Origin of the sequence: Actinokineospora bangkokensis, assembly GCF_001940455.1 — a bacterium.
In the GTDB taxonomy this organism is placed as follows: Bacteria; Actinomycetota; Actinomycetes; order Mycobacteriales; family Pseudonocardiaceae; genus Actinokineospora; species Actinokineospora bangkokensis.
In genome coordinates this window covers 878,658-931,456 of record NZ_MKQR01000026.1, presented here as the reverse complement: position 1 = coordinate 931,456, position 52,799 = coordinate 878,658, and the positions used below count along the sequence as shown (strand labels likewise).

Sequence of the window (52,799 nt, the reverse complement as noted above, 5' to 3'; positions counted from 1 at the left end):
CGGGGAGGAACCAGTCGGTGGGGGTGGGGGACATGGTGTAGTCGAGGGTGGCGCCTGCGGTGAGGGTGGTGTGGGCGATGTGGGGGTGTCGGTGGGGTTCGCCGTTGACGTGGAGGGTGGCGACGTAGGGGGTGTGGGGGGTGTTGCCGGGGGCGTTGATGGTGAGGGTTCGGGTGCCGAGGCGGACGGTGGTGCGGGGGAAGAGGGGTGAGCCGAGGGCGTAGGTGCCGCTGGCGGGGGTGAGGGGGTAGAAGCCGAGGGCGCTGAAGATCCACCAGGCGGACATCTCGCCGTTGTCCTCGTCGCCGAGGTAGCCCTGGCCGATGGTGGAGCCCTGGTAGAGGCGGGTGCAGATGTCGCGGACGAGGTGTTGGGTGCGCCAGGGGCGGGTGGTGTGGGTGTAGAGGTAGGGGATGTGGTGGGCGGGTTGGTTGCTGTGGCCGTATTGGCCGAGGTTGACGTCCCGGGCTTCGCGCATCTCGTGGATGGTGTGGCGGTAGGAGCCGGGGCGGGCTAGCTAGCTAGACCAAACGACCGGCTCTTCCACCCCCCGAAGCCGAAGGCGAGGCGACCCAGCCACGAGGCAACCCGCCTACACAGCAGCCAACGCAGCGCCCACCCGATCCAACGTCCGCTGCACCCGCAACCCCCGCCCAGCGTCGAGCGCATGCCGCACCCGCCCCGCGCGCACCATCCCCGTGAAATCGTCCAGCAGCAACGCGTAGCACTGGTCAGCCCGCGTAGCCCGACCGCTCAGCACCAGCCGCCCCCCGTCGCCGTAGACGTCGACCTCGGTCACCGTCGGCCGCAGCGGCATCCGCATCGACAGCGTCAGCGCGCTGGTCGCCCCCGAGTCGTGCGCCAGCACCACGTTCCACAGGTCCGGCTCGGCGTGGTGCGCCACCGGCACGTCGACCACGGCCCCCAGCGCGGCGTCGAGCAGGTCCACCACGTGCGGCCCCACGTCCGCCAGGGCTCCCCCGCCGTGCCGCCACCGCGACGTCGAGTACGGCCCGCCGAGCAGCGCACCCGACAGCCAGCGGGCGTTCGCCCCGGCCCACGGCCCCCGCTCGGCCACCTCCCTAGCTAGCTAGCCCGATCGGCGTGCACCCCTCCAGGTGCACGCCGATTTCTTTCCCACCCCCCAAACGCACCCTTCCCCCACAACCGCACACTCGCCCCAACAACGCCAGTCCCCCCGGAAACCCCCACAACGCCCCCCACGCGCTAATCCCCCGGCACCGCACTCAAGCTGGCGGCTCGGGGGTCCGGGGGTCGCCCCCCGGGGGAAGATGACGAGACTCACCGCTGAGCGCATTCCGCGAAGACGAAGGGGGAGAGTCGAGGGCGGCCCGCTCAACCAGCCTGGGGGTCACTGGGAGCGGGCCGCCACGTACAGCTTAGGCACAAGACCCGGTTCCCGTCTAAGCGGGGGGCCGATTGCGCCGTGATTACTTCTTCACGGGGGTGGGCCACCATCGGGTGAGAAAGCAGGCAAACAGGTGAAGTGGCTGGTGAGCACCTGTGGGCCGACGGCGGGCGTGCCGATGTCTGTGGGATGACGGAACCGCGGTGGTGTGTCGGGTGTCATGATCCTTTCGGCCGGGACCGGGCGGTGACGGTGCTGGTGGACCGGGACCGGGTGGTGCTGGTGCCGCCGCCGGGGGCCTCGGCGGTGCTGTCGGTGGGGCAGACCCGGTCGCTGGACCGGGCGCTGGCGGAGGTGGCCGAGGTGGCGGGGCGGGCTAGCTAGCTAGGTGGGCGGGTGTACGCGGGGGCGATCCTGCGGACGGATGGGCGGGTGCGGGTGCGGGAGGCGTTGCGCGGGGTGTGAAGGGGGCTGCTGCGCGGCTTGGGGAGCGGGGAGCTGCTGCGCAGCTCTGTGAAGAGCGCGGATTGGTTTGCGGGCTCGATGCGGTGGTTGTGCTTGGTCGGGGCCCCTGCGGCGATCATGCGCTGTCGGGCGGGGAAAAGGCGGGCTGAAAAGACGCCCGCCCGTCCCGTTGGGTAGCACATGATCGCCTCCCCCGACCAAGCACAACCACCCCATCGAGCAGTCCTCGTGGGGCGCGTTGCGGTTTGTGGGTGGGCGCGCTGCTTTGAAGGCAGCGGGGTGGGGCGTGGAAGGTGGGGTTAGGCCTTGATCTTGTTGTAGCGGTCCAGGGCCACTTGGCGTTCGTGGGCGTGGTCGACGATGGGGGTGGGGTAGCCGTTGGGGGGGTTGTCCTGGGGCTGGTGGACCTTCTTGCCCTCGATGCCGCGGAGTTCGGGGACGTACTTGCGGACGTAGTCGCCGGTGGGGTCGAACTTCTCGGCCTGGGTGGTGGGGTTGAAGACGCGGAAGTAGGGCGAGGCGTCGGTGCCGGAGCCCGCTGTCCACTGCCAGCCGTGCTGGTTGGAGGCGAGGTCGCCGTCGACGAGGTGCTGCATGAAGTGGCGGGCGCCGCGCTAGCTAGCTAGCCGCCTCCAGCTCGTCGGCGGTGGGGACGTCGTCGAGGGCGGTGGCCGCCCTGGTGAGGATGGCCGCGAGCCGCTCGACGTCGCCGGTGCGGTAGCCGCGCACGCCCGCAGGCGCGGGGGGCAGCGGCAGGAACGGCACGTCGGAGTCGACCGGCAGCTGCTCGGGGGCCGCGTGCCTGCGCTGGGGCTGCTGGACCGCGGGCAGCGCCTGCTGCGGTGCCTGCCGGGGCGGGGCCGGGGTGTGCTGCACCGGCTGCTGCTGGACCGGCGGTTGCTGGACGACCTGGGCGTGCTGGTCGCCGAACCACTCCCGGCCCGCGGGCACCTCCGGCTCGGCCTGGTGCGAGTGGCGCACGGCCTGGTGCGGCGGCGCGGCCGGGCGCTGGACCTGCGGCGGTCGCTGGGCGCTGCCGTTGGTGCCCGGGGGCAGGAAGACCCCGCGCCGGTCGGCCACCGGCACCGCGGGGCGCGCGGGCGGGCGCTGCTGGACCGGGGGCGGCGCGGCCGCGCGGGCGGGGCGCTGGTTCTCCGGCAGGTCGTCGAGCAGCACGAACGGCTCGAACTCGCCCGCCGACGCGGCGGCGGGCTGGGCCTGCGGCTGCTGCCGGGCGGGCGCGGGCGGCGGGGTCTGCGGCGCGGCAGGGGGCTGCTGCGGGCGCTGCTGGGTGGGCTGGTGAGCGGGCTGGTGGGCGGGTGCCGCGGCCTGCTCGGCCTCGGCGGCGATCACCCGGCGGCGCGGGGGCTAGCTAGCTAGCCCGCAGGTCCCCCCGCCGCCCCCGGCCCCCCGGGCTCCCCGGACGACCTCGCGCTCTCCCTGCTCCTGCGCGGCCTCACCGTCGACCTGACCCGCTTCGCCCAGCTCTTCGGCGAGGCCAACGGCCTGCACCCCACCGACCTCAACGCCCTCGCCGTCATCCTCGACGGCGGCCCCGACATGACCCCCTCCCGCCTCGCCGACGCCCTCCACCTCAGCCCGTCGGCCACCACCTCGGTCCTCGACCGCCTCGAACGCTCCGGCCACGTCCGCCGCGACCGCAGCCCGGACGACCGCCGGAAGGTCCAGCTCCACCTGGAGGAGAGCGCCCGGGCGTTGGGACAGGCGCACTTCGGGATGCTCCAGTCGGCGCTGGGGGAGGCGTGGAGCGCGTTCAGCGATGAGGAGCGGGAGGTCGTGGGTCGGTTCTTGGCTTCGACGACCCAGGCTGTGGTGCGGGCTCGGGAGGAGCACTTGAGGTGAGCGCGGGTGTGTCGCCTCGCCTGCGGCATCGGGCGTTGAGTGCCGGTCGTTTTGTGGCGGGCTCGATGCGGTGGACCTGTTTGGGTGGGGCCCCTACGGCGATCATGAGCTGAGAGAGCGGGAAAAGCTGGGGTCAAAAGAGCCCCGCTCAACCCGGACAGGGTAGCTCATGATCGCCTTCCCCACCCAAACAAGTCCACCGCATCGAGCACCCCCTAGCCGGGCCGCCGGTATGTGGGGTGGTTGCCTTGTGCGCAAAGCAAAAGCAGCGCGCCTACCCACACGACCGCCGGCCCGGTTACGGTCCTGCTCTAGCTAGCTAGCGAGCCGCACCTTCGCGGTTTCCCGACCCGAATTGCGCACCCGGACTTCCACTTCCACTGGTCTGCCCGGGTCGAACTCCACCGTCCGGCCCGCCACGTCCTGCCCGTCCACCGCCACCACGACCTGCACGGGATCATCCGATCCTTGGGCGGCGGCGGGCGCGGCGGCCGTGCAGAGAGCCGTTACGAGGGCGAGCGCTGTGCCGATAACACGTCGCATGGAGGAACTCCGGTTCGAGGCGGGCCAGGAAAGGTCGTCGTGCGCACTCTGAGAATCGCCGCAGTGGGCGTCTTCGTAATCCCCATGGCGCTGATCGCGTCCCCGGCCCAGGCCCAGACCGCCTTCGGCGCCACCATCTCGCCCGGCAGCGGCCCGCGCGGCTCCACCTTCACCATCAGCTGGTACACCGACTGGGTGGAGGGGACCCCCTGCGACACGGTCTGGTTCGCCACGGAAACCTTCCAGCTCCCAAGCGCGTCCTGGCGGGAGGGCTCGGTCACCGCCGTGGTGCCGGACGTGGAGGACGGCACGTACCCGATCGGGGTGTACTGCTCCTACGGCGAGGGTGAGGGCTACAGCACCACCCTGCGCTTCACCGTCAAGACCTCAAGCCAGCCCACCAGCTCCCAACCCCCGACCTCCACCACCCCGCCACGCCCTCCGGTCACCACACCACCCCCGGTCGTCGCCACCACCGCGCCCCCGGTCGTCCAACAACCCCCGCGCACCACGCCCACCACCCCACCGCGTCGGACGACCCCGCGCACCACCTCGATCACCCCGGACCCCACGACCACCACCACCCCTGCCACGCCACCGCCCCTAGCTAGCTAGTGTCGAGGTCCTTGAGGTTCTCGTCGCGGCGGGCGGTGGCCCCGGCCAGCGCCTCCTCGGCCTTGGCCAGCTCCACCGAGGCGTGCTGCGCGTCCATCTCGACGGCCTCGCGGCGCTCCATCAGCTCCAGCAGGTCGTCCTCCAGCACCGACTGGCGGCGCTGGAGGGTGCCCAGCTCGTGCTCCACGTCGGTCAGCGCCTTGGCGCCGAGCTTGCCGCTCTGCATCATCGCCCGGTCGCGATCGGTGCGGGCGCGCACCGCGTCGATCTCCTTCTCCTGCCTGGCCACCTCGCGGTCGAGGTCGTCGAGCTGGGTCTGCACCGCGACCCTGGCGTCGGCCTTGGCCCGCACCGCCTGCTCGGCGGCGGCGATCTCGGCCAGCTCGGGCATGGTCGTGCGGCGGTGCAGCACGCGCGCGAGCTCGGTGTCGACCTCGGCGAGGTCGAGCAGGCGGCGCTGGGCGGCGGGTTCGGCTTTCACCCGGTGGACCTCCCGGTTCGGGACACCGCCCCGGCGACCTGGGCGGTCCAGGGATCGGTGCGGCGCGTGGAGACGACGACCCCGACCGTACCGCCGAGGGCCGAGCGCAGGACGGAGGCCGCCTGCTCGCACCAGGGCCACTCGCTCGCCCAGTGCGCCACGTCCACCAGCGCGGGCGCCCCCGGCCGGGCCAGGTGCTCCGCCGCCGGGTGGTGGCGCAGGTCGGCGGTGACGAACACGTCCACCCCGGCCGCGGTCGCGGCCCCGAGGTAGGAGTCCCCGGCACCCCCGGACACCGCCACCCGCCGCACCGACCGCCCCGGGTCCCCCGCCGCCCGCACCCCCCCTAGCTAGCTAGAGCAGGGCCGTAGCCGGGCCGCCGGTTCCATAGGTGGGCACCCTCTTTCGCTTTGCGCACAGGGCAACCACCGACAAACCGGCGGCCCGGCTACGACAATGCTCGATGCGGTGGACTTGTTTGGGTGGGGAAGGCGATCATGAGCTACCCTGTCCGGGTTGAGCGGGGCTCTTTTGGCCCCAGCTTTTCCCGCTCTCTCAGCTCATGATCGCCGTAGGGGCTCCACCCAAACAGGTCCACCGCATCGAGCCCGCCACCACACGACCGGCACTCAAACCCCGAAGCCGCAGGCGAGGCGAGCCCACCAGCGAGCCACCACCGAGCGACCCCGAAAGGCTTGCGCCGCACCAATCCCACCCGCACGGCAGTCACCACAGGTGATGGACGCGCAGCGTCCGGGTGAAACCGTTCCGGCGCCGTTCCGGAGGCCATCCCCGCGTCGCTACGGTTCCGGCTGGTTCGGAGTGGGAGACAGGGGAGGTTCATCGTGAGGTGGAGCCGGAGGGTCGCCGCCGTGGTGGCCAGCGCGGTGCTGGCGTTCGTCGCGGTTCCCGCGGTGGCGCAGGCGGCGCCGATCTCGCCGCGGGAGTGCTCGGCGGAGCTGTACCAGGGGGACCGGCGGTTGGGGCCGGAGGTGTTGCCCAGGACGGGATCGGTGGGGTTCCAGCTGTTCGGGTACAGCCGGACCGGGTGGCACAGCCAGGCGGACTTCCTGGGGAAGTTCTACGACAGCACCGCCAACAGCTGGCGGTACCCGCCGCAGGACGGGTACGTGCTGAAGTTCGACGGAACGCCCCTGAAGTGGGAGCAGACGTTGGTGCGGGGGCAGCGGATCGACCGGTACGGCAGTGAGTACGGGGCGTTCCTGGCGCCGGAGGGGTTGCCCTACTAGCTAGCTAGTCAAAGCCAGAGTGTGAGGGTGGCGAGGTCGATCATGGCCTGGAAGGACAGGGCGGTCTTGTCGTAGCGGGTGGCGATGGCCCGGAACTGCTTGAGTCGGTTGAAGCAGCGCTCGACGACGTTGCGTCGCCGGTAGGCGACCGGGTCGAAGACTGGTGGGCGGCCGCCTGCTCGGCCTCGTCGTTGTCGTCCGGCCTGTTGGTCGCGGCGTTCGGGGATGGTGGTGGGGATGCGCCGGGCCCGCAGCCAGGCGCGGATGGCGCGGGAGGAGTAGCCCTTGTCCGCGAGCACCCTGCGCGGGCGGGCGCCCGAGCGTCCCCGGCCGGGGCGTCGGAACCGAATCCCGTCCATGACCTGGGTGAACATGGTGCAGTCGTTGACGTTGCCGCTGGTCAACACCACCGACAACGGACGCCCGTGCCCGTCACACGCCAGATGGATCTTGGTCGAGGGCCCGCCCCGAGAGCGGCCGATGGCATGATCACCTGGTTCGCCCTGCCCGCCGCGGGATCGCCCCGCCCCCCGCGCCGGGGTCGACGGCGTGACGGGCCCCGGCCGCGTGCTGGTGCGCCCGCACGATCGAGGAGTCGACCGAGACCTCCCGGTCCAGCTCGTCGACCGCCTCGGCGACGACCCGCACCCTGGCGACCAGCGCGGCCAAGGTCCCGTTGCGCGACCACCGCCAGAACCGGTTGTAGACGGTCTTCCACGGCCCATACCGCTCCGGCAGATCACGCCACGAGATCCCCGTCTTGGCCTTGAACAACATCCCGTTCACCACCCTGCGGTCATCCACCCTCGGACGACCCCTCACACCCGAAGGCGGCAACAACGGCTCCACGACCTGCCATTGCTCATCGGTCAACTCATGCCTGCGCACCACGGGACAAGATCAAAGCAGATCAACCACACCCACTTTGAGGACAGGCCCCTAGCTAGCTAGACCGCCGCGGCGCTGGCCGCCCACCTCAGCGGGCAGCTCGGCGGCGCCGCGGCCCCCGCCGAGCAGGCCGCCGCCCCCGCCGGCCTGTCCGACTCGCTGGTCGCGCTGTACGCCAACGCCACCCGCACCGGCCGGGTCACCGAGGCCATGTCCATGCTCGCCACCGCGTCGCAGTTCCGCGACGCGTTCACCGAGCCCGAGGCGGCCACCGGCCGCACCACCCCGGTGCGCCTCGGTGCCGCCGCCGCGCCCGCCGAGGGTGCCCCGCCCGCGCCCACCGTGGTGTGCTTCGCCCCCTACATCGCCCCGGCGGGCATCCAGCAGTACGCCCGCTTCGCCGCCCACCTGCGCGGCGAGCACGACGTGTGGGCGCTGCCCGCGCCCGGCTTCGGCGCGGGGGAGCGGCTGCCCGCCGACATCGCCGCGCTCGGCGCCGCGCACGCCGAGTCGGTGCGCGCGGTCCGCAGCGCGGGCCCGCTGGTGCTCGTCGGCTACTCCTCCGGCGGCTGGGTGGCGCACGCCGTCGCCGCCAGGATGGAGGCCGAGGGCTGCCCGCCCGACGCGGTGGTCATGGTCGACAGCTTCTCCCGGGTGGTGCCGTTCGACCCGGAGTTCCTGCGGTCCATGGGCCACCAGCAGGCCGAGCGGTTCGAGTTCATGACCGCCGCGGGCGACCAGCTCACCGCCATGGGCGGCTACCTGCGCCTGTTCGACTCCTGGGAGACCCCGGAGGTCAGCGTCCCGACCATGCTCGTCCGCGCCCTGGAGCCGATGCCGGGCACCACGCCCGGGGTCGACAGCAGGCCCGCCCCGCCCGAGCACATCAGCACCGTGTTCGAGGTCCCCGGCAACCACTACTCGATGATGGAGGACCACGCCGAGACCACCGCCGGTGCGCTGCGCGCCTGGCTCGCCACCGTCGCCCTGCCGGTCTCCGCCCGGTCCTGAAACCCCCGACGTCGGTCCCGGGGCTCGTCCCCGCCCCGGGACCGACCCTCCCCCCGGGCGCCGCGGCCACCCGCCGGCCCCCCCCCCCCCCCCCCCCCGCCCCCCCCCCCCCCCCCTAGCTAGCTAGTGAGACGTGATGCATAGCCGAATGAGGCGAAGTAGAGTGATCCCATGCTGCCGAGAAAAGCCTCTAGTGAGTTTCCACGCGGCCCGTACCCCAAACCGACACAGGTGGTCAGGTAGAGAATACCGAGGCGTTCGGGTGAACTATGGTTAAGGAACTCGGCAAAATGCCCCCGTAACTTCGGGAGAAGGGGGGCCACAGGGTTTGAAGCTCTTTACGGGCTAGGACCAGGTGGCCGCAGAGACCAGCGAGAAGCGACTGTTTACTAAAAACACAGGTCCGTGCGAAGTCGCAAGACGATGTATACGGACTGACGCCTGCCCGGTGCTGGAACGTTAAGAGGACGGGTTAGTCCGCAAGGGCGAAGCTCAGAATTTAAGCGCCAGTAAACGGCGGTGGTAACTATAACCATCCTAAGGTAGCGAAATTCCTTGTCGGGTAAGTTCCGACCTGCACGAATGGCGTAACGACTTCTCGACTGTCTCAACCATAGGCCCGGTGAAATTGCACTACGAGTAAAGATGCTCGTTACGCGCGGCAGGACGGAAAGACCCCGGGACCTTTACTATAGCTTGGTATTGGTGCTTGGTTCGGTTTGTGTAGGATAGGTGGGAGACTGTGAAGCCCTCACGCCAGTGTGGGTGGAGTCATCGTTGAAATACCACTCTGATCGTACTGAGTGTCTAACCTCGGACCGTGATCCGGTTCAGGGACAGTGCCTGGTGGGTAGTTTAACTGGGGCGGTTGCCTCCCAAAGGGTAACGGAGGCGCCCAAAGGTTCCCTCAGCCTGGTTGGCAATCAGGTGTCGAGTGCAAGTGCACAAGGGAGCTTGACTGTGAGACCGACGGGTCGAGCAGGGACGAAAGTCGGGACTAGTGATCCGGCACTGGCTGGTGGAAGCGGTGTCGCTCAACGGATAAAAGGTACCCCGGGGATAACAGGCTGATCTTGCCCAAGAGTCCATATCGACGGCATGGTTTGGCACCTCGATGTCGGCTCGTCGCATCCTGGGGCTGGAGTAGGTCCCAAGGGTTGGGCTGTTCGCCCATTAAAGCGGTACGCGAGCTGGGTTTCTAGCTAGCTAGCCCTCGCTTGCCCTCCACCCCCCACGAGCTGCCCTTCACCCCACGAAAGCCGAAGGCGAGCCCCCGCAGTCAGCAGAAGCCGTCGTCAGCCACTGCCCCCCACCCTCAACCCATGCGGCCCAGTCACACCAACCTCCCGGCACCCCCATGCCCCGTGGCGAAGCCCATCCCTAAAGCCGTCGTTTGGCCAGCCCCACGCCCACCCCGCAACCCATGGTGCCCAGCTCTCGCAAACCCCCGGCACCCCCTGACAAAGCTCAGCTGAGCAAAAGGTCATGGGCTTTGCTCAGACCCCGGCCTGACCCAGTCCCGGCCGCTCGTAACTCGGGATGTGGCGTGTCAAGGGTGGGCGAAGCCCATCGCGAAGCGACGCCCGCAGGGCGCCCTTGACGCGCCACCTCCCGAGTTACACACTCGCGGCCCCCGAGGACAGGCCCCCACTAAGCCCAGCACCCCGTCCACACCGAGACCACATAGCGAGACGCATATTCCGCACCACGGGATAACTTAGCTACGTTAACAATATGACGACGACCCGCACGCGCAACCGCTGGGCCATCCTCGCGGTCGCGGTCGCCGCGCAGGCCGCGACCAGCAGCCTCGTCTACGGCCTCCCGTTCCTCCTCCCCGCCATCCGCTCCGCCGAGGACCTCTCCCTCGCGCAGGCGGGCAGCGTGACGGTCGCGCCGGTCCTCGGGGTCCTCGTGGCGCTCATCGCGTGGGGCGCGGCCGCGGACCGGTTCGGGGAGCGGGTCGTGATGGCGATCGGCATGACGGGCACGGGCGCGGCGGCGGTCGGGGCGTCCTTCGCGCCCGGGGTGGGTGCGCTCGTGGTGCTGCTGGTGGTCGCCGGGGTCTTCTCCGCGTCGATCAGCGCGGCGAGCGGGCGGGCGGTGCTGGGGTGGTTCGGGCCCGCCGAGCGCGGGTTGGCGATGGGGATCCGGCAGACGTGCCAGCCCATCGGGGTCGGGGTGGCGGCGCTCGCGCTGCCGCCGGTCGCCCAGCACGCCGACTACCGGGTGGCGCTGCTGGTGCCCGCCGCGCTGTGCCTGGGGTGCGCGGTGCTGGTGGGGGCCGTGCTCGTCGACCCGCCGCGCAAGCCCGCGAAGTCGGTGGAGGCGACCCGGTCGCCGTACCGGACCGCGCGGCTGTGGCCTAGCTAGCTAGGGGGTGTGGTGGGGGCCAGGGTGGCCACGAGGGTGGCGGCGAGCAGGCAGAGGGCGACCACCGACCACAGGGCGGGGGCGTGTCCGGCGTGGTAGGAGATCGCGGCGACGACGGGGACTCCGGCGAGCAGGGCGAGGGTGACCCCGGTCAGGACCAGGGCCACCGCCTTCGCGCGGTGCGGTGGTGCTGTGGTGGCGGCGGCGAGGGTGACGGCGGAGGCGGTGGCCAGGGCGGCGCCGAGGGCGGTGATGACCCGTCCGGCGAGCAGGGCGGGGTAGGTGGTGGCCAGGGCGGCGGTCGTGTTGCCGGTGGCGGTGACCAGCAGGCACCCGGTGAGCAGGGTGCGCCGGTCGAGTCGGGTGGTGGCCACGGCGAGGACGGGGGCGGCGAGCCCGCACACGAGGCCGAAGACGGTGGCGAGTTGGCCGATGGCGGCGGCGGTGGTGTGCAGGCTGGTGGCCAGGGTGGGCAGCAGTCCGGCGACGGCGTGGCCGGAGGTGCCGGTGGCGGCGGTGGCCACGACCAGCGCCCACAGCCCGGGACGGGGCCGACCGCGGCCCTGGTGGGGGCCGCGGTCGGGGTGGTGGTCGCTGGCGGTCACGGCAGGCGGGAGGTCGCGACGGTCAGGGCGGTGTCGGTGACCGCGCAGGCGTCGAGCCCGGGCAGGGTGCTGATCACCGTGACCCCGACGACGCCGCCCGCGGCGGGGACGAGGCCGACGCAGCCGGGCAGGGTCGCGCTGGCCACGGGGTCGATCAGCCCGGCCCGCCCGTTCCAGGTGCGGCCCTGGGCGCCGGCGCGCTTGGTCGGGTCGGTGTTGAGGTGCGGGCCCCACCCGACGACGAGGGTGAACAGCCTCGCCCCGGGCGGGGGCGGCCCGCCGACGGGGCCCTTGGCGTCGATCTTGACGTCGCCGTGGCTGAGGATGCACATGGTCTGCACCTCGGCGTCCCCGGTGTCGCCGGGGCGCTGCGGCGCGGCGGGGGTGGTGGTGGGTCGGGCGGCGGGCGGCAGGTCGTCCCACCCCACGACCGTGCACGGGTCGAACCCACCCGGCCCACCCCCGGCGGTGGAGGTGGCGGTGCCGCCGGCCACCGACCGGGTCGCCGCGCCGGTGGTGGTGGGGCGGGTCCCGGTGGGGGCGACGGCCTGGGTGGTGGGGGCGTTGAGGGCGCTGGAGAGGGCCTAGCTAGCTAGCCGCCCCCGCCCACTCCGGGTACGCCCCGAAGTCCGCGATCACCGCCATGATCGCCTCGGCGGGGGCGTCGACCACGATGGACTGTGTGGACTCATCGGCCATGGCTGAGGAGGTTACCCGCTCCACCCGCTCGGCACCGGGGGCCTGCCGCGCGGGTGCCGCCGTGCTCACCAGCGCAACACGTACGCGCGCTCGGTGCGCTGGAAGTGCCCCACGTTGACGCACTCCGTGCGGCCGAAGCGCAGCCGGGGTGCCAGCGGCTGGTGCACGTGCCCGAACAGCGACCACCGCGGCCGCTGCTCGCGGATGAGCCCGACCAGCGCCGCCGAGCCCAGCTCCGCCCGCCGGGCCACCACGTCGTAGACCAGTTCGGGCAGGTCCGGCGGCACGTGCGTGCACAGCACCTCGACCCCGGTCAGCCCGGCCACCCCGGCGGCGAAGTCCTCCGGCGTGCGCAGGTAGGGGCGGAACGCCGACCCCCGCCGCGGGGTGATGCCCTCGGGCAGCACGGTGCCGCCGACGAAGCCGAACCGCAGCCCGCCGATCTCGGTGGTGGCGCCGTCGAGCACGGTCAGCCCCTCGCGGGCGAACCCGGCCCACAGGTCGGGCGTGTCGACGTTGCCGGGGGTGGCGTAGGTGGGGGTGGGCAGCACCGCGAACAGGCGGGCGTACTGCTCCAGGACGGCTTCCTCGACCAGCGCGCGCGGGTCGTCCAGCTGCGACCACAGCTCGCGGATGTAGCCGGAGGCGCGCACGTGCGAGCGCTCCCGGCGCAGCCGCGCGTAGACGCCCACCTTCTCCGGGCCGAAGACGCGGCCCATGATCCCGCCGCCGTGGTCGTGGTAGTCGACGAAGTCGATCAGGTCGCCCAGCACGACGAGCGCGTCGGCGCCGTCGCCCGCGCGGGCCAGGGCCTCGGCGTTGCCGTGGACGTCGGACACGACGTGCACCCGGTGCCCGCTGCCTGCCACCGACCCTCGCCCTCTCCCGCCCGCCGCGCACCGGCGGGTCGCCCCCAACCAGCCTAGAGCGTTTCACGAAGTGGGGCGGCGTCAGCTCGTGTGTCGTCGTGCCGCGTGGCCTGGGGCGGGGCAGGCGGCCGTGGTGGCAGGTGGGGGACGGTGCCGGGTGGGGACGCGGGGGTGGGTGGCGGGTTGGTGAAACACAGCCGCGCCACAGGCGGGGGCGGGGGGCCCCCCTACTCCGGGGGGGGGGGGGGGGCGGGGGGGCGGCTAGCTAGCTAGCAGCCCTCTGTACCGACCATTGTAGCATGTGTGAAGCCCTGGACATAAGGGGCATGATGACTTGACGTCATCCCCACCTTCCTCCGAGTTGACCCCGGCAGTCTCCCATGAGTCCCCACCATCACGTGCTGGCAACATGGAACGAGGGTTGCGCTCGTTGCGGGACTTAACCCAACATCTCACGACACGAGCTGACGACAGCCATGCACCACCTGTACACCAACCACAAGGGAAGCCCCATCTCTGGGGATGTCTGATGCATGTCAAGCCCAGGTAAGGTTCTTCGCGTTGCATCGAATTAATCCACATGCTCCGCCGCTTGTGCGGGCCCCCGTCAATTCCTTTGAGTTTTAGCCTTGCGGCCGTACTCCCCAGGCGGGGTGCTTAATGCGTTGGCTACGGCACGGAAACCGTGGAATGGTCCCCACACCTAGCACCCACCGTTTACGGCGTGGACTACCAGGGTATCTAATCCTGTTCGCTCCCCACGCTTTCGCTCCTCAGCGTCAGTATCGGCCCAGAGACCCGCCTTCGCCACCGGTGTTCCTCCTGATATCTGCGCATTTCACCGCTACACCAGGAATTCCAGTCTCCCCTACCGAACTCAAGTCTGCCCGTATCGACCGCAGGCCCAGGGTTAAGCCCCAGGTTTTCACGGCCGACGCGACAAACCGCCTACGAGCTCTTTACGCCCAATAATTCCGGACAACGCTCGCACCCTACGTATTACCGCGGCTGCTGGCACGTAGTTAGCCGGTGCTTCTTCTGCAGGTACCGTCACTTGCGCTTCGTCCCTGCTGAAAGAGGTTTACAACCCGAAGGCCGTCATCCCCCACGCGGCGTCGCTGCATCAGGCTTGCGCCCATTGTGCAATATTCCCCACTGCTGCCTCCCGTAGGAGTCTGGGCCGTGTCTCAGTCCCAGTGTGGCCGGTCACCCTCTCAGGCCGGCTACCCGTCGTCGCCTTGGTAGGCCACTACCCCACCAACAAGCTGATAGGCCGCGGGTTCATCCCGTACCGCCGGAACTTTCCACCCCACACCATGCGATGCGGAGTCATATCCGGTATTAGACCCAGTTTCCCGGGCTTATCCCAGAGTACGAGGCAGATTACCCACGTGTTACTCACCCGTTCGCCGCTCGTGTACCCCGAAGGGCCTTACCGCTCGACTTGCATGTGTTAAGCACGCCGCCAGCGTTCGTCCTGAGCCAGGATCAAACTCTCCAAAGATGTTTGCTAGCTAGCTAGCGTGTGGTCGATGTCCCAGAGCACCAGAATGCGCGGAGAACCCGGAGAACGTGCAGCGATCTTGGACATGTGCAGCAGTGTGTCACCAGTTGGCATCTCGGGCAGCGGAGCGTAGCCTAGCGCAGGTCACGGGGGTGGAGCATGGCAAACGAAGAGCTGGCCGAAGCGATCGGGAGGCGGATCAGGCACATCCGCGCCGCGAACAGGCAGACGCAACTGGTTGTGGCCGACCTGGCCGGAGTGACCAGCGACTACCTCTACCAGATCGAGCGCGGGAAGAAGCTGCCCGCCGTTCCGGTCATGCTCGCCATAGCGAAAGCACTTCGCGTATCACCCTCTGAAATACTGAGCACCGACTCCAGCGCCCAACCCCGCTCGTCGGCATTCTCGGACGGACACAGCCTCCGCGTGGCGATGACGAGCCCCATCTTCGCCCAACCGGCTCTCTCGACCGCAAAGCTCAAAGAGCACATCGCCCTGGCGTGGAATTCCTGGCAACACTCCAGGTCTCGATACAGCACTCTCGACGGCCTGTTGCCGCAACTGGTAACCGCAACCCGAAACTCCCTGAGTTCGGACTCCGGGCCCGAAATCAACGCTTGCGCTGCGGAGCTCTACGGGCTGGTGCGGACCGTGGCAAAAAGACTTGGTCACGGAGATTTGGCCCTGCTCGCAGCAGATCGAGCGTGTCAGTGCGCCGACGAGACCCCGGACGTCCGCAACAAGGCGACCGCAGCCTGGAACATGGCTCACGTCCTGCTCGCGGGCGACCAAGCCGAAGTTGCGGCCCAAGTAGCGGATGGCGCCTTGTCGAACCTGCGCCTCCGCGCTATGGACGACGTGGAAGGCTTGGCACTTCACGGGGCGCTGCTCTGCGTGTCGGCCATGGCCAAAGCACGCCTTGGCAGGGAATGGCCCGCGCGAGATCAGTTGCGTGAAGCCCACAAGATTTCCCAGGTGACGGGCGAACGCAACACGGGCCATACGGCTTTTGGTCCAACCAATGTCGCGATGCATGCAGTGAGCGTGGAACTCGAAGCCGGCGACGTGGCCGAGAGTCTGCGCCTCGCCGAGAAGGTGCAGCCCGGCCAGCGCTTCTCGATCGAACGGCGCGTCGCGTTCATGGTGGACCAGGCCAAGGGGTTCAGCCGGCAGCGCGACTACGGATCGGCGCTGGTCATGCTGACAAGCCTTGCCACAGAAGCACCAGAAGACCTGGCACACAGGCCCGCATCCCGTCTCATCCTGGAGACGGTAGTGCAGCGCGGACGAGGCGCGGTCGCGCGACAGGCAGCACAACTCGCAGACCGCTTCAGCATCCCTGTCTGATACGAACTGCTGGCTAGCTAGCTAGGGTCAGGCTGTGTCGCGGTGGGGGTGGGGCTGGGGGGTTGGGGTGGCTATGGCGGCGAACTCGGAGAGGCCGTGGAGGAGGGCGGTGCGGGCGGGGGCGGGCATCGCGTCGAGGATGTGGGCGAGGCCCTCGCGGCGGGCTTCCTTGAGGCGGTGCAGGAGGCTGCGGCCGTCGCTGGTGAGGAGGAGTTCGACCTCTCGGCGGTCGGTGGTGGCGGGGCGGCGGTCGAGGAGGCCGGAGGCCTGGAGGCGGTCGCAGATGCGGCTGGCGGAGGAGGGGATGGTGCCCAGCTCCTCGGTGAGGCGGGTGAGGTTGACCGGTTCGTGGTCGCCGATGAACTGCAGGGCGCGGAGCTGGGCGGCGGGGACCTTGGGGTAGACCGAGGCGGTGGCCTTGGCCAGGACGAGGGTCAGGGCGGAGGCGTCGGCCTCCAGCCGGGTGTGGTCGGCGGGGTCGTCCCGATCCGGCCCCGGGGGCACGGGGCCCAGCGGCGCAGCCATACTTCAACTCTCGCACACCGGCGGCCACGCCTGCCTGTTCCCCCGGAGGAGCCCGTGACCACCGCCGCCGAAGCCCTGCGCGCGCTGGAGACCACCCTGAGAGCACTGCCCCTGCACGCCTTCGCCGGGCGATTGGGGCCGCTGCTCGCCGAGCACACCGGGTTGGGCGACCCGCGGGTGCGGTTGGTGGACTACGCCGCCGCCCGGTTGGTGTCGATCACCGACCCGGAGGACGTGGTGCCGACCAGCACCTCCACGCCCGGGGCGGCGTTCCGCGAGCAGCGGGCCGTGGTCGACGGGGACGGGGGTGTGCACCTGCCGCTGCTGTGCCGGGGGGACTGCCTGGGGGTGCTGTCGGGGACGCCGGGCGAGCCGGTGGGCATCGAGCGGTTGGCGGAGCTGGCCGAGGTGGCCGACGCGGTGGCCGACGCGCTGCGGGTGGCCGAGGTGGGCACCGACGAGCTGGCCAGGGCGCGGCGCGACCGGCGGATGACCGTGGCCGCCGAGATGCAGTGGGAGCTGCTGCCCGGGCGCGGGTTGGCCTGCCCGGAGTTCACCCTCGCGGGGCAGCTCGAACCCGCCTACGGGGTGCGCGGGGACAACTTCGACTGGAGCGTGGACCCCGGCTCGCTCACCCTGACCCTCACCAACGGCATGGGCGAAGGGCTGGAGGCGGCCCTGCTGACCACCATCGCCATCACCGCGATGCGCAACGCCCGCCGCTCCGGGCACGGCATCGCGGAGGCGGCCGCGCTGGCCGACCAGGCGGTGTGGGGGCAGTTCGGCGGGGAGCGGTTCGTCGCGGGCCTGCTGCTGACCGTCGACCTGCGCACCGGGGCGCTGGCGGTGGTCGACTGCGGGTCCCCGCAGCTGTGGCCTAGCTAGCTAGGGGGGGCGGGGTGGCGGGGCGGGGTGGGGGGTGGTCGGCGGGGGCGCCGAGGCGGCGGGCGCGGGCGGCGAGCCAGTCGGCGCCGCAGGCCTGGGCGAGGGTGAGGGCTTCGCGGGTGTGGTCGCCGGTGGTGGGCCCCTCCCCCGCTGCCCTGGCGCGGTCGAGCAGGGCGAGGGCCAGGCCGAGGGGGTCGTGGGCGGGGCGCAGGGTGGTGATGGCCTCGTCGAGCAGGTCGGTGGCCTCGGTGGGGGGTGCGAGGGCGGCGCGGACGCGCAGGGCGCGGCCGAGGGCGGTGGGGGCGGCCCAGTGGCGGGCGCGGTCGAGGTCGTCGTCGGCGAGGGCGCGGGCGGAGCCGGGGTCGCCGAGGGCGTGGTGCTGGCGGGCGGCCCAGGGGCGCCAGGGGAACAGGACGGGGTTGTCCCAGCCCGCGGCGGTGAGCAGGGCGCCGCAGGTGGTGAGGTGTTCCAGGGCGGTGCGGGGGTCGGTGCGGGCGGCGGTGGTGGCGCGCAGCATGAGGGTGGTGGCGCGCAGGTGCAGGCCCGCGGTGTGGTCGGTGTGGTGGGTGCAGAGGGTGAGGACGTGGGTGGCGAGGCGGTGGTCGTGGGTGGTGATGGCGACCGGGGCGAGTGCGGCGAGGGGGAACGCGGAGAGGGTGCGCAGGCCGTCGGGGGCGAGGTCGAGGGCGTGCCAGGCGGCGGCGCGGGCGGGGGTGTGCATGCCTGCTTGGGCGAGGGCGGCGGCGTGGTGGCAGAGCAGGGCGGCGCGGTCGGTGGGGGTGGTGTGATCGTGGTCGGTGGTGCGCAGGGCGCTGTCGAGCCAGGTGGTCGCGGGGGTGGGGGCCCCTGCGGCGAGCAGGGTGGTGAGGGCGAGGGTGGTGGTGCCGGTGGGGTCGCGGCGTTGGGTGGGTTCGTGGTGCAGGACGCGTTCGGCGTGGGTGGCGAGGGTGGGGGCGGGGTGCAGGGCGGCGAGGGTGGAGCGGTGGAGCAGGGCGGTGAGCAGTTCGCGGTCGGCGGTGGTGGTGGCGGGGGGTTCGGGGCCGAGGGTGTCGAGGCGGGTGCGGGCGGCGGTGGTGGTGGTCGGGTCCTCGGAGGTGGTGATCCAGTGGCGGGCCTCGACGCGGCGGGCGGGGTCGGTGCGGGTGGTGCCGGTGGTGGTCGCGGTGGTGTGGGTGGCGGTGAGGGTGGTGGCGGCGCGGGAGCCGGGGGTGGTGGGCAGGCCGGTGAGCGGGAGCAGGGCGAGTGCTTCGGCGCGGTCGCGCCAGGTGCGCAGGCCGGGGAGGGCTTGGGCGAGGTGGCGGTGGGCGGCGGTGGTGTCGTGGCGGGTTTCGGCGGCGGCGCGGGCGGGCCCGGGGGGGGGGGGGGGGGGGGGGGGGGGGCTAGCTAGCTAGAGCGTCCGGCACACGGACGCGCGGGAGTGGCGGGCGTGGGTGGAGGCGGAGTTGTCGGTGGGGTGAGGCAGGATCGGGGCATGGAGCGGGTGCAGGGCATCGGTGGGTACTTCTTCCGCGCGGCGGACCCGGAGGGGTTGGCGGCGTGGTACCGGGACTTCCTCGGCGTCGGCGGGGATGCCGGGGCGCCGTGGGAGCAGGTGGCCGGGCCCACGGTCTTCGCGCCGTTCGAGGCGGGGACGGACTACTTCGGGTCGCCCTCGCAGCAGGCGATGCTGAACTTCCGGGTGCGCGACCTGGGCGCGATGCTCGACCAGTTGCGGGGGCGGGGGGCCGCCGTGGCGGAGGAGACGCAGGATGTGGACGGCATCGGGCGGTTCGGGTGGGTGACCGATCCGGAGGGCAACCGCGTCGAGCTGTGGCAGCCCGCCTGAGCGGGGTCAGCCCCGGACCCAGCGCCGGTGGTCGGCCGGGTCGACGTTGCTGCCGCAGATGATGGTCGCGACGTGCCTGCCCGCGAACCGGGCCGGGTCCTCCAGCACCGCGGCGACCCCCAGGGCGGCCGACGGTTCGACGACGAGGCCCGCGTGCTCCAGCAGCAGCCTCATGCCGCGCCGGATCGAGCGTTCCTGGACCAGGACGGCGTCGTCGGCCACGACCAGCAGGTCGCTGAGGACCTCGGGGATGGGGTGGCGGCCCGCGACGCCGTCGGCGATGGTGTCGATCGAGTCGGTGTTGACCACCTGCCGCGCGTGGTAGGAGCGGGTCAGCGCCGGGGCGCCCGCCGGTTGCACGCACACCACCTCGACGCCCGGGGTCAGGGCCTTGACGACGTGGCCGATGCCGGTCGCGAGCGCGCCGCCGCCCAGGGCGACGAGGACGACGTCGATGCCGGGTGCGGCGGCCAGTTCGAGGCCGATGGTCGCCGCGCCCTCGCACGTCTCGACGTCGAGGCTGTCCTCCAGCAGCCGGGCGCCCCGGGTGCGGGCGATGGCCGCCGCGCGGGCGCGGGCGTCCTCGATGTCGCCGTCGACCAGGTCCAGGTCGGCGCCCAGCGCGCGAATGCGGTCGAGCTTGAGCGCGGGGGCGTGCCGGGAGGCGACGACGTGCACCGCGATGCCCCGGCGGCGGCCCGACCAGGCGAGGGCCTGGCCGAGGTTGCCCGCGCTGGCGCAGACGACCTGGGTGCGGCCCTGCCGCTGGAGCAGGCTCGTGACCAGTTCGGTGCCCCGGCCCTTGAAGCTGCGCACGGGGTTGGCCGTTTCGAGCTTGACGCTCAGCCCGCATCCGAGCACGTCGGCCAGCGCGTCGCACGGGTAGAGGGGCGTCCGCTGGAACAGGGGGGCGATGAGGGCTTGGGCAGCCCTGATGCGGTCGAGGTCGAGGCGCGTTCCTGGCACGGGATGACGCTACTGGTCCGACTGGCGGGCGGGGGCCGCAGGCCTAGCTAGCTAGGGCCCGGAGTTGGGGTCCCCCGCCCCCCCCGGACCCCGCCCCCCGCCGCACCGACCGCCCCGGGTCCCCCGCCGCCCGCACCCCCCACGCCGTCGCGGGCAGCGCCGCCGCCACCCGCTCGACGAACGCCGAGAACGGCTCGCCCTCCGCCAGCTCCCCCACCCGCCCGATCCCCGTCCGCCCGTCCGCCTTCGGGTCCAGCGGCCCGGTGACGGTGAGCCCCAACGCCGCAGCCAACGCGTCGGACACCCCGGGGTCGGCGGAGTCGGCGTTGGTGTGCGCGCAGAACAGGGCGACCCCGCTGCGGATCATCCGGTGCACCAGCCTGCCCTTCTGCGTGTCCGCCCCGACCCCGTGCACCCCCTTGAGCAGCAGCGGGTGGTGGGCGACGACCAACTGCGCCCCGAGCTCCACCGCTTCCTCCACAGTGGACTCCACCGGGTCCACGCACACCAGCACCGTGTCGACGACCTCCGCGGGGTCACCGCAGACGAGCCCCACCGCGTCCCAGCTCTCGGCCAACTCCGGCGGGTAGGCCCGCTCCAAAGCCGCCACAGCGTCACCGACAGTGCTCACGACAACCCCTCCTGGTAGTCCCGAACCGCCTCCACCAACACCCCGAACTCCCCAGGCGGCCGCACCGCGACCCGGAGGTGATCGGGCCCGAGCCCGGGAAACGTATCGCCCCGCCGCACGGCGATCCCCACACCCCGCAGGTGCGCGCGCAGCCCGGCGCCGTCGTCCACCCGGAGCAGCAGGAACGGTGCCCGGGGGTCGCCTTCGACGCGCACACCGGGGATCTCCGCCAGCGCCTTCTGCAACTCGACCCGGTGTTCGTCGAGCCGGACGGCCCCCGCTCGCGCCTCCGCGACGGCCCGGGGTTCCTCGCAGGCCCGGACGGCTTCGAGGACGAGCGTGCCGACAGGCCACTGTGGACGGTTCCAGGTGAGGCGGGCGAGGGTGCCCGGGTCGGACAGCGCGTACCCGGCGCGCAGGCCGGGGATCGCCCAGGTCTTGGTGAGGCTCCGGAACACCATCAGCCCGGGGACCCCCACCCCGCTCACCGCGGCGACGGACTCGGGCTCCCCCGGCACGGCGTCCATGAACGCCTCGTCCACCACCACCGTCCGCCCCGGCCGCACGAGCGCCAACACCACCTCCCGCGGGTGCAACGTCGACGTCGGGTTCGTCGGGTTCCCGACGACCACCAGGTCCGCGTCCTCCGGCACCCGCCCGGGGTGCAGCGCGTACCCGTCCGCCGCATCCAGCAGCACGTGCTCCACCGGCACCCCCGCCTGCCGCAACGCCACCTCGGGCTCGGTGAACGACGGGTGCACCAACGCCGCCTTGCGCGGCCGCAGGTTCGGCAACAGCGCGAACCCCTCCGCCGACCCGTTCAACACCACCACCTCATCCACCCCCCGCCCGAACCGCCCAGCCACGACCTCCCGAGCCCCCAGGTCATCCCCCGCGGACGGGTACGCCCCGACCCGCCCCCTAGCTAGCTAGCTTTGGGCGGTTAGTATCACCGGGCTCACCAGGGACGCGTCCACACGGGTACGGGAATATCAACCCGTTGTCCATCGACTACGCCTGTCGGCCTCGCCTTAGGTCCCGACTTACCCTGGGCGGATTAGCCTGGCCCAGGAACCCTTGGTCATCCGGCGGACGAGTTTCTCACTCGTCTTTCGCTACTCATGCCTGCATTCTCACTCGTCCAGCCTCCACGATTGGGTTCCCCCACCGCTTCCCCGGCTGAACGACGCTCCCCTACCCATCCACACCACTGCACCCGGTCCGAAAACCGGGCGGATGTATTGTGTGAATGACACAGCTTCGGCGGCGCGCTTGAGCCCCGCTACATTGTCGGCGCAGGACCACTTGACCAGTGAGCTATTACGCACTCTTTCAAGGGTGGCTGCTTCTAAGCCAACCTCCTGGTTGTCTGGGCGACCCCACATCCTTTCCCACTTAGCGCACACTTAGGGGCCTTAGCTGGTGTTCTGGGCTGTTTCCCTCTCGACTACGAACCTTATCGCCCGCAGTCTCACTGCCGCACTTCACACACCGGTATTCGGAGTTTGGTTGATTTCGGTAAGCTTGTGGGCCCCCTAGACCATCCAGTGCTCTACCCCCGGTGAGAAACATGCGACGCTGCACCTAAATGCATTTCGGGGAGAACCAGCTATCACGGAGTTTGATTGGCCTTTCACCCCTACCCACAGCTCATCCCCCAGGTTTTCAACCCTGGTGGGTTCGGGCCTCCACGACGTCTTACCGACGCTTCACCCTGGCCATGGGTAGATCACTCCGCTTCGGGTCTAGACCACGCGACTGGAGACGCCCTATTCGGACTCGCTTTCGCTACGGCTACCCCACACGGGTTAACCTCGCCACGCAGCACTAACTCGCAGGCTCATTCTTCAAAAGGCACGCCATCACCCCGCAAGGCTCTGACGGCTTGTAGGCACACGGTTTCAGGTACTCTTTCACTCCCCTCCCGGGGTACTTTTCATCTTTCCCTCACGGTACTAGTCCGCTATCGGTCATCAGGAAGTATTCAGGCTTAGCGGGTGGTCCCGCCGGATTCACAGCGAATTTCACGAGTACGCTGCTACTTGGGAACACTCTCAGGAGACACCGGGTTTTCGCGTACGGGACTCTCACCCTCTACGGTCACGCTTCCCAGACGTATTCCACTAACCACAGTGTTTTCTGACTCCTCGACCGTCCGGCAGAACGATCAGAAAGGTCCCACGACCCCGACCACGCAACCCCTGCCGGGTATCACACGTGACCGGTTTAGCCTCATCCGCTTTCGCTCGCCACTACTCACGGAATCACGGTTGTTTTCTCTTCCTACGGGTACTGAGATGTTTCACTTCCCCGCGTTCCCTCCACACACCCTATATATTCAGGTGCGGGTGACACCACATGACTGATGCCGGGTTTCCCCATTCGGACACCCTCGGATCACAGCTCGGTTGGCAGCTCCCCGAGGCTTATCGCAGCCTCCTACGTCCTTCATCGGCTCCTGATGCCTAGACATCCACCGTATGCCCTTACACACTTACTACAAAGATGCTCGCATCCACTGTGCAGTTCTCAAACACCAACCAGACAACCCCTAGCTAGCTAGCGGCCGCCCCGAGCACGAAATGTGCGCGCGCACCTGCCGGGGCGGGTCCGCGACCGGCCACGCCGCCCGCGGCTCAGGGCCCCAGGCGCTCGGCCGCGGCCACCGCCGCGCCCACGATCCCGGCGTCGTTGCGCAGCTCAGCGGCCACGACCTTGGTCCGCACGTCCAGCAGCGGCAGCCACTTGTCGGCCTTCTTGCTGACCCCGCCGCCCGCGATCACCAGGTCCGGCCAGATGAGGTTCTCCAGGCCCTGGATGTAGCGGCTCACCCGCTTGGCCCACTGCTCCCAGCTCAGGTCCTCCTCCTCCTTGGCCGAGGCCGCCGCCCGGGTCTCGGCGTCGTGGCCGTCGATCTCCAGGTGCCCGAACTCGGTGTTGGGGACGAGCTTGCCGTCGAGGAACAGCGCGCTGCCGATGCCGGTGCCGAAGGTCAGCAGCACCACCACCCCCGCCTGGTCGTCGGGGCGGCCGTAGCGGATCTCGGCCATGCCCGCAGCGTCGGCGTCGTTGAGCACGGTGACCTGGTCCAGCGGCCGGTCCAGCCGGGCGGCGAAGAGCGCGGCGGCGTCGGTGCCGATCCAGGTCTTGGCGATGTTCGCCGCGGAGTGCGCCACCCCCCGCTTGATCACCGAGGGCAGCGTGACGCCGACCGGCCCCCGCCACCCGAACTCCTCGACGATGTGGCCGACGACCTCGGCCACCGCCTCCGGCGTCGAGGGCTGCGGGGTGGGGATCCTGATCCGCTCCCCGTCGAGCTTGCCCCCATCGAGGTCCACCAGGCACCCCTTGATGCCGGAACCGCCGATGTCCACGCCGAAGCCCTGGGTCGCACCCATCCCTCGGGTCCCTTCCTTCTCGATTCAGCAGCGTCGACCGGTGACATTAGCCGTCGGTCGCCCGCTGTGGTCGGATAGCCGGGTGGGCACCACCGAACGCGACCTGCTCGCCACCGCCGAAGCCGTGGCCGCCGAGGCCGCCACCCTCGCCGAGACCACCCGCGCCACCGCCATCCGCGACGTCGGCACCAAGTCCACCAGGACCGACGTGGTCACCGCCGCCGACCGCGCCGCCGAGGACCTGATCCGCACCCGGTTGGCGGACCTGCGCCCCGGCGACGCCTTCCTGGGCGAGGAGAGCGGCGCCACCGCGGGCGACGGCGTCACCTGGGTGGTCGACCCCATCGACGGCACGGTCAACTACCTCTACGGCTACCCCTGGTACGCCGTCTCCGTCGCCGCCCAGGTCGGCGGCACCTCCGTCGCGGGCGTGGTCGTCGAACCCGCCACCGGCCGCCGCTGGACGGCCGTCAAGGGCGAGGGCGCCTGGCTCGACGGCCACCCCCTCCGCGTCAACGAACCGGACTCCCTCGCCCAGTCCCTGCTCGCCACCGGCTTCCCCTACTCCGCCCCCCGCCGCGCCGCCCACGGCGCCGTCGTCGCCCGCCTCCTCGACCAGGTCCGCGACATCCGCCGAGGTGGCTCCGCCGCCCTCGACCTCTGCGCCGTCGCAGCGGGCTGGCTCGATGCCTACTGCGAACGCGGCACCAACCCGTGGGACTGGGCCGCTGGCGCCCTCATCGCCGCCGAAGCGGGCGCCCAGGTCACCCTCCCCGGCGAAGACCCCGAACTCGGCCCGGACACCGTCCTCGCCGCCGCCCCCACCATCGCCACTGACCTCCGCCAAGCCCTCATCACCGCCGGAATCGCCACCTACCCCTGACCCCCCACAGCCACCCCGTAACCCCCACCACCTCCTAGCTAGCTAGCCCCCGAGGACAGGCCCCTCACTGAGCCAAGAACCCGTCCACACCGAGCCCAATCCCTCGTTCCACACCGAGCCCCCATCCCCCGTCCCCACCCGAACCAGAACCCTCACCCCCGCAAGTAAGCCAACTGCGCAGCCACGGACAACTCCGCAGCAGGCCACAACGCCCGATCCACGTCCCGGTACACCAGCTCCACCACCTGCCGAGCCCCCGCACCCTCCCCCAGCTCCACCAGCGCGGCCCGCACCTGCGCCAACCGCTGCTCCCGGTGCGCCAGGTACATCCCGGCCACCGCCCCGAGATCAGCCAGGTCCGGCCCGTGCCCCGGCAGCACCGCCGCGGCTCCCCGCCCGGCCAGCAGCCGCAGCGAGTCGAGGTAGTCCCCGAGCGTCCCGTCCGGCGGGATGATCACCGTGGTCCCGCGCCCCAGCACGGTGTCCCCGGTCAGCACGGCCTCGACCCCGTCGTGCGCCACGGCGAAGCACACCGAGTCGGCGGTGTGCCCGGGGGTGTGCAGCACCTCCAGGTCCAGCCCGGCGAGGCTCAGCCCCTCCCCGTGCCGCAACGGCGCGCCCCCCGCGCACAGCGCCGCGTCGAACGCCCGCACGGGCGCCCCCGTGCGCTCCGACAACCACTCCGCCCCGCCGACGTGGTCGTGGTGGTGATGGGTGATGAGCACGGCCTCCACCGCACCCGCCGCCGCCACGACCCGCTCCAGGTGCGCCACGTCAGCCTCACCGGGGTCGACCACCACCGCCCCCGCGGCCCCCGGTGCCCGCAGCAACCAGGTGTTGGTGCCGTCGAGCGTCATCACCCCGGGGTTGTCCTCCAGCAGCACCGACGCGAACGGCGTCACCTCCCGGACGACCCCGTACGCGGGGTGCGCGGTCACGGCCGCACCTCGTCGCCCGGCGCGGGGTCGACGCTGAACGGCGCGTCCGCGTAGGCGGGGTCGCTCGGCAGGATCACCCGCAGCACGTTCCCGTCCCGCACCACCTTGGGGATGACCTTCTCCACGGACCGCTCCACCCCCATCAGCTCGGCCACGCTCCCCCGCTCCCCCAATTCCGCCAGCGCCGTCCACGTCGGCGGCATCAGCCCCCGCGCCCCGCGCTGCCAGTCCGCGATCGCCTCCGCGGGCCGCTGCCACCCGGCGTCGTCCGCCTCGGTCGTCGCCCCGTCGGCCAACTGCCCCTCCGGCATGGCCGCCAGGAAGAACCGCGTGTCGTACCGCCGCGGCTCAGCCTCCGGCGTCACCCAGTTCGCCCACGGCCGCAGCAGGTCCGCCCGCAGCACCAACCCATTGCGCTGCAAGAACTCCGCGAACGAGTACTCCCGGTCCACCAACGCCTGCCGAGCCCCCCGGTAAGGCCCCGTGTCCGACACGACCGACCCCCCATCAGGCCCGGCCAACAACACCCCCGACTCCTCGAACGTCTCCCGCACAGCAGCGCACACCAACGCCCGCGCCAACGACTCAGAACATCCAAACCGCTCCCCCCACCACCCCGCCGAAGGCCCGTGCCACGCCACCGACGCGTCCAAGTCCCGCTTGTCCACCCCACCCCCGGGGAACACGGTCATCCCCCCGGCGAACGCCATCCCCACCACCCGCCGCAGCAGGAAGACCTCAACACCCCCACCCACGTCCCGCACCAACATCACCGTAGCCGCGTCCCGAGCCACCACCGGCGGCCCCGAACCCGCCTCCGGCACGAACTCCCCCGGCAACACCATCTCCTCAGGCAACTCCCGCACCCCCCGACCCTAACCCCCACCCCTAGCTAGCTAGGGGGTGGGTGCTGGGGTGCTCTGCGGAGCGGGGGTGCCCTGGGTGTTGACGGCCGGGAGCGGGGCCGGGGTGGGGCTTGGTTGGGGCGAGGGCGAGCCCTGCGGGGGCGTGGGCTGGGTGCTCTGCGGAGTGGGGGTGCTCTGGGAGGTCGGGGTGGTTTGCGGGGACGGAGTCGGCGCGGGGGTGCTTTGCGGGCTCGGGCCCTGCGGGGACTGGGACGGCGTGGGGGTTGGCGAGCCCTGCGGAGCCGGGGGGTTCTGCTGGTCTTGTGCGGTGGTGCCCTTCGGGCCTCCGTCGGCCTGCGGCTGCGGGCTCGGTGAAGGCGTTGGCGTGGTCTGGTCGTTCTGCGGGGCCGGTGTGCCCTGGGTGTTCGGGAGGGGCGTCGGGGCCGGGCTGTCCTGCGACCCCTGGGTGTTCTGCGGGGTCGGGGATGGAGTGGGGCCCTGGTTCGCCGGCGGCACGGGAGTCGGGGTCGGGGTGTTCTGCTGACCCTGCGGCGGCGTGTTCTGGGGGCTCGGGGTGGGTGTGGGCGCGGGGACACCCGGCTGCCCCTGCGCGGGTGGCGTGTTCTGCGGGCTCGGGGCAGGAGTGGTCGTGGGGCCCTGGTTCGCCTGCGGCGTGGGTGTCCCCTGTGGAGTCGGGGTTCCCTGGGCGCTGGGAGAGGGGGTGGGCGTGCCCTGCGGGGTCGGGGACGGCGTTGGGGTGGGAGTTGCCTGCTGCCCCTGGTCGCCCTGCGGCGGTGGGGACTGCGTGCCGCCCTGGGGACTCGGGGACGGGGTGGGCGCGCCCTGCGGCATCGGGGTCGGGGCGCTCTGCTGGCCTTGGTCGGACTGCGGCGGTGTGGGCTGGGCGCCCTGGGGAGCGGGCGTGCCCTGGTTCGCCTGCGGTGCTGGCGAGTCCTGCGGGCTCGGGGACGGCGCCGGGGTGGAGGAGGGCTGAGGGCCCTGGTTCACGTGCGGCGCGGGCAAGTCCTGCGGGCTCGGGGGCGGCGTTGGCGCAGGAGCGTTCTGCGGGGTGGGGGAAGGAGCGCCTTGCGAGCCCTGGTTGCCCTGCGGCGCGGGGGTGCTCGGTGGGCTCTGGTTGCCCTGTGGCACGGGGGATGGCGAGCCTTGCGGGGTAGTGCTGCCCTGCGGAGCCGGCGAGGGCGTGGGTGCGCCCTGGGGAGTCGGGGCAGGCGAACCCTGCGGGGCCGGAACGCCCTGCTGCCCCTCGTTGCCCTGCGGGGACGGCGCAGGAGTGCCCTGGGGAGTCGGGGTTGGCGAACCCTGCGGCGTCGGAGCGCCTTGCGGGACCTGGTTGCCCTCCGGGGTCGGGGCGGGCGAACCCTGCGGAGTGGGAGTGCCCTGCGAACCCTCATTGCCCTGCGGGGACGGGGCAGGGGCGGTCTGCGGGGTCGGGGCGGGCGAGCCCTGGGGAGGTTGGGCGCCCTGCTGACCCTCGTTGCCCTGGGGGGACGGCGCAGGCGTGGCCTGCGGAGTCGGGGCGGGGGGAGCCTGCGGGTTGGAGCCCTGCGGGGACGGTGCGGGGGCACCCTGGGGAGTGGGGGTTGGCGAGCCTTGCGGGGTGGGGGCGCCCTGCGGGGCCTGGTTGCCCTCTGGAGTCGGAGTCGGCGCACCCTGCGGCAGCGGGGACGGCGAGCTTTGCGGAGCCTGGTTGCCTTGCGGCGCCTGGGGCGGCGAACCCTGCGGCGTCGGGGCGCCCTGCGGAGCCTGGTTGCCCTCTGGAGTCGGAGTCGGCGCACCCTGCGGCGTCTGGGACGGCGAGCCTTGCGGGGCCTGGTTGCCCTGCGGCGCCTGGGGCGGCGAACCCTGCGGCGTCGGGGCGGCCTGCGGAGCCTGGTTGCCCACTGGAGCCGGAGTCGGCGCGCCCTGCGGCAGCGGGGGCGGCGAACCCTGCGGGGTGGGGGCGGCCTGCGGGCCCTGGCTGCCCTGCGGGGGCGGCGCGGGGGTGCCCTGGGGGCTGGGGCTAGCTAGCTAGGCCACACCACCCGAGAAGGGGCCCATGACCACCACCCACCGCACACCCCGGACCCGCAGACGACCGGCGACCACCGCCCTGCTGGCGAGCCTGGCCGTCGGGGCGGCGCTCGCCGCGTGCACCACCACCGTCACCGGCAACCCCCGCCCCGTCGCCGCGCCGCCCGCAGCGAGCGGGCAACCCCCGACCGGCACCCCGGGAACGTCCGGCGGGGCGCAGCCGGTGCCGGGCATCACCGCCAACGACGCCCAGGCGCAGACGATGCGCCGCAACGCCGAACTGCGCCGGATCGACCCGTGCGCCCTGCACGACACCGCCGCCGCGGCGAAGGTCACCGGCCTGCGCGCCTCGTCGCTCATGCCCACCCCGCACCTGGGTGACTGCTCGCTGAGCATGACCCCGCCCGGCGACCCCACCGCCGGGGTGGCGCTCAACATCTCGGTCGGGTCGATCCTCACCCCGGCGGTCACCACGAAGCCGTCCCGCGAGCACGCCGGGCTGGTGTTCCACGAACTCGGTGACCCCAGCGGCGCCCCGGGCCGCTCCTGCCTGCTGGTGCACCCGCTCGACGAGCGCACCGGCATCGACCTGTCGGTGCACAACCACGACACACCCGGCAAGGGCGGGGGCGGGCGACCCGCCTGCGAGATCGCCGCCGCCTACCTCGACGCGGTGGGCGCGCTCTGGCGCACCCCGGCCCTGCGCGCCGACGCCATCACCACCCCCGCCCTGCCCGCGGCCGCCGTCGACCCGTGCGCCGCGCTGTCGAGGGCCGCGGCCGCGCTGGGGCGCGCGGTGTTCCCGATGATGACCGACCCGTTCTCCTGCTCGCTCAACCCCACCCAACGCGCACCGGGGGACAAGACCGCGATCGGCGGCCTGGTCGCGCTGACCGTCGGCCTCGACTCGCTGCTGGACCCCAAGTCCGCCCTGCCCGGCGACACCGTCTCCCCGACCACCGTGGCCGGCCGCGAGGGCCGACGCCGCCAGTACACCGACCTGACCGGCGCGACCCGCTGCGAGATCACCGTGCAGCTCGACACCGACACCGTCGCCCTGGTCGAGGACGTCGAGCTCGCCGCGCTGGGCCCCAAGGTGCAGACCCTCACCGCCACCAGCGGCGACTGCGACCTGTCCACCACCGCGCTCACCAGCGCCCTCGACCAACTCTGACCACACAGCCGAGATGCCCCGGGAGGACAGCATGACCAAGCAGGACAGCATGAGCAGGGACGGCATGAGCATCGACCGGCGCTACGTGCGCGCGGCCACCGCCGCCACCGCGATGCTGGCGTTCATCACCACCACCGCCTGCACCACCACCGACCCCGACACCCCTACACCGTCCACACAGGCCACCGGGAGCGGTGGGGAGCCAGGTGGTGACGGGGACGCCGAGCAGCGCCGAGCCGGTCGAGCGACCGGCTCGGTCGCCCTCGGTGACCTCGACCCGCCCAAGAACGCCGAGCAGGTCGGTGCCCCGTTCGACCCCTGCGGGCTCGCCTGGGGCGACTTCCCGGCCCCGGTGCGCCCCACCGACGGCGCCGAGCACGCCCCGCAACTGCGCCCCGCGGGCGGCACGAACGGGGTCGGGCTGCGCTGCGTCTACTCCAACAGCGGCAAGGTCACCATCAACCCCGACGGCCCGCCCACCGGCCCCGAGGGCGGGGTCTTCTCCACCACCGTGGTCTGGGACCGCAACCTGCAGACCGACCCGGCCAAGGTCCCCGGCTCCACCACCAAGACCTGGGGCGGGCACCCCGGGTGGATCGTCACCACCGCCAACGACAAGACCGGCCCCCAGTGCTCGGCGGTGATCACCCTCGCCGACGGCGCCGCCGGGATCACCACAGCCAACAACCGCTTCCCCCAGACCCCGCCGTGCGAGGTCGTCGAGGCCTTGGCCGCCGTCATCGTCACCAAGACCCGATGAGCGCCCACCCCCACAACCCTCAGGAAGGCCCCCGCATGCCCACCCCCGCCACCTAGCTAGCTAGCCCGGCCACCGCGAGCAGCAGCGCGCCGCCCGCCGCGACCACCAGGCCCGCGGCGACCACCGCGGCCCTGGCCCACCACTGCCCGCCTGAGGTCGCCACGGCGGCCACGGCGGGCACCAGGCCCGCCGCGGCGAGCAGCACGCCGGTCACCCGCCGCATCCGCGGCCCGAACGCCAGCGCCGCGGCCACGCCCGCCACCGACAGCACCGCGATCGGCAGGACCGGGGCCAGCGCGTCCCCCACAGTCTGCGCCGTGCTGCGACCGGCGCCGGTACCGGGCACCGGTGCGGTGGTCGTCGCCCAGGTCAGCGCGGACGCGCCCCACAGGAAGGCGGCCCCGACCAGCAGCAGCCCCACGACGATCCACAGAGGACGTCGAGAGGGGGGCTCCTGGTCGCTCGGCCGCTCGCTCACCCGCGGGTCGCCCCCCGCATGGTGCCCGCGGCGGCGATGGCGGCCAGCACGGCGCCCGCCTTGTTGCGGCACTCGGCGTCCTCGGCGGCGGGGTCGGAGTCGGCGACCACGCCCGCGCCCGCCTGCACGTAGGCCACCCCGTCGCGGACCAGCGCGGTGCGGATGGCGATGGCGGTGTCGCCGTCGCCCGCGAAGTCCAGGTAGCCCACCACGCCGCCGTAGAGCCCGCGCCGGGTCGGCTCCAGCTCCTCGATCAGCTCCATCGCCCGGGGCTTGGGCGCCCCGGACAGGGTGCCCGCCGGGAAGCAGGCGGCCACCGCGTCGAAGGCGGTCTTGCCCTCGGCCAGCTCACCGCTGACGGTGGAGACGATGTGCATGACGTGGCTGTAGCGCTCCACCCGGAAGAAGTCGACCACCTGCACGGTGCCCGCCGCGCACACCCGGCCCAGGTCGTTGCGGCCCAGGTCGACGAGCATCACGTGCTCGGCGCGCTCCTTGGTGTCGGCCAGCAGGTCCTTCTCCAGGACCAGGTCCTCCTCGGGGTCCGCGCCGCGCCAGCGGGTGCCCGCGATGGGGTGGGTGGTGACCTTGCCGTCGCGCACGGTCACCAGCGCCTCCGGGCTGGAGCCGACGATGGCGAACCCGTCCAGCCGCAGCAGGTACATGTACGGACTGGGGTTGGTGGTGCGCAGCACCCGGTAGACGTCCAGCGGGTCGGCCTCGGTGCGCATCTCGAACCGCTGCGACACCACCACCTGGAACGCCTCGCCCGCCCGGATCGCCTCCTTCGCCGCGAGCACCGCGCCCTGGTAGTCCTCCGGGGTGCGGCGGCGGGTGTAGTCGGCGGGCGGGCGGTCGAACACCGCCGCGGTGGAGGGCGCGGGGCGGCTCAGCGCCTCGGTCATCGCGTCCAGCCTGGCCAGCGCGTCGTCGTAGGCGGCGTCGACGCGCTCGGGCGAGTCGTCCCAGTTCACCGCGTTGGCGATGAGGGTGATGGTGCCCTCGTGGTGGTCGAGCGCGGCGAGGTCGGTGGCCAGCAGCATGACCAGCTCCGGCAGCCGCAGGTCGTCCTCGGCCAGCTCCGGCAGCCGCTCCAGCCTGCGCACCGCGTCGTAGCCGATGTAGCCGACCATCCCGCCGGTCAGCGGCGGCAGGTCGGGCAGCGGGTCGGTGTGCAGCGCGCGGACGGTCTCGCGCAGCGCGTCCAGCGGGTCACCACCGGTGGGCAGGCCGACCGGCGGGGTGCCCACCCAGTGCGCCTCGCCGCCGGTGGCGGTGAGCGCGGCGGGGCTGTTCACCCCGATGAACGACCAGCGCGACCAGGACCGGCCGTTCTCCGCCGACTCCAGCAGGAAGGTGCCGGACCGGTCGCCCGCGAGCTTGCGGTACACCGACAGCGGGGTCTCGGCGTCGGCCAGCACCCGGCGCACGACCGGGATGACGCGGCGGTCGGGGGCCAGCGCGTGGAACCGCTCGCGGGTGGGGCTGACGCTCCCCATGCCCACCGACGCCGCGGCGGGTGTGGACGGGACGCCGATCGCACTCACCATGCCGACATTCTGCCGTGTGCCCCGGCGGCCACCCGGCACCGGGGTGATGGCCTTGGTGACCAGCGCGGATCCGGGTGCGCGGGGGGCATGCGGCATGATGTCGGCGGTGAGCGCGCTAGCTAGCTAGCGAGTCCAGCGGGGTCCACCCGGCGCGCACCGGGTGGTCGGCTCAGATCAGGCCGAGGCCCTTGACCGCGTCGCGCTCCTCGACCAGCTCGGCCACCGAGGCGTCGATGCGGGCGCGGGAGAACTCGTTGACCTCCAGGCCCTGCACGATGGTGTACTCGCCGTTCGCGCAGGTGACCGGGAACGACGAGATGATGCCCTCGGGCACGCCGTAGGAGCCGTCCGACGGCACGGCCATCGAGGTCCAGTCGCCCGCCGGGGTGCCCAGCACCCAGTCGTGGATGTGGTCGATGGCGGCGTTGGCGGCCGAGGCGGCCGAGGACGCGCCGCGGGCCTCGATGATCGCCGCGCCGCGCTTGGCCACGGTGGGGATGAAGGTGTCGGCCAGCCACGCCTCGTCGTTGACGGCCTCGGCGGCGTTCTTGCCGCTGACCTCGGCGTGGAAGATGTCCGGGTACTGGGTGGCCGAGTGGTTGCCCCAGATGGTCAGCTTCTTGATGTCGGCGACGCCGACGCCCAGCTTGGCCGCCAGCTGCGACAGCGCGCGGTTGTGGTCCAGGCGGGTCATCGCGGTGAAGCGGCCCGCGGGGACGTCCGGGGCGTGCTGCTGGGCGATGAGGGCGTTGGTGTTGGCCGGGTTGCCGACCACCAGCACCTTGACGTCCGAGGCGGCGCCTGCGTTGATCGCCTCGCCCTGCGGCTTGAAGATGCCGCCGTTGGCCTCCAGCAGGTCGCCGCGCTCCATGCCCTTGGTGCGCGGGCGGGCGCCGACGAGCAGCGCGACGTTGGCCCCGTCGAAGGCCTTCTTGGCGTCGTCGGTGACCTCGATGCCCGACAGCAGCGGGAACGCGCAGTCGTCGAGCTCCATCGCGGTGCCCTCGGCGGCCTTGACCGCCTGCGGGATCTCCAGCAGGCGCAGGTTGACCTTGGTGTCGGGGCCCAGCAGCGCGCCGGAGGCGATGCGGAACAGCAGGGCGTAGCCGATCTGGCCGGCCGCGCCGGTCACGGTGACGTTGACGGGTGCCACTTGGCGGATCCTCCCGATGGCGTGACGGATGTTCGTCGGGTCGACCACGCGGCAAGTTCTGCCCTGTCAGCAACGTCGCCCGGCTGGGGGCGAGGCTACCAAGGCGGCCCGGCGCGGCGGCCCGGCGGTGAGCAGGGTCTCCGCGAGCCGCCGACCACGATCGGGTGGATCTGCCCCGACAGGCCCCTGGCCTGCGCCGACCCCGGCCGCGACCGCCTGATCATGGTGGTCCGCGAGGGGTGGTCGACAGGGGCGGGGGCCGATGGGGTTGCGGGAACCGGACTCGACGGTCCGGCTTGAGCTGCTGGGCGAGGAGCTGCGGGCGCACCGGGAGGCCGCGGGGCTCAGCCTGGCCGCGGTCACCGGCCTGGTGGGCATCAGCACGTCCAAGCTGAGCCGCATGGAGAACGGGCGCAGGCCGCAGCGGCTGGCCGACATCGGCGCGCTGCTCACCGCCTACCGGGTGCCCGGGGCCCGGCAGGAGGAGCTGGTGGCGCTGGCCGAGGCCGCCGGGGCGCCGCTGGTGCGGCCCGAGCCGGTCGCCGGGCGCACCAGCACGCTGCGGGTGCTGGAGGCCAAGGCGGCGATGCTGGTGGACGTGGCGCCCGCGCTGGTGCCCGCCCTGCTCCAGACGGTGCCCTACGCCCAGGCCGTGCTGCGCGAGGTGCACATGCTCGACGACGCCAGGGTGGAGGAGTACACGGCGGGGCGCATCCACCGGCAGGCCGTGCTGCGCCGGGCCGACCCGCCCCGGTTCTTCGCCATCGTCCGGGAGTCGGCGCTGCGCACGGTGGTCGGCGGGGCGGAGGTGCTGCGCGGGCAGCTGCGGTACCTGCTGGAGGCGGGGGCGAAGGAGAACGTGTCGGTGCGGGTGCTGCCCGACGGCGACCACGGGCACCCGGCGCTGGCGGGGCCGTTCCAGCGGTTGCAGTTCGACCGCGGGCGGGCGGTGGTGGTACTGGAGGCGCGCGACGGGGTGGTGTTCCTGGAGGACCCGGAGCAGGTGCGCGGGTACGACCGGGCGGTGGTGGAGCTGTTGAGCGCGGCGCTGGACGAGCGGGGGTCGGCGGCGCTGGTGGAGAAGGTGATCGCCGGGTTGAGCGGGCTAGCTAGCTAGCCCTAGGGCCTGTCCTCAAAGCCTCGCCCAGCGATAGCCGCGCCAGATCGAACGCAGGCGGCACCGGCCGAGGAACCAAGTACATCCAGTACGAGGTCCCTCGTCCGGGCACCGCCTGCGTCCGATCTGATCACGACTCTCACAGAGCAGGCTTTGAGGACAGGCCCTAGCCGCCGCGCGCGTACCGGGTCGCGCCGACCGACGCGCCCACCACCAGGCACACCGCCACCCACTGCGCCGCGGCCAGCGCCTCCCCGAGCACGACCAAGCCCGCCACGGCGGCCACCGCGGGTTCCAGGCTCATCAGCACCCCGAACACCCTGGGCGGGATCTTCCGCAGCGCCTCCAACTCCAGCGAGTACGGGACCACCGAGGACATCAGCGCCACGCCGAGCCCGACCACCAGCACCCACGGCGTCACCAGGGCCTCCCCCGCCGACGCCACCCCGATCGGCAGCACCGCCACCGCCCCGACCGCCATGGCCAGCGCCAGCCCGGACCCGTCCGCGCTGGCCCGCCCGAGCGCGGCCCCCAGCACGATGTACCCGGCCCAGCACACGCCCGCCGCCACGGCCAGCAGCAGCCCGACCAGGTCGAGGTCACCGCCCCCACCGCGGGCGAGCAGGAAGACCCCGGTGGCGGCCAACAGCGCCCACACCGCGTCGAGCCAGCGCCGCGAGCCCGCGAGCGCCAGCGCCATCGGCCCCAGGAACTCCGCGGTGACGGCCACGCCCAGCGGGATCCGCTCCAGGGCCAGGTAGAACAGCAGGTTCATGGCGGCCAGCACGGTCCCGTACGCCGCCACCACCCCCCACGCCCGCTTCCCCACGCGCACGCTGGGCCGCCAGAGCAGGAGCAGGACGGCCGCCGCGAGCACCAGGCGGAGGGTCACCACGCCCAGGGCGCCCGCGGTGGAGAACAGGTTCTTGGCCAGCGCCGCGCCCACCTGGACGCTGACGATGCCCAGGAGCACCTGGACGGTCGGGGGGACGGCGCCGACCTTGCGCGGGGTCGCCGCGGCCCAAGCCCCCAGGCGCGCGCCGAAGCCCCGAGGAGCCCTGTCGACCTGGGCGACCACCACGGCACAGCCCTCCCTTCACCGCGAGACATCCTATGTTCGAGGTCGCGCCCGCCTCGACCGGGTTTCCGGTGGCCTGCGGCACGTCCCGCCGGGCGGCAGGGCCGTTCACCGCGGTCTCACCTGGTCGGTGGCACGCTCGGCGGTGAACGTGCAGGGGCAGGCGGGGAGGGCGGGCGACGCGTGAGGGTCGGACGGTGGGCCTGGTTGGTCCCGATCGCCCTGGTGGCCTCGTGCACCGCGGGGCCGTCGACCCGCCCGGGGATCGTGGTGAACGACGGCGAGGACGCAGGCTCCCCCGGGGTCGTCCGGCAGTCGGGCCCGGCACCGCTGCCCGAGCTGGAGGAGCCGCAGAGCACCAGGATCCGGTGGTCGGCCTGCGCCGCGGAGGTCGCCGCGACCCTCCCGCAGGCGGTGGCGGGCAGCGCCCAGTGCGCGCGGATCAACGGCGTGCTGGACTCGCCCTACCTGCCCGGCCAGGGGATCGCCCGGTTGCAGCTGCTGCGGGTGGGCGCGGGCAAGTACCCGCTGGTGGTGTTCAACGACGTCGACGGCAAGCCGGGGACGGCCTACGCCGCCGAGCTGGCGACCAAGCTCCCGCCCGCCTTCCTGGAGCAGTTCTTCCTCGTCGGGGTGGACCGGCGCGGCACCGGCCGCAGCGACCCGGTGCGCTGCGTGCCCGAGGAGGTCCGGGCCGGGATCCTCCAGGTGGACCCCCGCGTCCCCGACGTCGAGGAACCCCTGGACCAGGCGCGCTCGGCGGGCCAGCAGTGCTCCATCGCGCTGGAGGCGCGGCTGCCCGCGATCGACACCTGGCGCAGCGCGGGCGACGCCGAGTCGATCCGCTCGGCGCTGGGGGTCGGCAAGCTCAACGCCATCGGCCACGGCGAGGGCTCCCGGGTGCTGTCGGTGTTCGCCGAGCGCTACCCCGACCGCGTCGGCCGGGTCGTCCTCGACGGCCTGCCCGACTCCAACACCGACGCCAAGGTCGTGCTGGAGGCCACCGCCAGGGCCGCCGACGACACCTTCGCCGCCTTCGCCCAGGACTGCGCCGCCCGCGCCTGCGAGCTGGGCGACGCCAAGACCGCCCTGAACCAGGTCCTCGACCAGGCCACCAGCGCCCCCGCCGCCACCGCGGACGGCACCCCCCTCGGCCCGGGCGTCGTCCTGCGCGCCGTCCTCACCGGCCTGGCCGACAAGTCCACCTGGCCCGCCCTGTCCAAGGCCCTCGCCGACCTGCGCTCCGGCACCCCCGACGGCATCACCGCCCTCGCCGCCCCCCTGCTGACCGGCACCCGCGACCAGCCGTCGACCTTCGACGCCACCCTCGCCACCCGCTGCAACGACTAGCTAGCTAGTAGGGCGAGCGCCCCTGCTGGAAGATTGCACGGGTGATGTCCAACCCGTGGTGTTCGATCGAGCGCATCACCCGCAGCCCGGTGTCCGGGTCGTTCTTCGACAGGACTATGACCTCCACCAGCGGGTCGTCCGGTTGCGCGAGGTCGTTGAGGGAGAGCAGGCGCCTGACGAAGGAGAAGGCGACACCTGGTTGCAGGTGTTCGTCCAAGCGCTGCTCCTGGTAGCTGCGGTACGCCTCCTCCCCGCGGTTGCGGAAGACGGCGTCCGACTCGGACAAGTCGAACAGTGCGCTGGACGCCACCCCGATCACCAGCCGGTCTTCCAGGCTGTAGCCCATTGCATTCCTCGCCTTCTGCCACGAGGTCGCGTCCAGTCGATGCGCCTGGTCTGCCGCGTCAGCCCGCGGTGAGGCGGTTGCGGAGTTCGCGCTTGAGGATCTTGCCCGCGGCGGAGTAGGGGATGGCGTCGACGAAGTGGACTTCGCGGAGGCGCTTGTAGGGGACCAGGTTGGCGTTGATGTCGTCCTGGAGTTGTTGGGGGGTCAGGGAAGCCTGCGCGGGGACGACGAAGGCGACGGGGAGTTCGCCCGCGGTGGGGTGCGGGCGGCCGACGACGGCGGCGCCGTGGACGGCGGGGTGGGCGACGAGCAGTTCCTCCAGCTCGCGCGGGTAGACGTTGTAGCCCTTGTAGAGCAGCATGTCCTTCTTGCGGTCGACGATGAACAGGTAGCCGTCCTCGTCGAGCACGCCGATGTCGCCGGTGTGCAGCCAGCCGTCTACCAGGACCTCCGCGGTGGCCTCGGGGTGGTTGTGGTAGCCGCGCATCACCTGGGGGCCGCGCAGGCAGACCTCGCCCGGCTCGCCGGGGGGCAGCGGGTCCCCGCCGTCGACCGGCACCACGCGGACCTCGGTGTCGAAGGTCGGCAGGCCCACCGACCCCAGCTTGCGCACACCCGACCGCCAGGTCGGCCCGCCGGTGGCGCCCATGGTCACCTCGGTCAGGCCGTAGCCCTCCACGACCACCGCGTTCGGCACCCGCGCGCGCAGGCGCTCGGCGGTGTCGTGCGGCATCGGGGAGGCGCCGGAGCTGATGGTGAGCACCGACGACAGGTCGCGGGTGTCGAAGTCCGGGTGCGCGGCCAGCGCGGCGAACAGCGCGGGCGCGCCGCCCATGGTCGTGGCCCGGTGCTCCTCCACCGCCGCGAGGTAGGCGGCCGGGTCGAGCCGGTCGTGCAGCACCACGGTGGCGCCGGTGAGCACCGGGGCGTTCATGCCCGCGATCGTGCCCATGACGTGGAACCACGGCGTCAGGTTCACCACCACGCCGGTGCCCAGCCGGGCGGGCCACTCCTCGGCGCTGCCCACCTGCTCCAGCCGCAACCCGCCCTCGTCGTCGAGCGCGGGCACCGACCCCGTCCCCCAGCAGCAGTACTGGAGCAGGTTCGTCACCACGTTCGAGTGCGGCAGCAGCACGCCCTTCGACACCCCGGTGGTGCCGCCGGTGTAGGCCAGGTGCGCCAGGTGCTCGTCCACGTCGACCTCGACCCGCGGCGGCACGTCCGGCATCCCCTCGGCCAGCGGCGCCACGTCGCCCTCGCCGAGCACCAGCACCGCGCCCGAGTCGGCGATCTGCGCCCGCGCGGCGGCCTCCGGCAGCAGCGGGTTCACCGGCACGAACGCGGCACCGGCCAGCAGCACCCCGTAGTAGGCCACCGGGAAGGCGATCCGGTTCGGCATCCGCAGCGCCACCCGGTCGCCGGGCTCCACGCCGCGGGCGCGCAACCCGTTCGCGGTGCGCGCGGCCGCCCGGCCCAGCTCCGCGAAGGTGATCGACTCGGCGCCGCGGCGGAACGCCACCCGCTCGCCCCAGCGCCGGGCCGCGCCCAGCACCACCGCCCCCACCGGCACCCGCGGGTACTCCAGGTGCTCCGGCAACCCCGGCGGCACGATCCGGTTCGGCATGGAGCCTCCTGAGTGGACGGTCCCGGGGCCCGCGTCGGCCACCCGTTCGACTTAACACGACCGGGCAGGGGCGCACAAGGGCGCGAACGGCCCACCCGCGCGGTGATCCACTCCCGTAGGCTGGGCGGCATGGTATCGACGTGGGGCGACCTGGCCCAGTACATCCGCGAGGAGTACGAGGTCATCGACGAGCGCGAGGACGAGATCCGCATCGAGTTCGGCTTCGACAAGTACGACGAGGAGGACGAGCGCACCCAGGTCGTCGTGCTGGTGCGCGAGGTGCTCGACAACGTCCACGAGTGGGTGCAGATCGCCAGCCCCGTCGGCCTGGCCGCCGAGGTCGACCTCGCCGCCCTGCTGCGCGAGGTGGGGCAGGCCTCCATCGCCTGCGGCGCGGCCATCATGGGCGAGCACGTCGTCCTGCGCCACTCCCTGCCCCTGCGCGACCTCGACGTGCACGAGTTCGACGACCCGCTGGCCCTGCTCGCGGGCACCGCCGACCAGATCGAGGAGATGTTCTTCGGCGGCGACAACTACTGAGGCATTTCCTCCCGCCACCCGCCCCCTCGCCCCGCCCGGCATCGTGCCCGGCTTGAGGGGGCGGGTTCGGCTGGCGGGGGTTGGGTTGGGTGGCTAGCTAGCTAGCGCGCCCCGCCGCGGCGGTGGCCCGCACCACGTCCTCCACGCAACCCCCTGGCAAGCACCGGATCATCGGTCTGGCACCAGCTAAGCCGGGTGGGAGGAAGCGGTCAAAGTGTTGTTCCCCGCAGTGCGCACCAGTGTTTCCGCCGTGTGTCAACGACAAACGCGGGATGCGCCACACACCGCGGCGCTGCATCCCGTTCCGCGCACATCCACCCTGGTCGCACCGCGGAACCCCGTGGGTGGTCCTGCTGGTACCAGGTTCGGCTCGCCCTGCCTCCCCCCGCCGCGCGATGATGTACTCGTATGCGCAACACTTCACATGGGGAACGGGAGATCTGGTGCTCACTGTCAACGCCTACGCCGCCACTTCCGCGACCGAGCCGCTCGTCCCGACGACGGTGGACCGGCGCGACGTCGGACCGCACGACGTGCTGATCGAGATCAAGTACGCGGGCATCTGCCACTCCGACATCCACACCGTGCGCAACGAGTGGGGGGAGGCGCCCTTCCCGCTGACCCCGGGCCACGAGATCGCGGGCGTGGTGTCCGAGGTCGGCCCCGAGGTCACCCGGCACAAGGTCGGGGACCGGGTGGGCGTCGGCTGCATGGTCGGCTCGTGCCGCGAGTGCGAGAACTGCAAGGCGGGCGACGAGCAGTACTGCCGCAAGGGCTTCACCGGCACCTACGGCGCCACCGACGTGGACGGGACCACGACCCAGGGCGGGTACTCCACCCACGTCGTCGTCGCCGAGGACTTCGTCGTGCGCATCCCCGAGGGCGTGGACCTGCCCGAGGCCGCACCGCTGCTGTGCGCGGGCATCACCACCTACTCGCCGCTGCGCCACTGGGGCGCGGGCACCGACCGCAAGCGCGTCGCGGTCGTCGGCCTCGGTGGGCTGGGCCACATGGCCGTCAAGCTGGCCGCGGCCATGGGCGCGGAGGTGACCGTGCTCTCGCAGTCGCTGAAGAAGCAGGACGACGGCCTGCGCCTGGGGGCCAAGCACTACTACGCCACCGGGGACGCGGGCACGTTCGAGTCGCTGGCGGGCAGCTTCGACCTCATCATCAACACCGTCAGCGCCAAGCTCGACGTCGACGCCTACCTCGGGCTGCTCGCCGTCGACGGCGCGCTGGTCAACGTCGGCGCCCCCGCCGAACCGCTGTCGGTGAACGCCTTCTCGCTGCTCACCGACCGCCGCTCGTTCGGCGGCTCGATGATCGGCGGGATCCGCGAGACCCAGGAGATGCTGGACTTCTGCGCCGAGCACCACCTGGGCGCCGAGGTCGAGGTCATCCCGGCCGACAAGATCAACGAGGCCTACGAGCGCGTGCTCGCCTCGGACGTGCGGTACCGCTTCGTGATCGACACCTCCACCCTCTGACGGGTGGGGTGGGCGCAGCGGCGCGAGGGCGGGGCAGCGGGACGACCGCTGCCCCGCCCTCGTCGCCGTCAGGACGCGGACTGCGCCGCGAACAGGTCGTCGAACACCCGGAACCGGTCGAAGCCCAGCGCGTGCTCCCGGGCCGCCTCGGCCATCGCGCGCCGCTCCTGCTCGGACATGTGCAGCACGGCCCGGTCCAGCGCCGCGCGCAACCCCGGCACGTCGTTGGCGCCGACGATGACCGCGGTGTCCCCCACCGCCTCACCGGTGCCCCCGGTCAGGGTCGTGATCACCGGCCCGCCGCCCGCCAGCATCTTCTCCGTCAGCGCGATGCCGAACGTCTCGACGAACTCCTGCTCCGGCCGGGTCGGCAGCGCGTAGGCCGCGCACCCGGCCATGAGCAGCGGCTTCTCCTCGTCGTCGACGTCGGTGAGGAACTGCACGCGCTCGTCGCCCGCGGCCAGCGCGCGCATCGCCTCCAGGTTCGGGCCGGTGCCCGCGACGACCAGCTTGACCTTCCGCGCGGCCTGGGAGCCGGTGTAGGCGTTGATCAGGTCGTCGACGCCCTTGGCCCGCGCCACCCGGGACAGGAACAGCACGTAGCCGTCGCGGCTCAGGCCCCGGCGGGCCAGCGCGGCGTCCACCGCCGCCGGGTCGAGGTCGACGTAGGCGGAGGTGTCCACCGGCGGGTAGCTGATCTCCACCCGCCGCTGGCACTCCTGGGCGAAGCGGGTGCCGCAGTGGGCGTCCACGTCGCGGGCGGCGGCGGTGATCTCCTGCTTGGTGAACTCCGAGACCGCCAGCAGCCGGTCGTTGGCGAGGAAGGTGGTGAACAGCGCGATGGCCGCGCCGAAGGTGCCCTCGCGCAGGCACGAGCGGATGACGTTGGTGATGTCGGAGCCCACCGCCTTGGCCATCGTGCGCACGTCGGGGGCCAGGCCCGCCGCCCTGGCCGCGGTGACCGCGTCGCGGACGACGGCGTCGTGCGGGGCCAGGTACATCGACAGGCACGTGGTGGGCACGCCGTCGGCGAGCAGTTCGACCAGCCTGCCAGTCAGCCCGGCCATGAAGCGGCCGTCGGGGACGCGGTAGTCGCCCACCGGTTCCGGGCGCTCGACGGTGATCCCGTCGCTGTAGGGCAGGATCCGGTCGAGGGGCTTGAGGGGCAGGCCCGCCGCCTGCAGGGCCGGTATCGGCCAGGTCAGCAGGCGGACGTCGGCTAGCTAGCTAGGCCAGTCTAACTCCGGCTTCCAGAAGATCGACTCCAGCACCCCCACGGCGGCGGAGGGGGTCATCACCGGGTAGGTCACCCGCTCCACCTTCAGTTCCGGTCGGGTGAACAGCGCCCCGTCACCCCACACCTGCACCACCACCGGAGGTGCCCCGGAGGGTGATGTCGGCAGACTCGTGGTCACCACACTGTCTCCTCGCTCGTGTCACCGTCGTCGAGTCCCACTAACTGGTCGTAGTGACCGACCCACTCCCACAGGTCCCTCTGCCCTGCGACGACCGGGCGGAGCAGACTGGCCACCTCCGGTCTGGAGGCGACAGAACGGGGCAGGGAGAGCATGTACGGGCGCATGCGCCGCACCAGCGCCCCCAGCGGGCCGTCGCCCGCACGGACCCGGCGCAGGCACTCCCGGACCTCGTCGTTGTTGTCGTAGTCGGTGACCACCACCGTGACCTGGTCCTCGTCGATCATGCGGAACGCCAATCGGGAGTCGCGCAGAGGGCGGTCCGCGTCACCCAACCCGGTGACCGGGCCCTCGGCGACAGCCAGGTAGTCCAGCGCACCGCGATTGCGCTGAATCTCCACAGCCCGGGGATCGGCATCGACGTTGAGGGCGGAGTAGAGGCTCGCGTAGTAGCGGGCCAACACCTGCGGGTCGCCGGGATCGGCCTTGCCGGGCCCGAAGAACGCCAGGGTCTTGGCGACACCGGCCCGGTAGAACGCGGGGATCGTGGTGCCCTCGGCATCGAACACCACAACCCTGCCCAACCCGGAACGCCTGCCTTCACGGTTGGCCCGTCCTGCCGCCTGCTGCAACGACTCCGCAGGCGCCAAGGCCCGGAACACGACAGGGAAGTCCACATCGACCCCGGCCTCGACGAGTTGGGTCGACACCAACAGCACCGGGTCCCCCGACTTCACCAGGTCACATGCCTGGGCCAACACCCTGTCCCGGTGGACGGGAACCATCCTTGTCGACAGGTGCAGCACCGTCGCCGACGCCGCCGCCACCGCAGCCACCGCGCGGACCATCGCCCGCGCCTGGGGCACCGTGTTGACCACCACCAGCGCCTGCCCCACCTCGGCGGCCTCGGCGGCGATCTGGTCCGTGGTCGGCCTCGGATCGAGCCTCCACTCATACGCCGCGCGCCGCAGACCCGTCGACAGCGCGACCGCGTCACCCCCCAGTTCGACCACGTCCAGGGACTTCCACACCGCAAGCCGCTCGAACGGTGGTTGGGTTGCCGAGGCCAACAGCACCGTCGCCCCGAAGTGGCGGCACAGCAGCCGGAGACCATCGAGGATCGGCCCCAGCAGCGACAACGGCAACGCCTGCACCTCATCAAGCACGATCACCGCATTGGCCAACCTGTGCAGCTTCCGCGAGCGAGCAGGCTTGCGACCGAACAACGAGTCGAACAACTGCACGGTAGTGGTGACCACGAACGGCGCGTCCCAGTTCTCCGCCGCCAACCGCAGATCTCGGCCGTCGAACTCAGCGTTCGAGTGGTGCTCCAACACCACCTCCGGGCCCAACAAGTCACGGTATACCTGGGCGTTCTGTGAGGTGATCGTCGTGAACGGGACCGCGACCACCACCCGCGACATCCTGTGGCGCGCAGCATGGTGCAAGGCGAACCCCGCCGAGGAAACAGTCTTCCCCGACCCCGTCGGCGCCGGCAGCCGGTAAATGCCACGCCCACCGCCAGCAGCCCCCACAACCCGCGCGTACAGAGACGACCTGATCTCGTTGACCAGCGACGGGACCACACCGGAGAACCGCTCGGAACGCGCGCCCTCGAACCGGTCACGCAACACACCCATGTCCACCTGCGCCGCCACCCGGACGGTGTCCAAACCCTCGAAATGCGCCGCGGTGTCGAGATGGTCGGCATCCACCAACGCCGAGAACACCATCCGCACCCCCATCTCCCACACCAAAGGGTCCTTCCCCCACCCCGACGGCACAGGCGACACCCCCGAATCAAGACAAGCGGCCTCCGGAACCACCTCGAAGAACCGGGCCATCACCTCACCCACATCCTCGGAATCCGAATCCCGCAACAACCGAAGCAGCCAACTCCGCGAATGCAACCCGCCATGGTGACCCAGAACCGCCATCGCCGCCACCCCCGCCCGCGGCGCGATGAACGACGCCCCGACCTCCTTGTGCGGTACACCCACCCTGCCACCCGACGTCCCCGCGGCGAGCAACCCCTCCTGCCACGCACAACGCGCCTTACCCGCGTCATGCACCAGCCCCAACTCCCACGCCAGGTCCCCCGCGCCGAAAGGCTCGGCGAACACCCGCGCCCACCGAGCGGTCGAACGCACGTGATCAGCAAGCCCATGCAGCGCACCGGACACCTCACTCGGACTGTGCGCCCACATCACCCATCAGCTCCCATTCCTCGACCATCAACCACAACGCCAACGGCAGACCGTCTCGACACCACCGTGGCTTCCACGCCACACAAGACATTGTCGTTCGACATGACCAGTCGACGGCGATCCCGCCACGTCACCCCTCGAATCAACTCTCCCCGTATTCACGAAATCGATTCACTCCAAGTCTCCTCAACTCGGCACGTCCGCACTGCCATGAAGGCCAGGGATAGCCCAACAGTCGGCACCACACCTGACTTTCACTGCACTACCCGTCGTGAGGCAACCGCCAACGTTACACATCCATACGATCACCTTACGGTTCGCCGCAGCAATCTCAGAGACAAGAACACCACATCACCCGACAGGAGGACCAAGCTCATCACCCCGCGCAGCACCGTCGAACCATACCCACAGGACGGGCGCACGACAGCCAACCGAACATGCCAAAAACTCGACACCCTTACTGGAGGTAGAAGCTGTTCCGGCTCCCCTCCCCTCGGAACCCCCATCGCGGCACGAAACACCGACAGGTTCCCAGGCCGACCCCGGCGTGTCGTCCCAACTTCTGGGACTACCCGTGCGATACAACAGAAGCTCAGGAAAGACCCCCAGCTCATCCGGGGCTAGCTAGCTAGCGCCGCTCCCCTCCCCTCGCGGGCGTCGTTCTCCACCGGTCGTGCCCGGTAAGGCTGTCCCGGGCGGTGGGTGCCGTCAAACCGGCATCCACAGGTTTGTCCACAACTGTGCACGAAGGTATGGCGGACCCGGCGGGCCACCCCCCGTCGGGGTGGCGCGCGGTGCCCGGCGGTGAGCGGGACCCGGTTCCGTGCCGCGGGGCTCCCCCACCCGGCGGTCGACCAGGGGACCGCACGGTAACAATGGTGGCCCCCCGCCACAAGGCGCCCCCGTCCGGGCACCCCGGTTTGAGCCGCCGCGCGGCGGTGCGTACCCTCATAAGGTCTCCCGCTTGCGGCGGGTGGGTTCGGCGCGCCTGCGAGCTCGCCGCCACCGGCTGCCGCGATTCCGGCAGGGGGGCCGAGGAGACCCGCTAGAGCAGCCAGACCGGGAGATTGAGTCGTGAGCAAGCGCACCTTCCAGCCGAACAACCGCCGCCGCGCCAAGACGCACGGCTTCCGCCTGCGCATGCGGACCCGCGCGGGCCGCGCGATCATCGCCGCCCGCCGCCGCCGGGGCCGCGACAAGCTGTCGGCCTGACACCAGCTGCTGCCGTGCTCCCCGCGGCCAACCGGCTGACCGACGGCGCCGACTTCCGCCTGGTCACCCGGCGAGGTCGGCGGGCGGGGCGCCCCCGCTTGGTGGTGCACGCCCTGGTGGCGGCAGCGGAGCACGAAACCGGAGCCGACCCCCGCCCGCCGCGGACCCCCGCGGTGGCGAGGGTCGGTTTCGTCGTGAGCAAGGCCGTGGGCAACTCCGTCACCCGGCACCGGGTGGCGCGCAGGCTCCGGCACGTCGCCCGCGACCGCCTCGGAACTCTCCCGCCCGGCGGGGCGTTGGTGGTGCGGGCACTCCCGATGGCGGCGGGCGCGAGCAGCGCCGAGCTCGGTCGGGACTTCGACGCCGCGCTGCGCAGGCTGGGCCTGGCGGGCGGCGCGGCGCATCCGCGAAGTGGCGGTGGGGTGTGAACGGGTCAGCCGCGGTGGACGACCGCTCGGTCGGCGCTGCCCGCCCCGGCCCGGTGGCCCGCGCGCTACTGCTCCCGGTGCGGGCGTACCGCAGGTGGGTCTCCCCGTTCCTGCCGCCCGCCTGCCGCTTCCACCCCAGTTGCAGCGCGTACGCCGTCGAGGCGCTCACCACCCACGGGGCCCTGCGCGGCTCCTGGCTCGCCGCGCGCAGGCTGCTGCGCTGCGGCCCCTGGCACCCTGGCGGGCTCGACCCGGTTCCGCCCAGGACCCCCACGACCGATCCCGGGGCTCCAGCAGACCCGGCCGACCGATCAGCAGCCGAGGAGTAGTCCCGTGCTCGACTTCATCTACTACCCGGTGTCCTTCATCCTCTGGTGTTGGCACTGGGTGTTCGGCCACGTCTTCGGCGAGACCAGCGCGCTCGCCTGGGCGCTGGGCATCGTGTTCCTGGTCTTCACCCTGCGGGCGCTGCTGTTCAAGCCCATGGTCAACCAGGTGCGCTCCATGAAGAAGATGCAGGAGTTCGCACCCGAGATCAAGAAGATCCAGAAGAAGTACGCCAACGACCGGCAGAAGCAAGCCCAGGAGATGCAGAAGCTCCAGTCCCAGCACGGGGTCAACCCGCTGGGCGGCTGCCTGCCGATGATCCTGCAGATCCCGGTCTTCATCGGCCTGTTCCACGTGCTGCGCGAGTTCAAGCCGGGCAAGACCGAGAACTACTTCTTCGACGCCGCCGGTGTGGACTCCTACATCAAGGCCGACCTGCTCGGCGCCCGGCTGGGCAACTGGATCACCCAGCCCGCCGCCGAGCTGGCGAGCTTCCAGGTCTCCCGGGGCGCGATCATCGCCGTCGCCATCCCGCTGATGATCGTGGCCAGCGTGCTGACGCACCTGACCGCGCGCCACTCGGTGAGCCGCCAGAACCCGGAGGCCGCCACCGCGCAGACCGCGATCATGAACAAGCTGACCCTCTACGTCTTCCCGCTGGGCGTGCTGATCGGTGGCTTCTTCTTCCCGATCGGTCTGATCATCTACTGGATGAGCAACAACAGCTGGACCCTCTGGCAGCAGCGCTTCGTCTACAAGCGCATCGACGCCGAGGAGGCCAAGAAGAAGGAGGAGGCGCAGGCCAAGCGCGCGGCCAGCGCCCCGAAGCCGGGTCAGAAGCCGACCGCCCCGCGCCCCGGCCAGAAGCCCAGCGCCACCCGCAAGCCCGCGACCGACGCCACCGCGCAGACCCCCGCCGAGGGGACCGCGGCGAACGGCTCCACCGCGAACGGCACCGGCTCGACCGGCACCGCGTCGAGCGGGTCCGGCGCGAACGGCACCGCGGCAGGCGGCGACACCCAGATTCCCGGTCTGATCTCAGACCGTTCCCGCAAGAAGTCGGGTCGGAAGAACCGCTGACGCGGTCCGACCCGGAGAGGAGAAAGCGTGCCGGAGACGGTGCAGGAGACGGCCGAGCAGACCGGGTCCGCGGCGGCCCAGGACGACACCAGCGCGGGAGCGGAAGGCTCCTCCCCCGGCTCCACCGAGGAGCTGCTCGTCCAGGAGGGCGACATCGCGGGTGACTACTTGGAGCGCCTGCTGGACATCCTCGACTACGACGGGGACATCGACCTCGACGTGGAGGCCAACCGCGCGGTCATCAGCATCGACGGCGGGGAGGACCTGGAGAAGCTGGTCGGCCCGCGCGGCAGCGTCTTGGAGGCGTTGCAGGAGCTGACCCGGCTGGCGGTGCAGCAGGAGACCGGTGCCCGCAGCAGGCTGATGCTCGACATCGCGGGCTGGCGCGCCGACCGCCGCGAGGAGCTCAAGGACCTCGGCACCGCGACCGCGCAGAAGGTGCTGTCCTCGGGCGAGAAGGTGCGGCTCCAGCCGATGACCCCGTTCGAGCGCAAGGTCGTCCACGACGCGGTCGCCGCCGTCAAGGGTGTGCACAGCGAGAGCGAGGGCGAGGACCCGCGCCGCCGCGTGGTGGTCTTCCCCGAGTAGTCGGCGCACGACGAGCACGAGGCCCCCGGTTCCGCGGAACCGGGGGCCTCGTGCGTTTCACGTGAAACCCGGGAGCGGCGGGCGTGCGGTGTTCCACGTGAAACCGGCACCACGGGTGTCGCCGCGCCGGGCAGCGGTCCACGGGGAACTGCTCGCGCGACACCGACCGGGTGGCACCTCCGCACGCACCGTCATCGGCAAGAATGGGCGGCACAAGTTTCACGTGGAACACGGATGGGACCCGCATGGGCGACGCAACACCCCCGCAGGCGGCCGCCGTCTTCGGCGACCGGCTCGACCTCGCCGAGCGGTTCACCGCCCTCCTCGCCGAGCACGGGGTCGAGCGCGGCCTCATCGGTCCGCGCGAGCTGGACCGGCTGTGGACGCGGCACGTGCTCAACTCCGCCGTCATCGGGGAGCAGATCGCCGCGGGGGTCGCCGTGGTGGACGTCGGGTCCGGCGCCGGGCTGCCCGGGGTTCCGCTGGCGATCGCCCGACCCGACCTGTCCGTGACCCTCGTCGAACCGATGGCCAGGAGGGTGGCGTGGTTGGACGAGGTCGTGGAGACTCTGGGACTGTCGACCGTCACCGTCGTGCGCGGCCGGGCCGAGGAGCCCGCGGTGCGCGCTGAGGTGGCCGACGCCGACGTGGTCACCGCGCGGGCGGTCGCCCCGCTCGCCAAGCTCTGCACGTGGTGCCTCCCCCTGGTCCGCCCGGGTGGGCACGTGGTCGCGCTCAAGGGTGCGAGCGCGGCCGAGGAGGTCGAGCGCGACCGCGCCGCCGTGGCCAAGGCCGGGGGCGGCGCGCCCCGGGTGGCCACCTGCGGCAGCGCACTCGACGAACCGACGACGGTGGTCGTCATCGAACGCATCGCGTCCGCGGGCCCGAGCAGGCCGCGGCGGACCAGGAAGGACCAGCACCGTGCCTGAGACCGCACCGATGTTCCACGTGAAACCGACTGGAGGTCGCTGATGGTGGACCAGCCCTCCCCCGCCGCCGTGGCCGGGTGGACGCCGATCGCCGAGGAAGCGGCGCGCGCCACCCGCCTCAAGCACCCCGAGCGGATGTTCCCGCGCCCCACGCACCGGCGGGTGCTCACCGTCGCCAACCAGAAGGGCGGCGTCGGCAAGACCACCAGCACGGTGAACCTGGCCGCCGCACTGGCCCTGCACGGGCTCAAGGTGCTCGTCGTGGACCTCGACCCGCAGGGCAACGCCAGCACCGCCCTGGGCGTCGAGCACCGCTCCGGCACCCCCTCCATCTACGAGGTGCTGCTGGGCGAGATCACCCTGGCCGACGCCGCGCACGTGTCCGACCAGTCGCCCAACCTGTACTGCGTGCCCGCCACCATCGACCTCGCCGGTGTGGAGATCGAGCTGGTGGCGATGGAGAACCGGGAGTCGCGGCTCAAGGAGGCGCTGACCGCCGAGGCGCTGGACGCGATCGCGCCGGACTACGTCTTCATCGACTGCCCGCCCTCGCTCGGCCTGCTCACGGTGAACGCGATGGTCGCCGCGCAGGAGGTGCTCATCCCGATCCAGTGCGAGTACTACGCGCTGGAGGGGCTGAGCCAGTTGCTGCGCAACATCGAGCTGGTGCAGGCGCACCTCAACCGCAGCCTGGTCGTGTCCACGATCCTGCTCACCATGTACGACGGCCGCACCAAGCTCGCCGACCAGGTGACCTCCGAGGTCCGCCACCACTTCGGCGACACGGTGCTCAAGACCGTCATCCCGCGCAGCGTGAAAGTGTCCGAGGCGCCCGGGTACGGCCAGACCGTGCTCGCCTACGACCCCGGCTCCCGCGGCGCCCTGAGCTACCTGGACGCCGCCCGCGAGGTGGCCGACCGAGGAGCGGAGACGCACTGATGAGTGGACCAGCCGGACGCAAGGGCGGACTGGGCCGCGGCCTCGCCGCGCTCATCCCCCAGGGCCCACCGGCGGGCGGCGCTCCGCTGCCCGGCTCGGGCGGTGGGCTCGCGCTGCCGACCCCGCCGCCCGCCGACTCCCCCGCCGCCCCCGACCCGGTCGTCGAGCAGACCGTGGCGGGCGCGGTGTACCGGGAGATCCCCACCTCGGCGATCACGGCGAACCCGAAGCAGCCCCGGCAGGTCTTCGACGAGGACGCCCTCGCCGAGCTGGAGCACTCGATCCGCGAGTTCGGCCTGATGCAGCCGATCGTGGTGCGCGAGCTCGGCGGGGACCGCTACGAGCTGGTGATGGGCGAGCGGCGGCTGCGCGCCTCGCAGCGCGCCGAGCTGGAGCGCATCCCGGCGATCGTGCGGCAGACCGCCGACGACGCGATGCTGCGCGACGCCCTGCTGGAGAACATCCACCGGGTGCAGCTCAACCCGCTGGAGGAGGCGGCGGCCTACCAGCAGCTGCTCGACGAGTTCTCCGTGACGCACGAGGAGCTGGCCGGGCGGATCGGCCGCTCCCGGCCGGTCATCACCAACACCATCCGGCTGCTCAAGCTGCCGCTCCCGGTGCAGCGCCGGGTGGCCGCGGGGGTGCTCTCCGCCGGGCACGCCCGCGCGCTGCTCGGCCTCGACGACCCGGGCGCGCAGGAGGAGCTGGCCACCCGCATCGTCGCGGAGGGGCTGTCGGTGCGGGCGACCGAGGAGGCGGTGACCCTGGCCAAGGGCGCGGCCCCGGCCAAGCCCAAGGCGCCGCCGCGCAAGCCGTTGCAGGCGCCCGGGTTGCAAGCGGTGGCGGACCGGCTCTCGGACAAGTTCGACACCCGGGTCAAGGTCGAGCTGGGCCGCAAGAAGGGCCGGATCGTCGTCGAGTTCGGCTCGGTGGACGACCTGGAGCGCATCGTGGAGATGATGTCGGACAAACCGGCAAATCGGGCATGAGCGGGGCGCAGGGGATCACACCAGGGCGTTGTGTCACGGTGACGATTGCCCTGCGCCAGGGTTCGACCGCTCAGCGTGAGCGGGTCACGGCCCGCTCGACCAGGCCCGCGTAGATCTCCCCGAACGACAGACCGGCCGCCTCGATCGCCATCGGCACCAGCGAGGTCTCGGTCAGCCCCGGGGAGATGTTCACCTCCAGGAAGTGCACCGCGCCGTCGGCGTCCACGACGGCGTCGGTGCGCGACACGTCCCGCAGCCCGAGCAGCCGGTGCGCCGACACCGCCAGGTCGGCCACCGCCTCGGCCACCCCCGCGGCCAACCGGGCGGGGGTGTGGAAGGTCGTCAGCCCGGCGGTGTACCGGGCGGTGTAGTCGTAGACGCCCGACTGCGCCGCGATCTCCACCGCGGGCAGCGCGTACGGCCCGTCCGGGCCCTCGATCACCGTCACCGCCACCTCGACCCCGTCGACGAACCGCTCGGCCAGCACCGAGTCGCCGTAGGCCAGGCAGCCCACCATCGCCGTCGGCAGCTCCGCCGCCTCGCGCACCACCTGCGCGCCCAGCGCCGAGCCGCCCTGGTCCGGCTTGAGCATCATCGGCAGGCCCAGCCGCTCGACCATCGCGTCGAGCACCGGCTGCGCGCCCAGCTCCCGGAACGTCCCGTGCGGCAGCACCACCCAGTCCGGGGTGAGCAGCCCGGACCGGCGCAGCTCGGCCTTGGCCGAGGGCTTGTCCCACGCCCGCCTGCACGCGGTCACGTCGGCGCCCACGTACGGGATGCCCAGCAGCTCCAGCACCGTCTGGATGGACCCGTTCTCGCCCTCGCCGCCGTGCAGGGCGATGACCACCGCGTCCGGCCTGCTCTCCCGCAGCCGGGGCAGCAGCGAGGCGTCGGCGTCCCACTCCTCGACGGTCAGCCCGGCCGAGCGCAGCGCCGCGGACACCCGGCGGCCGGACCGCAGCGACACGTCGCGCTCGTGGGACAGGCCCCCGGCCAGCACGGCAACCCAGCGGTCGGACACGGTGCACTCCTCGATCGGCTCAGCACGGGCACCGGGACGGTACCCCGTCACCGGGGGTGCGGCCGTCGAGGGTCAGGCGGTGTCGGGCGAGGGCGTCTGCGGCCCGGACAGGGTGCGGCTGGTGGTCGGCCCGAAGGTGTTGAGCAGGTCGATCTCCTGCGCCAGCACCACGGCCAGCCGCCGCACGCCCTCGGAGAT

Annotated in this window: 49 protein-coding genes, 5 pseudogenes and 5 other annotated features (1 of these 59 only partly in view); of the genes and pseudogenes, 24 read left to right on the top strand and 30 right to left on the bottom strand. The window is 72.0% G+C overall.

The features are described from left to right. Window positions 1-478, bottom strand: a 478-nt coding sequence (locus tag BJP25_RS27125) for a glycoside hydrolase domain-containing protein (RefSeq protein WP_143219309.1), incomplete at its 3' end; no start/stop codon positions are given. A gap of 114 nt (window positions 479-592) precedes the next feature. Then, a complete protein-coding gene (locus tag BJP25_RS27120; RefSeq protein ID WP_075977754.1) occupies window positions 593-1,078 on the bottom strand; it encodes a Gfo/Idh/MocA family protein in 486 nt (161 codons plus the stop codon). A gap of 537 nt (window positions 1,079-1,615) precedes the next feature. Between BJP25_RS27120 and BJP25_RS27115 the strand changes: the two genes are divergently transcribed. Next, the gene (locus BJP25_RS27115) at window positions 1,616-1,753 is read left to right on the top strand and encodes a hypothetical protein (RefSeq protein WP_233158262.1); all 138 of its coding nucleotides are present in this window, start codon (window positions 1,616-1,618) and stop codon (window positions 1,751-1,753) included. 380 nt (window positions 1,754-2,133) lie between these two features. Here BJP25_RS27115 and BJP25_RS27110 read toward each other — a convergent pair. After that, a pseudogene (locus BJP25_RS27110) lies at window positions 2,134-2,445 on the bottom strand (FAD-binding domain-containing protein); the annotation flags it as partial. Between the two features lie 7 nt (window positions 2,446-2,452). Further along, on the bottom strand, window positions 2,453-3,187 hold the full coding sequence (locus tag BJP25_RS27105; RefSeq protein WP_075977753.1) for a hypothetical protein: 735 nt from the start codon (window positions 3,185-3,187) through the stop codon (window positions 2,453-2,455). Between the two features lie 87 nt (window positions 3,188-3,274). Between BJP25_RS27105 and BJP25_RS27100 the strand changes: the two genes are divergently transcribed. Next, window positions 3,275-3,697: a MarR family winged helix-turn-helix transcriptional regulator gene (locus tag BJP25_RS27100; protein WP_075977752.1), complete on the top strand. Its 423-nt coding sequence runs from the start codon at window positions 3,275-3,277 to the stop codon at window positions 3,695-3,697. Window positions 3,698-4,303: 606 nt separating this feature from the next. Next, on the top strand, window positions 4,304-4,855 hold the full coding sequence (locus tag BJP25_RS27095) for a hypothetical protein (RefSeq protein ID WP_143219308.1): 552 nt from the start codon (window positions 4,304-4,306) through the stop codon (window positions 4,853-4,855). Here the strand turns inward: BJP25_RS27095 and BJP25_RS27090 are convergent. Beyond that, window positions 4,851-5,336 (bottom strand): annotated as a pseudogene (locus BJP25_RS27090) (zinc ribbon domain-containing protein); the annotation flags it as partial. The gene BJP25_RS27095 and the pseudogene BJP25_RS27090 overlap by 5 nt on opposite strands. Further along, window positions 5,333-5,680: pseudogene (locus BJP25_RS27085) on the bottom strand (Nif3-like dinuclear metal center hexameric protein); the annotation flags it as partial. The pseudogenes BJP25_RS27090 and BJP25_RS27085, both read right to left, overlap by 4 nt. Window positions 5,681-6,181: 501 nt before the next feature. Here BJP25_RS27085 and BJP25_RS27080 point away from each other — a divergent pair. After that, window positions 6,182-6,586: a hypothetical protein gene (locus BJP25_RS27080; RefSeq protein WP_075977750.1), complete on the top strand. Its 405-nt coding sequence runs from the start codon at window positions 6,182-6,184 to the stop codon at window positions 6,584-6,586. Between the two features lie 8 nt (window positions 6,587-6,594). Here the strand turns inward: BJP25_RS27080 and BJP25_RS32880 are convergent. Next, window positions 6,595-7,474, bottom strand: a protein-coding gene (locus BJP25_RS32880) for an IS5 family transposase (protein ID WP_143218829.1) whose coding sequence is annotated in 2 segments (ribosomal slippage) — window positions 6,595-7,108 and window positions 7,107-7,474 — 882 coding nt in all. Because the reading frame shifts where the segments join, the coding sequence is not laid out codon by codon here. A gap of 210 nt (window positions 7,475-7,684) precedes the next feature. Here BJP25_RS32880 and BJP25_RS27065 point away from each other — a divergent pair. Continuing rightward, window positions 7,685-8,485: an alpha/beta fold hydrolase gene (locus BJP25_RS27065; RefSeq protein WP_143219307.1), complete on the top strand. Its 801-nt coding sequence runs from the start codon at window positions 7,685-7,687 to the stop codon at window positions 8,483-8,485. Between the two features lie 257 nt (window positions 8,486-8,742). Beyond that, window positions 8,743-9,107: a sequence feature (23S ribosomal RNA rRNA prediction is too short), on the top strand. A gap of 13 nt (window positions 9,108-9,120) precedes the next feature. Then, window positions 9,121-9,723, top strand: a sequence feature (23S ribosomal RNA rRNA prediction is too short). 496 nt (window positions 9,724-10,219) lie between these two features. Continuing rightward, complete coding sequence (locus BJP25_RS27060) at window positions 10,220-10,858, top strand: MFS transporter (protein WP_075977748.1); 639 nt, start codon at window positions 10,220-10,222, stop codon at window positions 10,856-10,858. Here BJP25_RS27060 and BJP25_RS32875 read toward each other — a convergent pair. The 4 genes and pseudogenes from BJP25_RS32875 to BJP25_RS27045 form a co-directional block, all read right to left on the bottom strand. Next, the gene (locus BJP25_RS32875) at window positions 10,855-11,463 is read right to left on the bottom strand and encodes an MFS transporter (RefSeq protein WP_075977747.1); all 609 of its coding nucleotides are present in this window, start codon (window positions 11,461-11,463) and stop codon (window positions 10,855-10,857) included. The genes BJP25_RS27060 and BJP25_RS32875 overlap by 4 nt on opposite strands. After that, entirely contained in the window at window positions 11,460-11,957 is a 498-nt protein-coding gene (locus BJP25_RS34415) for a hypothetical protein (RefSeq protein ID WP_075977746.1), read from the bottom strand. Before BJP25_RS34415 ends, BJP25_RS32875 begins: the two co-directional genes overlap by 4 nt. A gap of 103 nt (window positions 11,958-12,060) precedes the next feature. Then, window positions 12,061-12,162 (bottom strand): annotated as a pseudogene (locus tag BJP25_RS35115) (cyclase); the annotation flags it as partial. Between the two features lie 65 nt (window positions 12,163-12,227). Further along, complete coding sequence (locus BJP25_RS27045) at window positions 12,228-13,031, bottom strand: metallophosphoesterase family protein (protein ID WP_075973059.1); 804 nt, start codon at window positions 13,029-13,031, stop codon at window positions 12,228-12,230. Window positions 13,032-13,193: 162 nt separating this feature from the next. Further along, window positions 13,194-13,677 (bottom strand) — a sequence feature (16S ribosomal RNA rRNA prediction is too short). A gap of 1 nt (window position 13,678) precedes the next feature. Then, window positions 13,679-14,527, bottom strand: a sequence feature (16S ribosomal RNA rRNA prediction is too short). Window positions 14,528-14,694: 167 nt separating this feature from the next. Between BJP25_RS27045 and BJP25_RS27035 the strand changes: the two genes are divergently transcribed. Further along, window positions 14,695-15,882 (top strand): helix-turn-helix domain-containing protein, encoded by a 1,188-nt coding sequence (locus BJP25_RS27035; RefSeq protein ID WP_075977745.1) that lies wholly within the window; start codon window positions 14,695-14,697, stop codon window positions 15,880-15,882. Window positions 15,883-15,909: 27 nt separating this feature from the next. On the opposite strand, the gene BJP25_RS36370 is transcribed toward BJP25_RS27035, so the two are convergent. Next, the gene (locus tag BJP25_RS36370) at window positions 15,910-16,407 is read right to left on the bottom strand and encodes a MarR family winged helix-turn-helix transcriptional regulator (RefSeq protein WP_075973565.1); all 498 of its coding nucleotides are present in this window, start codon (window positions 16,405-16,407) and stop codon (window positions 15,910-15,912) included. Window positions 16,408-16,461: 54 nt separating this feature from the next. Between BJP25_RS36370 and BJP25_RS27025 the strand changes: the two genes are divergently transcribed. Continuing rightward, complete coding sequence (locus BJP25_RS27025) at window positions 16,462-17,292, top strand: PP2C family protein-serine/threonine phosphatase (RefSeq protein ID WP_075977744.1); 831 nt, start codon at window positions 16,462-16,464, stop codon at window positions 17,290-17,292. On the opposite strand, the gene BJP25_RS34410 is transcribed toward BJP25_RS27025, so the two are convergent. Then, a complete protein-coding gene (locus tag BJP25_RS34410) occupies window positions 17,285-18,013 on the bottom strand; it encodes a hypothetical protein (protein WP_158075726.1) in 729 nt (242 codons plus the stop codon). The genes BJP25_RS27025 and BJP25_RS34410 overlap by 8 nt on opposite strands. 750 nt (window positions 18,014-18,763) lie before the next feature. Between BJP25_RS34410 and BJP25_RS27010 the strand changes: the two genes are divergently transcribed. After that, window positions 18,764-19,117, top strand: a complete 354-nt coding sequence (locus BJP25_RS27010; protein WP_075977875.1) for a VOC family protein — start codon at window positions 18,764-18,766, stop codon at window positions 19,115-19,117. Window positions 19,118-19,123: 6 nt separating this feature from the next. On the opposite strand, the gene BJP25_RS27005 is transcribed toward BJP25_RS27010, so the two are convergent. The 4 genes and pseudogenes from BJP25_RS27005 to ppgK form a co-directional block, all read right to left on the bottom strand. Then, window positions 19,124-20,083 carry a threonine ammonia-lyase gene (locus tag BJP25_RS27005; protein ID WP_075977742.1) on the bottom strand — a complete coding sequence of 320 codons (960 nt, stop codon included), beginning with the start codon at window positions 20,081-20,083 and terminating at the stop codon, window positions 19,124-19,126. A 58-nt stretch (window positions 20,084-20,141) separates the two neighbouring features. Then, window positions 20,142-20,714, bottom strand: a pseudogene (locus BJP25_RS27000) (Nif3-like dinuclear metal center hexameric protein); the annotation flags it as partial. Beyond that, window positions 20,711-21,580 carry an Rv2231c family pyridoxal phosphate-dependent protein CobC gene (gene cobC, locus BJP25_RS26995; RefSeq protein ID WP_075977741.1) on the bottom strand — a complete coding sequence of 290 codons (870 nt, stop codon included), beginning with the start codon at window positions 21,578-21,580 and terminating at the stop codon, window positions 20,711-20,713. The pseudogene BJP25_RS27000 and the gene cobC, both read right to left, overlap by 4 nt. Further along, window positions 21,578-23,200: a sequence feature (23S ribosomal RNA rRNA prediction is too short), on the bottom strand. (Overlaps the previous gene by 3 nt.) A gap of 150 nt (window positions 23,201-23,350) precedes the next feature. After that, on the bottom strand, window positions 23,351-24,112 hold the full coding sequence (gene ppgK, locus BJP25_RS26990) for a polyphosphate--glucose phosphotransferase (RefSeq protein ID WP_075973165.1): 762 nt from the start codon (window positions 24,110-24,112) through the stop codon (window positions 23,351-23,353). Between the two features lie 82 nt (window positions 24,113-24,194). Between ppgK and BJP25_RS26985 the strand changes: the two genes are divergently transcribed. Then, the gene (locus BJP25_RS26985; protein ID WP_075973166.1) at window positions 24,195-24,995 is read left to right on the top strand and encodes an inositol monophosphatase family protein; all 801 of its coding nucleotides are present in this window, start codon (window positions 24,195-24,197) and stop codon (window positions 24,993-24,995) included. 152 nt (window positions 24,996-25,147) lie between these two features. Here the strand turns inward: BJP25_RS26985 and BJP25_RS26980 are convergent, their stop codons facing one another. Next, a complete protein-coding gene (locus tag BJP25_RS26980; protein ID WP_075977740.1) occupies window positions 25,148-25,933 on the bottom strand; it encodes an MBL fold metallo-hydrolase in 786 nt (261 codons plus the stop codon). Next, entirely contained in the window at window positions 25,930-26,778 is an 849-nt protein-coding gene (locus BJP25_RS26975) for an NUDIX hydrolase (protein ID WP_075977874.1), read from the bottom strand. Before BJP25_RS26975 ends, BJP25_RS26980 begins: the two co-directional genes overlap by 4 nt. 2,056 nt (window positions 26,779-28,834) lie before the next feature. On the opposite strand from BJP25_RS26975, the gene BJP25_RS26965 reads away from it, so the two are divergent. Further along, window positions 28,835-29,983, top strand: a complete 1,149-nt coding sequence (locus BJP25_RS26965) for a hypothetical protein (RefSeq protein ID WP_075975718.1) — start codon at window positions 28,835-28,837, stop codon at window positions 29,981-29,983. Between the two features lie 31 nt (window positions 29,984-30,014). Then, window positions 30,015-30,743, top strand: coding sequence for a hypothetical protein (locus BJP25_RS26960; RefSeq protein WP_075975717.1), 729 nt, complete (start codon window positions 30,015-30,017; stop codon window positions 30,741-30,743). Window positions 30,744-30,795: 52 nt separating this feature from the next. Here BJP25_RS26960 and BJP25_RS26955 read toward each other — a convergent pair whose 3' ends face one another. From BJP25_RS26955 to BJP25_RS26945, 3 genes are all read right to left on the bottom strand, one after another. Further along, a complete protein-coding gene (locus BJP25_RS26955) occupies window positions 30,796-31,164 on the bottom strand; it encodes a Trp biosynthesis-associated membrane protein (RefSeq protein ID WP_075977738.1) in 369 nt (122 codons plus the stop codon). A gap of 53 nt (window positions 31,165-31,217) precedes the next feature. Continuing rightward, entirely contained in the window at window positions 31,218-32,771 is a 1,554-nt protein-coding gene (locus BJP25_RS26950) for an anthranilate synthase component I (RefSeq protein ID WP_075973629.1), read from the bottom strand. A 169-nt stretch (window positions 32,772-32,940) separates the two neighbouring features. Then, entirely contained in the window at window positions 32,941-33,924 is a 984-nt protein-coding gene (locus BJP25_RS26945) for a malate dehydrogenase (RefSeq protein ID WP_075977737.1), read from the bottom strand. 262 nt (window positions 33,925-34,186) lie between these two features. Between BJP25_RS26945 and BJP25_RS26940 the strand changes: the two genes are divergently transcribed. Then, window positions 34,187-35,041, top strand: coding sequence for a helix-turn-helix domain-containing protein (locus BJP25_RS26940; protein WP_084794544.1), 855 nt, complete (start codon window positions 34,187-34,189; stop codon window positions 35,039-35,041). Between the two features lie 166 nt (window positions 35,042-35,207). Here BJP25_RS26940 and BJP25_RS26935 read toward each other — a convergent pair whose 3' ends face one another. After that, window positions 35,208-36,122, bottom strand: coding sequence for an EamA family transporter (locus BJP25_RS26935; protein ID WP_075977736.1), 915 nt, complete (start codon window positions 36,120-36,122; stop codon window positions 35,208-35,210). A gap of 180 nt (window positions 36,123-36,302) precedes the next feature. On the opposite strand from BJP25_RS26935, the gene BJP25_RS26930 reads away from it, so the two are divergent. Next, the gene (locus BJP25_RS26930; protein WP_075977735.1) at window positions 36,303-37,469 is read left to right on the top strand and encodes an alpha/beta fold hydrolase; all 1,167 of its coding nucleotides are present in this window, start codon (window positions 36,303-36,305) and stop codon (window positions 37,467-37,469) included. Between the two features lie 4 nt (window positions 37,470-37,473). On the opposite strand, the gene BJP25_RS26925 is transcribed toward BJP25_RS26930, so the two are convergent. After that, window positions 37,474-37,815, bottom strand: a complete 342-nt coding sequence (locus BJP25_RS26925) for a 5'-nucleotidase (RefSeq protein WP_084794540.1) — start codon at window positions 37,813-37,815, stop codon at window positions 37,474-37,476. Between the two features lie 58 nt (window positions 37,816-37,873). Beyond that, window positions 37,874-39,439, bottom strand: coding sequence for a class I adenylate-forming enzyme family protein (locus tag BJP25_RS26920; protein ID WP_075975780.1), 1,566 nt, complete (start codon window positions 39,437-39,439; stop codon window positions 37,874-37,876). A 129-nt stretch (window positions 39,440-39,568) separates the two neighbouring features. On the opposite strand from BJP25_RS26920, the gene BJP25_RS26915 reads away from it, so the two are divergent. After that, entirely contained in the window at window positions 39,569-39,979 is a 411-nt protein-coding gene (locus tag BJP25_RS26915; RefSeq protein ID WP_075975779.1) for a hypothetical protein, read from the top strand. A gap of 398 nt (window positions 39,980-40,377) precedes the next feature. Further along, entirely contained in the window at window positions 40,378-41,466 is a 1,089-nt protein-coding gene (locus tag BJP25_RS26910; protein WP_198943424.1) for an NAD(P)-dependent alcohol dehydrogenase, read from the top strand. A gap of 68 nt (window positions 41,467-41,534) precedes the next feature. Here the strand turns inward: BJP25_RS26910 and BJP25_RS26905 are convergent, their stop codons facing one another. The 3 genes from BJP25_RS26905 to cas3 form a co-directional block, all read right to left on the bottom strand. Then, window positions 41,535-42,566, bottom strand: coding sequence for a glycosyltransferase (locus BJP25_RS26905; protein WP_198943602.1), 1,032 nt, complete (start codon window positions 42,564-42,566; stop codon window positions 41,535-41,537). A gap of 123 nt (window positions 42,567-42,689) precedes the next feature. Continuing rightward, window positions 42,690-42,884 (bottom strand): CRISPR-associated protein Cas5, encoded by a 195-nt coding sequence (gene cas5, locus BJP25_RS26900; RefSeq protein ID WP_233158261.1) that lies wholly within the window; start codon window positions 42,882-42,884, stop codon window positions 42,690-42,692. Next, on the bottom strand, window positions 42,878-45,064 hold the full coding sequence (cas3, locus tag BJP25_RS26895; protein WP_198943516.1) for a CRISPR-associated helicase Cas3': 2,187 nt from the start codon (window positions 45,062-45,064) through the stop codon (window positions 42,878-42,880). Before cas3 ends, cas5 begins: the two co-directional genes overlap by 7 nt. Before the next feature lie 1,098 nt (window positions 45,065-46,162). Here cas3 and rpmH point away from each other — a divergent pair. The 8 genes from rpmH to BJP25_RS26855 all read left to right on the top strand — a co-directional run bounded on the left by rpmH (window position 46,163) and on the right by BJP25_RS26855 (window position 51,580). After that, the gene (rpmH, locus tag BJP25_RS26890) at window positions 46,163-46,300 is read left to right on the top strand and encodes a 50S ribosomal protein L34 (protein ID WP_018684246.1); all 138 of its coding nucleotides are present in this window, start codon (window positions 46,163-46,165) and stop codon (window positions 46,298-46,300) included. A 14-nt stretch (window positions 46,301-46,314) separates the two neighbouring features. After that, window positions 46,315-46,728: a ribonuclease P protein component gene (gene rnpA, locus BJP25_RS26885; RefSeq protein ID WP_075977734.1), complete on the top strand. Its 414-nt coding sequence runs from the start codon at window positions 46,315-46,317 to the stop codon at window positions 46,726-46,728. Then, window positions 46,725-47,057, top strand: a complete 333-nt coding sequence (yidD, locus tag BJP25_RS26880; RefSeq protein ID WP_075977733.1) for a membrane protein insertion efficiency factor YidD — start codon at window positions 46,725-46,727, stop codon at window positions 47,055-47,057. Before rnpA ends, yidD begins: the two co-directional genes overlap by 4 nt. Window positions 47,058-47,061: 4 nt before the next feature. Then, entirely contained in the window at window positions 47,062-48,135 is a 1,074-nt protein-coding gene (yidC, locus tag BJP25_RS26875) for a membrane protein insertase YidC (protein ID WP_075977732.1), read from the top strand. Window positions 48,136-48,162: 27 nt separating this feature from the next. Further along, a complete protein-coding gene (locus tag BJP25_RS26870; protein WP_075977731.1) occupies window positions 48,163-48,723 on the top strand; it encodes a Jag family protein in 561 nt (186 codons plus the stop codon). Between the two features lie 245 nt (window positions 48,724-48,968). Next, window positions 48,969-49,652: a 16S rRNA (guanine(527)-N(7))-methyltransferase RsmG gene (gene rsmG, locus BJP25_RS26865; RefSeq protein ID WP_075977730.1), complete on the top strand. Its 684-nt coding sequence runs from the start codon at window positions 48,969-48,971 to the stop codon at window positions 49,650-49,652. A gap of 42 nt (window positions 49,653-49,694) precedes the next feature. Next, on the top strand, window positions 49,695-50,591 hold the full coding sequence (locus tag BJP25_RS26860) for a ParA family protein (protein ID WP_075977729.1): 897 nt from the start codon (window positions 49,695-49,697) through the stop codon (window positions 50,589-50,591). Then, window positions 50,591-51,580 (top strand): ParB/RepB/Spo0J family partition protein, encoded by a 990-nt coding sequence (locus BJP25_RS26855; protein WP_075977728.1) that lies wholly within the window; start codon window positions 50,591-50,593, stop codon window positions 51,578-51,580. Before BJP25_RS26860 ends, BJP25_RS26855 begins: the two co-directional genes overlap by 1 nt. A gap of 70 nt (window positions 51,581-51,650) precedes the next feature. On the opposite strand, the gene BJP25_RS26850 is transcribed toward BJP25_RS26855, so the two are convergent. Beyond that, entirely contained in the window at window positions 51,651-52,601 is a 951-nt protein-coding gene (locus BJP25_RS26850) for a D-alanine--D-alanine ligase family protein (protein ID WP_075977727.1), read from the bottom strand. A 72-nt stretch (window positions 52,602-52,673) separates the two neighbouring features. Next, window positions 52,674-52,799: the 3' end of an aminotransferase-like domain-containing protein gene (locus BJP25_RS26845; RefSeq protein ID WP_075977726.1), read on the bottom strand. 1,194 nt of this gene lie beyond the right edge of the window; only the last 126 of its 1,320 coding nucleotides appear in the window; its start codon lies beyond the right edge, outside the window; it ends in the stop codon at window positions 52,674-52,676.

Coding starts and splice junctions, on each gene's coding strand:
- BJP25_RS27035 (WP_075977745.1), top strand. CDS start 14,695: ATGGCAAACGAAGAGCTGGCCGAAGCGATCGGGAGGCGGATCAGGCAC.
- BJP25_RS27060 (WP_075977748.1), top strand. CDS start 10,220: ATGACGACGACCCGCACGCGCAACCGCTGGGCCATCCTCGCGGTCGCG.
- BJP25_RS26965 (WP_075975718.1), top strand. CDS start 28,835: ATGACCACCACCCACCGCACACCCCGGACCCGCAGACGACCGGCGACC.
- BJP25_RS26975 (WP_075977874.1), bottom strand. CDS start 26,778: ATGGTGTTGCCGGGGGAGTTCGTGCCGGAGGCGGGTTCGGGGCCGCCG.
- BJP25_RS26940 (WP_084794544.1), top strand. CDS start 34,187: ATGGGGTTGCGGGAACCGGACTCGACGGTCCGGCTTGAGCTGCTGGGC.
- BJP25_RS36370 (WP_075973565.1), bottom strand. CDS start 16,407: ATGGCTGCGCCGCTGGGCCCCGTGCCCCCGGGGCCGGATCGGGACGAC.
- rsmG (WP_075977730.1), top strand. CDS start 48,969: ATGGGCGACGCAACACCCCCGCAGGCGGCCGCCGTCTTCGGCGACCGG.
- BJP25_RS26950 (WP_075973629.1), bottom strand. CDS start 32,771: ATGGTGAGTGCGATCGGCGTCCCGTCCACACCCGCCGCGGCGTCGGTG.
- BJP25_RS26960 (WP_075975717.1), top strand. CDS start 30,015: ATGACCAAGCAGGACAGCATGAGCAGGGACGGCATGAGCATCGACCGG.
- BJP25_RS26925 (WP_084794540.1), bottom strand. CDS start 37,815: ATGGGCTACAGCCTGGAAGACCGGCTGGTGATCGGGGTGGCGTCCAGC.
- BJP25_RS27065 (WP_143219307.1), top strand. CDS start 7,685: ATGTCCATGCTCGCCACCGCGTCGCAGTTCCGCGACGCGTTCACCGAG.
- ppgK (WP_075973165.1), bottom strand. CDS start 24,112: ATGGGTGCGACCCAGGGCTTCGGCGTGGACATCGGCGGTTCCGGCATC.
- BJP25_RS26920 (WP_075975780.1), bottom strand. CDS start 39,439: ATGCCGAACCGGATCGTGCCGCCGGGGTTGCCGGAGCACCTGGAGTAC.
- BJP25_RS26860 (WP_075977729.1), top strand. CDS start 49,695: ATGGTGGACCAGCCCTCCCCCGCCGCCGTGGCCGGGTGGACGCCGATC.
- BJP25_RS26855 (WP_075977728.1), top strand. CDS start 50,591: ATGAGTGGACCAGCCGGACGCAAGGGCGGACTGGGCCGCGGCCTCGCC.
- BJP25_RS26910 (WP_198943424.1), top strand. CDS start 40,378: ATGTACTCGTATGCGCAACACTTCACATGGGGAACGGGAGATCTGGTG.
- BJP25_RS26915 (WP_075975779.1), top strand. CDS start 39,569: ATGGTATCGACGTGGGGCGACCTGGCCCAGTACATCCGCGAGGAGTAC.
- BJP25_RS27010 (WP_075977875.1), top strand. CDS start 18,764: ATGGAGCGGGTGCAGGGCATCGGTGGGTACTTCTTCCGCGCGGCGGAC.
- BJP25_RS34410 (WP_158075726.1), bottom strand. CDS start 18,013: ATGCACACCCCCGCCCGCGCCGCCGCCTGGCACGCCCTCGACCTCGCC.